Source organism: Aquabacterium sp., from assembly GCF_036279675.1.
In the GTDB taxonomy this organism is placed as follows: Bacteria; Pseudomonadota; Gammaproteobacteria; order Burkholderiales; family Burkholderiaceae_C; genus Aquabacterium.
Map to the genome: position 1 here is coordinate 1 of NZ_DASUIS010000009.1, position 41,816 is coordinate 41,816.

A 41,816-nucleotide genomic window follows, 5' to 3' on the forward strand; every position below is an offset into this window, starting at 1 on the left:
TCGAAATCATCGCGGCGCATGTAGACCTCGCCACGAACCTCCAGCACCTCGGGTGGCGAACCCGCCACCTTCAGCATGAGCGGAATCTGCCCGATCGTGCGGATGTTCTGGGTGACGTCCTCACCCTGTTCACCATCGCCACGCGTGGCCGCCTGCACAAGCACACCATGTTCATAACGCAGGTTGATGGCCAGGCCGTCGAACTTCAATTCGGCGGCGTACTCAACCGGAGGCTGATCCTCTGTCAGGCCCAGTTCGCGCCTGACACGGGCGTCGAAAGCCTCCGCGCCTGTCGCCTCTGTGTCCGTCTCGGTGCGGATGGACAGCATGGGCACGGCGTGGCGCACGGGTGTGAAGCCGTCCAGTACCTTGCCCAGCACGCGTTGCGTGGGCGAATCCGCCGTCAGCAACTCGGGGTGGGCGGCCTCCAGCGCTTGCAATGCCTGGAAGAGGCGGTCGTACTCCGCATCGGGGATCTGCGGCGCATCCAGCACGTAGTACTGGTGCGCGTGGTGATGTAGTTGGGCTCGCAACTGCGCCGCCTGCTCGGTGGGCGACGCTGGAGCCGGCGACGCCCCTTGTGGCTCGCCGAACAGATCAGACTGGCTCATGCCGGGCTCCGCTTCAGCTGAACAGTCGGCGCGTGGAGGCCGCACCCGCCGCCAGATCACGCGCGGCCAGGGCTTCGTACAGCTTGCCCAGCTCACCTTCAATGGCCGCAAAAGCGGCGGCCGTGAATGGATGCCCCTGGTCGTCGGCCATCACCGCGTCCATGGACATGGACAAGGCCTCGCCGGCCGCACACCAGGCCTTGAACGGTTGCTGCTCGACCGCGGTTTGCGGCACGTCGAACGACAACACCAGCTCACGCAGGGTGGCCTGCTCCTGGTCTTCGGCAAAGGCCGCCTGGGCGTCAAAGTGCAGTGTCAGGATGGGCGGAGCACCCTCTTCGTGCGAGGGCAGCACGAGGCGGCCCGGCAAGGCGCCTGGCAGGAAGCCATGACGCGAGGCCTGCTGGGTCACATAGCCCAGTGACCAGGCACTGCCACGCGCATGCAGGCGCAAGGCCAGTTGTGCGTCGTGGGCGCCCGCAAAGGCATCCAGTTCCTTGGCGCGCGCCACCACGTCCAGCATGTCAGGAAACTCTGGCGAGGCGCCCAGCGCATCGGCCATGGCCTGGATCTTCTGCACGAACTCGGAGTACTCGATCTCGTTCAAGCCTCCCGTGCGATTGGCCAGCAAGACCCCCGCCTGCAGCTCGCTGTAGGTCACACCAGGCTGAGGTTGTTCCCATTCACCGCAATCAGTGCGCAGGCCTTCGATCAGCATGGGCTTGCTGCCGGCGCGCCTGGTGGTGGGCACATGCAGCAGGATGTGATCGCCGCTCATGGGCGTGTCGATGCTGATGGTGGCGATGGCGTCCACCAGGGCATCGAGGCGCGGCCCGGTTCGCTTGACCGGAGGCAGGCCGGGCTTGCTGCCGGAGCCGGGCCGGTCTTCCATGGGCTGCGTGGGGACGTTGTCGAGCTCCGAGTGGGAGACCGCATCAGCCGCGCGCGCCGAGCCATCCATGGGCTCCAGGGTGGCGCGCTTGGGTTGGCGTGCGGCGGCCTTGCGAGCCGTCCAGGCGCCGTGTGCGACCACTGCGGCCAACACACCACCGCCCAGAATGGCCAGATACAAGGTCAGGGAATTGCTGCTCATTGTTGATGTTTCCTCAGGCAGCGTGGGCCATGCCCAACGCGGCTTCCATATCCACCGCCACGATGCGGGACACGCCCTGTTCCTGCATGGTCACACCTATCAGTTGCTCGGCCATCTCCATCGCGATCTTGTTGTGCGAGATGAACAGGAACTGTGTACCGCTGGACATGCTCTTGACCAGTCGGGCGTAACGCTCGGTGTTGGCGTCGTCCAGCGGCGCGTCCACTTCGTCGAGCAGGCAGAAAGGGGCGGGGTTGAGTTGGAAGATGGCGAACACCAGCGCGATCGCGGTCAGGGCCTTTTCGCCACCGGACAGCAGGTGAATCGTGCTGTTTTTCTTGCCGGGTGGCTGGGCCATGACCTGCACGCCAGCGTCCAGGATTTCGTCGCCCGTCATGACGAGCTTGGCGGTGCCGCCCCCGAACAGATTGGGGAACATGCGGCCAAAGTGCTCGTTGACGGTGTTGAAGGTGGCGCCCAGCAGATCGCGTGTTTCCAGGTCGATCTTGTGGATGGCGTCTTCGAGGGTCTTGATGGCGTCCATCAGGTCGGCCATCTGCGAGTCCAGGAAGCCCTTGCGTTCGCGGGCGGCGGTCAACTCATCCAGCGCGGCCAGGTTGACGGCACCCAATGCATTGATTTCACGCTGGATGCGGTCGATCTCGGTTTGCAGGCCGTAGAGCTTCACGCCATCGCGCTCGATCACTTCGGCCAACGCTTCAAGGTTGACCTCGGCCGCCGTCAGTTGCTCCAGGAATTGCGCCCCGCCCAGTGTGGCGGCTTGCAGCTCCAGCTGCAGTTTGGTGATCTCATCACGCAAAGGCTGCAGGCTGCGTTCGAAGCTCATGCGCTGCTCATCGGCGCGGCGCAGCTGGGCAGACAGGTCTTCGTAGCGATTACGCGTCTGCAGCAGCAGGCCTTCTTTTTCCAGCTTGACGGCGAGCGCGTCGTCCAGACCGGTCTGCGAGGTTGATTCGCTCAGGCGCGCATGCTCTTCATGCAGTTGCGCGGCCGAGGCCTCATTCGTCTGGATCTGCTGTGCGGCGGTCTCGATGCCACGCTGCAGTTCACCACGGCGAGCCGCCATGGAGCGGGCGCTGAACTGAGCCTCCTGGGCCTGGCGCTCCAGTGCACGCGATTGCTCGCGGGCCTGATTGAGCTTGCGCTCGGCCTCGATCACCGCCTCTTCAAGCTGGGCGTGCTTTTCCTGGGCATCGGCCAGGCTCAGGTCCAGCTCTTCAAAACGGGCTTCGCCCGTGGCACGGCGCTCCTGCAGATCACCCAGTTGCGCATCGATCTCGGCCAGCTCTTCTTCGATCTGGCTGCGGCGCGTGTTGGTCTGCTCGGCCTGTTGCGTCAGGCGCAGCACTTCCACCTGCAACTGGTGGGTGCGCTGCTGGATCTCGCTGGTGTCACGGCGGGCCGTGGCCAGGCGTTGAGCGGCATCGGTGTAAGCGGCTTCGGCGCGGATCAGGCTGGCGCGGGCATCTTCGGCGATCAGCGACTGCGCACGCAGCTGCTTTTCAAGGTTCTCGATTTCCTGCGCGCGCGCCAACATGCCGGCCTGCTCGGAATCAGGCGCATAGAAGCTCACGGCGAACTGGCTGACCATGTGGCCCGCCCTGGTCATGATGACCTCGCCGTGGGTGAGCTTGCCGCGGTTGGCCAGCGCCTCTTCCAGGTTGCCAGCGGTGTAGACGCCTTCAAGCCAATCGTTCATCAAGGCCTTGAGACCCTGATCGCTCAGGCGCATCAGATCAGACAGGCGCGGCAGCGTGTGGTGCGTGTTCTGGATGCCTGGCTGAGGCAGACTGTAGAAGGCCAGCTTGGCAGGTGGCGCGTCGTTTTCAAACGCGCGCACCGTTTCCACGCGGCCTACCTCCAATGCGGACAGGCGCTCGCGCAGCGCCGATTCCAGCGCGTTTTCCCAACCAGTTTCAATGTGAACGCGGGTCCACAAGCCTTGCAGGCTTTCCAGGCCGTGCTTGGCCAGCCAGGGCTTGAGCTTGCCTTCGGTCTGCACCTTCTCCTGCAGGGCACGCAGGGCATCCAGCCTGGCTGACAACTCGGCTTGCTTGGCGGCCTGCGTGTTGCTGTCAGCCTGCGCGGCCTTGCGGCCTTCGTCCAGCATGGGCACGGACTCGGTCAGCTCGCCCAGTTGGGCTTCGAACACGGCCAGCTCTTCCTGGCCGATTTCGAGCTGGCGGCGCATGTCGATCAGGCGCGCGTCGTCCGTGGTGGCCAGGCCCTGACGCTCGGTGGCCAGGCGTTCACGGCGCAGGTTCAACTGGCGCGACTGGTCATCGATGTTGCGCGACTCGGCAGCGAGCAACTGGATCTGTTGCTGCACCTGACCGGCCACGCCACGTTGTTCATTGGCGCGAGCGGTAGATGCACGCACCGCATCTTCAAAACTCGGGATATTGCCCGCCAGCTCTTCCGCCTGGGCCGCCATGATCTCGGCCTGCTCTTCGGCGGCCAGCATCTTCTCGGCCAGCTCTTCCAGCTCGAACTCGGCGGCCGCACGGCGCTCGGCCCACTGGTCGTTCTGGCCCTTCAGTTCGGCCAGACGTTGTTCCACGCGCTGGCGGCCTTCCACCACATAGCGGATGCGCTCTTCCAGGCGGCTGACTTCCAGATTGGCCTCGGCCAGTACACCCTGCGCGGTATGCAGCTCATCACTGGCAGCGTAGTGATCCTGGCGCACGTGCTCCAGCTCGGCTTCCACCGCACGCAGCTCGGCCATGCGCGCTTCCAGCGCATTGGTGGCTTCCAGCACGGCCTGCTTGATGCGCGTTTCTTCCGTGGCGGCATCGCGGTGCTTGAGGAACCACAATTGATGCAACTTGAGCGTGCCCTGCTCCTGCAGACCGTGATAACGCGTGGCCACCTCGGCCTGCTTTTCCAGCTTGTCGAGGTTGTTGTTGAGCTCACGCAGGATGTCTTCCACGCGGGTGAGGTTTTCGCGCGTGTCCTTCAGGCGGTTCTCGGTCTCGCGGCGGCGCTCCTTGTACTTGGAGACGCCAGCCGCTTCTTCCAGGAACAGGCGCATCTCTTCCGGCTTGGATTCGATGATGCGGCTGATGGTGCCCTGACCGATGATGGCGTAGGCGCGCGGGCCCAGGCCGGTGCCGAGGAACACGTCCTGCACGTCGCGACGGCGCACGGGCTGGTTGTTGATGAAGTAGCTGGAGTTGCCATCGCGCGTCAGCACGCGCTTGACCGCGATCTCGGCAAACTGGTTCCACTGGCCGCCCGCACGGGCGTCTTCATTGCTGAACACCAGTTCCACGCTGGAGCGGCTGGCGGGTTTGCGGTTGCCCGACCCATTGAAGATCACGTCCTGCATGGATTCGCCACGCAGCTCGGACGCCTTGGACTCGCCCAGCACCCAGCGCACCGCATCCATGATGTTGGATTTGCCACAACCATTGGGCCCCACCACCCCGACCAGTTGGCCCGGCAGGTGGAAGTGCGTAGGTTCAGCGAATGACTTGAAGCCAGACAGCTTGATCGAATTCAGTCGCATGCTTGGTGTCGGCCCGGGACTCGCGCCTCCGAAAAACCCGCTAAGTCATTGATTTGTTTGACAAAACCTGTTCATCGACAGGCCAGAATCAACCAAAGATGATAGCATTGCACTTTTGCCGATTCCCCCTTTAACGATAAGTAGTCCGCCATGGCCAAGAAAGCCCCCGCCACCAGCGCCACCGAAGTCAAGCCCAACGCCAAGACCAAGGCGCCCGCCAGGACCGGCGCGCAAGCCAGCTTGAAGGTGGGCGCACGCGCCAAGCCGGCCACACCGCCCTCGGCGCCTTCGCGCGAGTTGGACGTGTTCCCCAACCCGGCTCCCCAGCGCGACTACGTCATCCAGTTCCAGGTGCCCGAGTTCACCTGCTTCTGCCCGCTGACCGGCCAGCCTGATTTCGCTCACTTCACGATCGACTGCATCGCCGACAAGCTGTGCATCGAACTCAAGAGCCTGAAGATGTACATGTGGAGCTACCGCAACGACGGCGCCTTCCATGAAAAGGTCACCAACGACATCCTGACCGACATCGTCAAGGCCATCGACCCACGCTATGTGCGCATCACGGCCAAGTGGTACGTGCGCGGCGGCATCTACACCAACGTGGTCGTGGAGCACCGCAAGAAGGGCTGGAAGCCAGCTCCCAAGGTCGAGTTGCCCCAGCACAACGCTGAAACAGGCCTGCTGGGCTGATTCAGGCCCGCTGAGCACCACGCCACCGTGACCATGTGATGGGCCCCCTGCCCGCCTGGCTGGATTGGGCCCTGCTGATAGCGGCCTTGGGCGTGGCTTTGCTGTTCAAGCCTTGGCTCCCGCTGAAGCATGCCCCCCTGCAAAGCCCGTGGATGGGCGCGATGGTGCTCTTGCCATGCGTCTGGTGGACGCAGCACCTGTTGCCCAATGGCCTGGCCCTGCATGTCACCGGCGCCTGCCTGCTGGTGCTCATGTTCGGTTGGCCGCTCGCCATCTGGAGCTTGCTGCCCGTCGCCTTCATCGCCAAGCTGATTGAAGCGCGTGCATGGCCCGAGCCGGACGCCCTGGTCACGCACCTGGTCTGGCTGGGCGTGATCCCTGCCACACTGGCCCTGATCATGGGGCTGGCCGTGCGCCGCTGGATGCCCCGACACCTGTTTGTCTACATCCTCGGGCGAGGCTTTGTGGTCACTGCACTGGCCGTGACGCTCACGGGCTACTTCGCCATCTTTGCGCAGCACAAACCTGAAGCCCTTGCCACCGAGGAGTGGATGCTGGCCAACTGGCTGCTCGGGTGGGGCGAGGCCATCAGCACGGGCATGCTGACGGCCATCTTTGTCGCCTTCAAGCCCGAATGGATGCTGACGTATTCGGATGCGCGCTATCTGCCGGGCGCGAATGACAAGCCATCATGACGAGCGGCCAGGCCATCCTCCTGCGGTACGTGCTTGTGCTGGCATTGGCTGGCACGGGCTGCCTCACAGCCACGGCGTGCGCCCCCAAACCCTGGCCTGCAGGCACCCTGCCTGACAAGCTCGATCTCCCGAAAGCCAGCCAGATCACTCAGGCCTGGTCATGCAAGGATCGCCTGGGGGAACAACTGGTGGTGGCGACCCGTTCGCCCGGTTCGCCCGGTTCGCCCACCGAGGGCGCCAGAACAACCGAACTGACCTTCTCCAAGTACCGCCAGACGGCGACTGGCTGGAAGAAGGACTGGCAGGCACGGGATTTCCTGAACGCACCACCAGCGTCGATGGCCCCGGAACTCATCCTGCTGGGTGACTACGACGGCGATGGCCAGGCCGACGTGTTTCTGGCCTACGCCCTGCCGGGCCCGCCAGCCCAGTCGGACGAAGGCAAGCTGCTGGTGTTCTACAAGGACCAGAAATACGCCATTCGAGGCGCCGTGGCGCACAGCCCGACGGATTTCGGATCACGGAAAACGTCCGCCAATTTCCTCACCTTGCCTCAGGCCATCCAGGAGCGGGCCTTCAGACTGTGGGACAAACTCAATAGCCCCCGACATTAGGGGCGCCCCCGGGTCAAGCTTTGCCAGCCAGTGCCGATAGCCCGTTAAACCTGTCGAGCATTGATGAACACACCACTCTGGCTGCAAACATGCGCGAACCGGGTGCTGGGCCAAGACCCGCACCTGCGTCGCCATGTACTTCTGCTGCTGATCACCTTGCAGCCCTACGCCGTGAGCGTAGGCGTGATCTTGCATTCCGAGCATCTCAAGCTGCTCGCACCTGACGTGGCCCGGGAGCTGATCGCGGCCAGCGCAGCCACCTTCCTGACCATGTTCGTGCTCGTTCGATCCGGATGGTCGCAGCGATTCGCAGACCCCGTTCTGACCTTTCCGCACGCGCTCATCACCATTGCACTGTGCATGGCCGCCTACGTCCAGTTGGGCGACAACCGTGGCAATGTGATGATCCTCATTGCCCAGACCATCGTGTTGTCGATGTTCCGGCTCAAGCCCATACAGGTGCTGATGCTGGGGGTGTTCACGGTCATCACGCTGGGCGCCTGCGTGGGCTGGACGGCTGTGATGCACGACAGCCACACCCACGCATCGTCTGGCTGGACGCACTTCGTGGTGGGCGGCTCCACCTTGCTGACCCTGTCATTGATCGGCAAGTGGGTCAGCGACATCCGGGTGCGCATCGGCAGGCAGGCGCGTGAACTGCAGGAAGCCGTCGACACCGTCAAGCAGATGGCCACCAGCGACATGCTCACGGGTGCCCTCAACCGGCGGATGATGACCGAACTGGCCGAAAACGAACTGAAACTGATCGAACGCAGCGGCGCGCCGATGTGCATCGCGCTGATCGACATCGATCACTTCAAGCATGTCAATGACCACTTCGGCCACCACGCAGGCGATGCGGTGCTGAGGAGCATGGCCCAGCATGCGCAAGGCCAGATCCGCCAGGTGGACAAGTTCTCACGCTGGGGCGGCGAAGAGTTCCTGGTCATGCTGCCCAGCATCAGTGCCGTGGAAGGGATGAACGCCATCGAGCGGCTGCGCCAGTCCGTCGAAAGGCTGGAAATCCCGGGCTATCCACAACTGCACGTGACCTTCTCTGCCGGCGTGGCGCAGGCCAAGGTGGGCGAATCGCTGGAGCAGTTGATCGAGCGCGCGGACGAGGCGCTTTATGAGGCCAAGCGGCAAGGACGCAATCGCAGCCTGCTGGCGCAAACCGAATTGAAATCGAGCAACGCTTCGGCAGCCTCATCCAGCGAGGCCATGTCATGACACAGTTTGTCCCGCCCGCTCAACCCAACGACCCCATCGTCGACGCCGTCGGCAAGCTGGTGCACAGCGTCTTCGGCCACGACAGGGCCACCAGGGCACGCACCGCGGCCATCCTGCTGTGCGCGATCATGTACGCCATCTGTTGCAGCGCGGCCTACTACGCCGCCGAGATCAACCTGATGCGGCCATTTGCACCCAAGCTGCTGTGGGCCACCAGCATGCCGGCCTACGTGGCCTTCTACACGCTGGTTCGCTTCGGCAAGACCAGGCACCTCAAGGACCCCACCTTGATGCTGCCGCAAAACGTGTTCGCCCTGCTGGCCATCGCGTTTGCCTACACGGCGGTCGGGCCACATGACCGTGGCGTGGTGCTGGTACTGATCGCCCTGGTCATGGTGTTCGGCATGTACACCCACACCCCCAAGCAATCCGTGCAGATCGGCGTGCTGGCGATGTTGCTGCTGGGCTTGAGCATGGGCGTGCTGGCCCATATCGACCCCGATTACTACCCGCCAGATCTGGAACTGCTGCGCTTCGAACTGATGCTGGGCACCGTGCCGACGTTGATTTTCTCGGCCTACCAGATTTCCTCATGGCGAAATCGCCTGTCCGCCCAGCGCAAGGATTTGAAAATCGCGCTGGAGCAGGTGCAGCAGATGGCCACGCACGACGTGCTCACGGGCCTGTACAACCGCCGCTTCATGCAGGATCGCCTGGAGGACGCCGTCAAGCGTTTCGAGCGCTATGGCGAACGCTTCACGGTGGTGCTGATCGACCTGGACCACTTCAAGCGCGTCAACGATCAGTTCGGGCACAAGGTGGGTGATCAGGCCCTGATGGCCTTTGCCAACGCGTCCGGCATCGTGCTGCGCGAGACCGACATCATTGCCCGCTGGGGCGGCGAAGAATTCATCTTCCTGCTGCCCAATACCGCCGCGGAGAAGGCGCTGGTCGCCCTGGAGCGCCTGCGCCAGACACTGGCCTCCTGCACGGTCTCCGAGAACGTGCCTCAACTGAGGGTGAAGTTCTCGGCCGGCGTGGCGGTACACGACAGCGTGACCTCGCTGACGCACACGCTGGAACGCGCCGACAAGGCCCTTTATCAGGCCAAGAGCAGCGGGCGCGACCGTGACGTGACCGCCCCTCCGGACAAGCCCTGACACCGCCTTGCCCCTGTTACCGCAGCAAACCGCCCGCGCCTGGGATAATCGCGGGATGAACCCATTGCTGAAGAAACTCCAGCCCTACCCCTTCGAGCGCCTGCGCGGCCTCACGGCTGGTGTCACACCCAACCCCGCTTACCGTGCCATCAGCCTGGGCATTGGCGAGCCCAAGCACCCTACCCCTGCCTTCATCAAGGAAGCCCTGACTGCGGCCCTGGATGGCCTGGCCAGCTACCCTGCCACGGCCGGCGAACCAGCCCTGCGCGAAGCATGTGCTGCCTGGGGTGAGCGCCGCTACGGCCTGAAGCTGGATGCCGTCACACAGATCCTGCCCGTAAACGGCTCACGCGAAGCCCTGTTTGCCCTGGCGCAGGCCGTGATCGACCCGACCCAGCATCAGGATGCCGGCGGCCCCGCCGTGGTCTGCCCCAACCCGTTCTATCAAATCTACGAAGGCGCCGCGCTGCTGGCTGGCGCCCGTGTGGTGTTTGCCAACTCGGATCCGGCCCGCAACTTTGCGGCGGACTGGTCGTCCATCCCTGAATCGACCTGGGCGACCACGCAACTCCTGTTCGTGTGCTCGCCCGGCAACCCGACCGGCGCCGTCATGCCGCTGAGCGAATGGCAGCGCCTGTTCGAGCTGAGCGACCGCTACGGGTTCGTGATCGCTTCGGACGAGTGCTACTCCGAGATCTATTTCCGCGAAGGTGCGGATGCCGCGCCGCTGGGCGGTCTGGAAGCGGCAGCCAAGCTCGGTCGCAGCGACTTCAAGAACCTGATTGCCCTGACCAGCCTGTCCAAGCGCTCCAACGTGCCGGGCCTGCGCTCCGGCTTCGTCATGGGTGACGCGGCCATCATGAAGGCCTTCCTGCTGTATCGCACCTACCACGGCAGCGCCATGAGCCCGGCCGTGCAGCGCGCCAGTGTCGCGGCCTGGAACGATGAAGCCCACGTGGTTGAAAACCGCGCCCTGTATCGCCAGAAATTCGAGCAGGTCACCCCCATCCTGGCCTCCGTGATGGACGTGGCCCTGCCCGATGCCAGCTTCTACCTGTGGGCCAAGGTGCCCCCACACATTTGCGGCGGCAGCGACGAAACATTCACCCGCGAGCTGCTGGCTCAATACAATGTGGCCGTTTTGCCTGGCAGTTACCTGGCGCGCGAAGCCAACGGTGTGAACCCAGGCCAGGGCCGCGTCCGCATGGCGCTCGTGGCCGGTGTCGACGAATGCGTCGAAGCCGCCCAGCGCATCAAGGCCTTCATTGAATCCCAATCTGTTTGAATCTGAGAGAAGAACATGACCCAAGCTCTGCAAACCGTCATCGACAACGCCTGGGAACAGCGCACTTCGCTGTCCGCCGCCAGCGCCCCCGCCGAGATCCGTGACGCGGTCAACCACATCATCGACGCCCTCGACGGCGGCAAGCTGCGCGTGGCCGAGAAGATCGACGGTGACTGGGTGACCCACCAGTGGATCAAGAAGGCCGTGCTGCTGTCCTTCCGCCTGAACGACAACGTGCCCATGGGCGACGGCCCACTGCAGTTCTACGACAAGGTGCCAACGAAGTACGCAGGCTGGAGCGAAGAACAGCTGCGTGCCTCCGGCGTGCGCGTGGTGCCCCCCGCCGTGGCCCGTCGTGGCAGCTTCCAGGCCAGGAACGTGATCCTGATGCCGTCCTACGTGAACATCGGCGCCTATGTCGATGAAGGCACCATGGTCGACACCTGGGCTACCGTCGGTTCGTGCGCCCAGATCGGCAAGAACGTTCACCTGTCTGGCGGCGTCGGCATCGGCGGCGTGCTGGAGCCCCTGCAAGCCAACCCCACCATCATCGAAGACAACTGCTTCATCGGCGCGCGCTCCGAAGTGGTCGAAGGCGTGATCGTGGAAGAAAACTCGGTGATCTCGATGGGTGTGTACATCGGTCAGTCCACCAAGATCTACGACCGCGCCACGGGCGAAGTCAGCTATGGCCGCATCCCTGCCGGTTCCGTGGTCGTGTCGGGCAACCTGCCCTCGGCAGACGGCAAGTACTCGCTGTACTGCGCCGTGATTGTCAAGCGCGTGGACGCCCAGACTCGCTCCAAGACCAGCATCAACGACCTGCTGCGCGGCGCCTGATCGGCCTGCCGGTCTGATCCTTCCTGCATCTGATATCTGATTCAAACGGGAGAACTTGATGAGCGGTGGCAATCTCGAACGGGTACTGCGCCTGATGGCCGAGAAGAAGGCGTCTGACGTCTTTCTGTCTGCCCGGACACCCATCCTCATCAAGATCCATGGTCAGATCATGCAGCTGACGGATCAGATCCTCACCCCGTCCCAGCCCCGCCAACTGTTGTCGGAGATGATCTCCTCGACGCAGATGGAAGAGCTGGACGAGACGGGTGAACTGAACCTCGGCATCACCATTCCCGGTGTGGCCATCTTTCGTCTGAGCGCCTTCAAGCAGCGTGGATCGGTGGCGGCGGTGTTCCGCTACATCCCCTCCGACATCCCCGCGCTGGATTCGCTCAACGTGCCCGATGTGCTGGGCAACCTCGTGCTGGAAAAGCGCGGCCTGATCCTGCTGGCTGGTGCCACGGGCGCAGGCAAGAGCACCACGCTGGCCGCCATGCTGGAGCACCGCAACCAGAACATGACCGGCCACATCCTCACCATCGAGGATCCGCTGGAATTCCTGTTCACCAACAAGAAGTCCATCGTCAACCAGCGTGAAGTGGGCCGTGACACCCAATCGTTGCAGGTCGGCCTGAAGAACGCCCTGCGCCAGGCGCCGGACTGCATCCTGATCGGCGAAATCCGCGATCGCGAAACCATGACGGCCGCGATCTCTTACGCGCTATCGGGCCACCTGGTGCTGTCCACCCTGCACGCCAACAACAGCTATCACGCGCTCGGCCGGATCCTGTCGTTCTACACGCCTGAAGCCCGCCCGGCCTTGCTGAGCGACCTGGCTTCCGGCCTGAAAGCCATCGTGTCGCAACGCCTGCTCAAATCCACAACGGGCGGACGCGTGCCGGCCGTGGAAGTGCTGCTCAACACCCACCTCGTGTCCGAGATGATCGAAAAGGGTGACTTCACCGGCGTGAAGGAAGCGATGGAAAAGTCCATGGCCGAAGGCTCGCAGAGCTACGAACAGGACATCGCCCGCCTGATCAACGAAGGCATCGTCACGCGCGACGAAGGCCTGGTCCACGCCGACTCGCCCACCAACCTCATGTGGCGCCTGCAGAACGACACCACGACCAAATCCAAGCTCGCGGCCAAGGCCGAAGAGGTGGAAGACGGCCCCTCGTTCACCGAAATCACGCTGGACGTTCGCGCCGAGGACAGCAACAACGGCTTTTCGTCCACCCGCTTCTGACCCGGAAGCCCCCCCTGCCTCCTTACGCTACAACATGACCGCCACCGTGCGCCTCACCGAGGCGCTGATCGCACGCCAGTCCGTCACCCCGGCTGACCATGGCTGTCAGGACCTGATGGCCGATCGCCTGCGCGCCATCGGCTTCGAGTGCCAGACACTGACCTTCGGCCCGCAAGATGCCCCCGTGACCAACCTCTGGGCCATCAAACACGGCGCTGGCCACGCCACGGGTGCCCCCACGCTGGTGTTCGCCGGCCACACCGATGTGGTGCCCACCGGCCCGCTCGATCAATGGACCAGCCCGCCCTTCGTGCCCAGCTACCGAGATGGCCTGCTCTATGGTCGCGGCGCTGCCGACATGAAAACCTCGCTGGCTGCCATGGTGGTGGCCAGTGAAGAGTTCGTGGCAGCCCACCCGCAGCACCAGGGCAGCATCGCCTTTCTGATCACCAGCGACGAAGAAGGCCCTTCTGTAGATGGCACCGTCAAGGTGTGCGAGTGGCTTCAGGAACGCGGCGAACGTCTGGACGCCTGCATCGTGGGTGAACCCACCTCGGTCAAGCAGGTGGGCGACATGATCAAGAACGGGCGTCGCGGCTCGCTCTCTGGCAAGTTGCGCATCAAAGGCGTGCAAGGCCACATCGCCTATCCGCACCTGGCAAAGAACCCCATTCACCTGGCCGCACCCGCGCTGGCCGAACTCACCACCATCGTCTGGGATGCGGGCAATGACCACTTCCCGCCCACCAGTTGGCAGATGTCCAACATCCATGCCGGCACGGGTGCAAACAACGTGATCCCCGGCGAGCTGGTGATCGACTTCAACTTCCGCTTCTCCACCGAGTCCACGCCTGAAGGCCTGCAAAGCCGTGTCGAAGAGCTGCTTCACCGCCACGGCCTGGACTTCCGCATCGACTGGACACTGGGCGGTCGCCCCTTCCTGACACGTCGCGGCCCGCTGGTGGACGCCATGGCGGCGGCCATCCGAAGCGTCACCGGCATCGACACCGAACTGTCCACCACCGGCGGCACATCGGACGGTCGCTTCATCGCGCAGATCTGCCCGCAGGTCGTCGAGTTCGGCCCCGTCAACGCCAGCATCCACAAGATCGACGAGCACGTGGCCGTGGCCGACATCGAGCCGCTCAAGGACATCTACAAGCAGACGCTGGAAAGACTGCTGGCGTGACGAACACTGTGAAGACCGTCATCCAGGTGATCGAAGACAGCGCCGCCCGACTGACGCAAGCTGGCGTGGGCTTTGGCCACGGCACCACCAACGCCTTTGACGAGGCCGCCTGGCTGGTGATGTGGCGCCTGAACCTGCCCATCGACGATCTGGATGGCGTGGCTGACCAGACCGTGTCGAACGAACAAGCGACGCAAGTGCAAGCGCTCATCGACGAGCGCATCAGCACGCGCAAGCCCGCCGCTTACCTGACCAAGCAGGCCTGGCTGCAAGGCGTACCCTTTTATGTGGACGAGCGCGCCATCGTGCCGCGCTCCTTCATCGCCGAACTGCTGGCCGAAGGCACGATCGACGACTGGCTGAGCGACAAGACGCAGCGCGTGCTCGACCTGTGCACCGGCAACGGCAGCCTGGCCGTGCTGGCCGCCATGGCCTACCCGGACGTGAGCGTCGATGGCGCCGACATCAGCCCGGACGCACTGGCCGTGGCCCGCATCAATGTGGACCAGCATGGCCTGGCCGAGCGCATCACCCTGCTGCAAAGCAACGGCCTGCAATCGGTGAACGGCCCTTACGACCTGATCCTGTGCAATCCGCCGTATGTGAACGCGCAGTCCATGAAGGCCCTGCCCGCCGAGTACCTGGCCGAGCCCGAACTGGCCCTGGCCTCGGGCGAAGACGGCATGGACTTCACCCGCCAGCTCATCGCGGATCTGCGCGCACAGCCCGATCGATTCATGACACCCGATGCCGTGCTGGTGCTGGAGATCGGCAACGAGCGCGAGCACTTCGAGCGCGCCTTCCCGAACCTGCCGGTGTTCTGGCTGCCCACCTCGTCCGGTGACGACCAGGTGCTGCTCATCACCCGCGAGGCGCTGCTGGCCTGAGGCCTTGCCTTAGACTGCGCACGCTCGGCGCTTGGCGCCGGGCTCTTTCGCTTTACTGATTGCCCCCATGATCGTCCTCAAGAATGTGTCGCTGCTGCGCGGCACCAAGCCCGTCCTGAACCAGGCCAGCGCCACCCTGCATCCGGGCGAGAAAGTCGGCCTGATCGGGCGCAATGGTGCGGGCAAATCCTCGCTGTTTTCCCTGCTGGCCGGTCGATTGCACCCTGATGCGGGCGATGTCGAGATCCCGCCCAGTTGGCTGCAACCGGGCGGCATGGCCGAGGTCGCGCAGAACATGCCGGAAACCGATGACCCGGCCACCGAGTACGTGCTGCAGGGTGACACCCGCCTGATGAAGGCCCTGGAAGATCTGGCCGCAGCGGAAGAAGCCGATGACGGCAACGCCATAGGCGAGGCCCACGGCACGCTGGCCGAGGTCGGCTACTTCGACGCGCCCGCTCGTGCGCAAGCCTTGCTGCTGGGCCTGGGCTTCACGCTTGAACAGTCTCAAGCCCCGGTCAACAGTTTCTCGGGCGGCTGGCGGATGCGTCTGCAACTGGCCCGCGCGCTGATGTGCCCGGCCAAATTGTTGCTGCTCGACGAACCCACCAACCACTTGGACCTGGACGCCCTGGTCTGGCTGGAAGCCTGGCTGCAACGCTATGAAGGCACGCTGCTCATCATCAGCCACGACCGCGAGTTCCTCGACGCCATCACCAAGGTCACCCTGCACCTGGATGAAGGCAAGCTGACCCGCTACACGGGCGGCTATACCGCGTTCGAATCCATGCGCGCCGAACGGATGAGCCAACAGCAGGCCGCGTTTGCCAAGCAGCAGGACAAGATCGCCCACCTCTCCAAGTTCATCGCCCGCTTCAAGGCACAGGCCAGCAAGGCCCGTCAGGCCCAAAGCCGCGTCAAGGCACTGGAGCGCATGGAAAAGCTCGCACCCGTGCTCACCGCCAGCGACTTCCAGTTCACCTTCCCGGAGCCCGCCAGCCTGCCCAACCCCATGCTGTCGCTCAAGGAACTGTCTTGTGGCTACCACCGCGACGGTCAGGAGCCTTTGACCATCGTGTCGGGCATCAACCGTTCGGTGCTGCCCGGCCAGCGCATTGGCATCCTGGGCGCCAACGGCCAGGGTAAATCCACCGTGGTCAAGACCCTGGCCCACATGAACAAGCTGGTCAGCGGTGAGATCACCGAAGGCAAGGGACTGAGCATCGGCTATTTCGCCCAGCAGGAGCTGGACGTGCTGCGCATGGACGAAGGCCCCATGCAACACATGATCCGCCTGGCGCGCGATGTGGGGCCCAATGCCCGCGAGCAGGAACTGCGCGACTTCCTGGGCCGCTTCCAGTTCACCGGTGACATGGTCAACCAGCCCGTGAGCCAGTTCAGCGGTGGAGAAAAAGCCCGCCTGGTGCTGGCCCTGGTCGTGTGGCAACGCCCCAACCTGCTGCTGCTGGACGAACCCACCAACCACCTGGACCTCACCACCCGCGAAGCCTTGAGCATGGCGCTCAACGAATTCGAAGGCACCGTGATGCTGGTCAGCCACGACCGCGCCCTGCTGCGCGAAGTGTGCGACGAGTTCTGGCTCGTGGCCAAGGGCAGCGTCAGCACCTTCGACGGTGATCTGGACGACTACCAGAAGTGGCTGCAGGAGCAAGCCAAGGAGGTGGCGCAAGCCGCACGGGCCGCACGTGATGCGGATCGCAAGGCCAATGGTGCTAGCACGACAGCCCCGGCTGCAGCCCAGCCAGCAGTCGTTGCTGCCCCGATCTCCTCACCTGTCGACGCGCCCGCCAAGGGCAAGGAAGACCGCAAGGCGCAAGCCCAGGCGCGACAAAGGCTGGCCGATCAGGCCAAGCCACTCAAGGCGGAACTCAAGCAGGTGGATCAGCGCCTGGCCAAGGCGCATGAAGAGCAGGCTGCGCTCACGGACAGCCTGGCCAATCCTGGTCTGTCTGCGGCTGAACGTGCCGAACAAGGCAAACGCCTCAAGGCGCTCGGCGAAGAGCTCGAAACACTCGAGTCGCGCTGGCTGGAGCTGACCGATCAGATCGAACAGCTGGGTGCCTGATCAACGCCCCTTGCGGTGTTCCATCATGTCCTGACAGCTCACGCACAAGTGGGCTTCAGGCAAGACCTCCAGGCGTGCCACGCCGATGGCGTCGCCGCACTCCTCGCAGTAGCCGTACTCGCCGCTCTCGATGCGCTCCAGCGCCTGCTTCGTGGCGGCCAGTTCGGTCTGCTCATGGTGCAGGAAGGCGATGGTTTCATCATCGGCTTCTGCGGCCATCGCGCCTTCAATCCCGGCCACAAAGGTGTTGGCAGTCACGGACTCCTCGGCTGCCAGACGCGCGCGCAATTCGCTGTCTTGCGCGCTCAAAGCCCTGGCCTGATCCTGCAGGCGCGCCTTGAAGCGAGCCAGCTCATTGGGGCTCAGCGCGGATGTGGGGGTCACTTGGGCTGTGTTGCTCGACATCTTCTGTTCTCCAGGACTTGAGGTCTTCTTCTTGAACTGGCGGACGGCCAGTTCCTCAGTTCAGGATAGGCACGCATCTGGCCCCTCGTCTTGCGACACATCAAGGCAGCATGCACCGCGAGGGCAGACACCGCTAACATTGCGCCATGTCATCTTCGTCCCCTCGCTCCTCATGCGCCGATGGCGACGCCGCCCCCTCGCTGCCTACCGATCTGCTGAAGCTGGATCTGCAGCTTTGCTTTGCGCTGTATGCCGCGTCGCTGGCCATGACGAAGGTCTACAAACCTCTTCTGGCACCGCTGGGCCTGACCTATCCACAGTACCTCGTGATGTTGCTGCTGTGGGAACACGATGACCGAACCGTCAACGAACTGGGTCAACTGCTGCAACTGGATTCCGGCACGCTGACGCCCCTGCTCAAGCGCATGGCCTCACAAGGGCTGCTGAGCCGGGAGCGCGATCCTGAGGATGAGCGACGTGTTCGACTCCGCCTCACGGCGGCTGGCCGGGAACTGAAGCAAAAAGCGACCGAGATACCGTCGACCCTGGCCTGCAAGGTGGACCTTGATCACCAGGAACTGGCCGACCTGCGCACGCAACTGCATCAGCTTCGGCATCGGCTCACCACCGAAGACGCATCGCCTCGCGGCGATTGACCCCAGTACCTGCCGGGCCATTTTGTTCAACTGGTGCACGGCCAATTTAAATTGCGCACAATTTAATTGCCAACACCAATACTGAAGGACACTGCCATGGCACTCGAAAAAGTCATCTACGTCGCCCACGCCACCGCCACCGGAGGACGAGACGGACGCGCCGTGACTTCCGACAACAAGCTGGACGTCGCACTGGCTCGCCCCACCGAGCTCGGCGGCAACGGCCAGGGCACCAATCCGGAACAACTGTTTGCAGCCGGTTATGCCGCCTGCTTCATTGGTGCCATGGGCTTCGTGGCCGGTCAATCCAGGAAGTTCTTGCCTGCCGGCACGCAAATCGCGTCAGAAGTCGGTATCGGCCCTATTCCTGCCGGCTTCGGCATCGAAGTCACCCTCAACATCACGCTTCCTGGCCTGCCCAAGGATGAAGCGCAGGCCCTGATCGATGCCGCACACCAGGTTTGCCCTTACTCCAACGCGACGCGCGGCAACATCCAGGTCACCCTCAACCTGGTCTGACATTTCGCAAGCTGCAAGCGATCAGGGGCGCCCTTCGGCCAAAAAGCCGGAAATTCGGTGCTAATCTCAGGTTTTCCCCAGCCTTTCGAGGTTGACGCACCGAGGATGAGCCCCTACGCTTGCGACCCATGCTTTTCACGATCCGCCGTCAAGGCCGCCTAGCCCCGATGCTGGGTGACACTGCCCCCGGGATCCATGTTGGAGTCCACACGAACGCCCTCGTCGCCTGCCTTCTGGCTGTCGGCCTGATGTTCGGCGCAGCTTCGTCTCAAGCACAGCAAGTCCAGAGTTCGACACCCGCTGCGGCAACAGCCACGAATCAGGGCAACGGCGGCACGACGGCGTCTCCAGCTGCCAACAATTCGGTAGACAACAGCGACCCCGTGTCCCGCTTCCTGGCTGACAAGGGTCTGCTGCCCAACACCAAGCCCGTGGTCGAACTGGCCCAACAGGTTCGCGACAAGGCCTCGGACATGGCCTCCGAACTGGTGCTCTCGGCCATGAACTTCCTGGGCGTGCCTTACCGTCGTGGCGGCACATCCGAACAAAGCGGCTTCGACTGCAGCGGCTTCACGCGCCATGTGTTCGAAAACAGCGTAGGCCTGATCCTGCCGCGCCGTGCCAGCGAACAGGCCAACTCACCCGATCTGATCCCGATCCAGAAGTCCGAACTGAAGCCAGGCGACCTGGTCTTTTTCAACACCCTGCGCCACACCTTCTCGCACGTCGGCATCTACATTGGCGACGACAAGTTCATCCACTCGCCTCGCGCAGGCGGTCAAGTGCGTGTGGAAGACATGCGCCAGGCCTACTGGCAACAGCGTTTCGATGGTGCCCGCCGCGCACCCGTGGTGACGGCGCGCCAACCCACTCCGCCTCAGAACAACTGAGTCGGCGACAGGGCCGCAGCGCCCGAGCGCGTCTTGCAGCACAATGCTGGGCCATGAGTCAGCCTGCCACTCAGCCCCTGGGCCGAGTCGTCCCCATCCGGACCTCCACCTCTCCCGCCGCCAAGGCGTTGCCGCCCGCAACACCTGGTTCGCACGCCACGCCTGCGCCCGATCAACTGGGGCGCCCGCTGCGAGACCTGCGCATTTCGGTCACGGATCGCTGCAACTTCCGTTGCGGCTACTGCATGCCGCGCACGGCCTTCGGCCCTGACCACCCTTTCCTGCCCCACTCGGAGCTGTTGAGCTTCGAAGAGATCACCCGTGTCGCCCGCATGGCCATGCGCCTGGGTGTGCGCAAGCTGCGGCTCACGGGCGGGGAGCCCCTGTTGCGCAAGGACATCGAGCGCCTGATTGCCCAACTGGCCGAACTGCGCACGCTGGACGGCCAGCCGCCCGAGCTGACATTGACCACCAACGGCAGCCTGCTCAAGCGCAAGGCGCAGGCCCTCAAGGACGCGGGCTTGCGACGCGTGACGGTCAGCCTGGATGCCCTGGATGAAGCCACGTTTGCACGCATGAGCGACAGCCAGTTGAGCGTGGCCGACGTCCTGGATGGCATCGAGGCGGCACACGCCGTCGGGCTGGCGCCGATCAAGGTCAACATGGTGGTGCAAAAAGGCGTCAACGATCAGGAGATCCTGCCGCTGGCGAGGCACTTCCGGCACACCGGCGTCGAGTTGCGCTTCATCGAGTTCATGGACGTGGGTCAGACCAACCGCTGGCAGATGGCGCATGTGCTGCCCTCGCAGGAAGTGCGCGCCGTGATCGAGCAGGCGTTCGCGCTGCGCCCTGTCTCGTCCAGCCAGGTCGGCGACACCGCCCAGCGCTGGGCCTACGCCGACGGCGCCGGCCACGTGGGCTTCATCTCCAGTGTCACGCAGGCTTTCTGCGGTGACTGCTCCCGCCTGCGCATGTCAACCGAAGGCCGGCTTTACACCTGCCTGTTCGCCACCCAAGGCCATGAATTGCGCAGCCTGCTGCGTGATCCGTCCCTGCATGACGACGAGATCACCGCCCGCATCGCGGCCCTGTGGGCCCGGCGCGATGACCGCTACTCTCAATTGCGAGGCCAGTCAGGTCAGGCCGACAACGCGATCCAGCAAGCCAGCGGGCGCCGCATTGAAATGAGCTACATCGGTGGCTGACGTCCGCTTTCAGAACGTGACGGGCTGGTTGCTGGCTGGCGGCGAGGGGCGGCGCATGCAAGGGCAGGACAAAGGCCTTGTCGACTACCGAGGGCGCCCTCTGGCTGCCTGGGTGCTCGACAGCCTCCAGCAACAGTGCAGCAGCCTGCGCATCAGCGCCAACCGCAATCTGCCTGTCTACCAGCGACTCCTCAACAACATCACCGGCCAGACGTCATCCAATGCGGTCCTGTCCGATGATCCTGACCTGCATGTCAGCCAGGGCCCGCTCGCCGGCATCATCACCGCCATGCGCCACACGGACACTGACTGGCTGATGATCGTGCCCTGCGACATGCCCCACCTCCCTGCGGACATCGTCGCCCGCCTGATGCACGAGGCCCATCAAACAAATGCCGACATCGTGACACCTTGCACGCAATCGGGCGCCGAGAATGAGCATCACCATTGGGTCTGTGGATTGATTCGCAAGCGGGTTTGCCCTGACACTGTGAGCCAGTTCGTGAACGGTGAACGCAAAGTTGGTCATTGGGTGCGCTCTCAGCACTGGGCCAGCGTCGCGTTTGCGGACAGCCAAGCTTTTGCCAACATGAACACCCTGGAGACCCTGCGTGGTCAGCACTGATACTTCCGTCCGCATCGCGCGCATTGCCCCCGCGGACCTGAGCGCCTACAAGAGGCTTCGCGATGAAGGCCTGAAGCTGCACCCGGATGCGTTCGACTCCGACATTGAAAGCGAGCAGGCGCGCCCGCCAGAGAGCTACATCGGCCGACTGGGCTTGTACGAAACGCTGGGCGGCACCTTCCTGCTGGGCGCCTGGGCAGACAAGGAGCTGGTGGGCATGATTGGCCTGGAGCGCCAGTCCTTGCAGAAACTGCGGCACAGCGCCGAGCTCAACAGCATGATGGTGAACCCCAGAGCGACGGGCAAGGGCATCGGCCTCATGCTGGTCAACGCCGCCATCGCCGAAGCGCGGCGCGCCATCGGCCTGGAGCAGATCACCTTGCGCGTCAGCACATCCAGTGAATCAGCGATCCGACTGTATGAACGCGCGGGCTTTCAGGCGTGCGGTGTCCTGCCTCACGCCATCAAGCTGGTTGATGGCCCCGGGCAGGTTCGCTATTTCGACAAGCTGACCATGGTCCTCATTCTCTGAGGCCCACAGTTACTTCGCCTCGGCGGCGCCGCGGTTGGCCAGGCCATCCGCACGCTCGTTGCCTGGGTCACCAGCATGCCCGCGCACCCAGCGCCAGTCCACATCGTGATTGGCCGCCTGCTGCTCCAGCGTACGCCACAGATCTTCGTTCTTGACGGGCTTGCCGTCGGCCGTCTTCCAGCCACGACGCTTCCAGCCGGTGATCCACTCGGTGATGCCCTTGCGCACGTATTCGCTGTCCGTGTAAATCACGACCTTGCAGCGGCGCTTGAGCGATGACAAAGCCTGGATGACCGCCGTCAACTCCATGCGGTTGTTGGTGGTCACCAGTTCACCGCCCCACATCTCTTTCTCGTGGGGCCCGCAGACCATCCATACGCCCCAGCCGCCTCGGCCAGGATTGCCCTTGCACGCGCCGTCGGTGTACATCACGACGGCAGGCGTTGCTGATTCAGTCATCCATTCACATCCTGTTGAAAGTGGCCATCGCGCTGATGGCGCTGTGCCACAACGGCCGGTGCTGCGCTCGGCGCCACACGTGCCTTCTTGATCTTGCCCACCAGGCGCATGCCTCGCGCCCGCTTCACGGCCACGACAAAATAAACGGCGCCCAACACGGGCCACCAGCGGTCACCCGCGTGTTCCATCCAGCTCAGCCGCGCCCATGATTGCTCGCTGCGCACCATCGGACGGTAGCAGCCAAAGCAACCCGCTTCCACCTCCAGGTCCAGCAGGCGCAACCAGTCGCGCAAGCGCCAGTAGGCGATGAACTCGCCTTGCGGCAGCACCAGTGCCGAGCGGGCGCCCCAACGCCCCATCCTTTGCCACATGCCCCACAGACTGGCCGGATTGAAGCCGGCGATCACCACACGCCCCTCGGGCACCAGCACGCGCTCCACCTCACGCAAGGTGTCGTGCGGATCACGTGCCAGCTCCAGCGCATGCGGCAACACCACCAGATCCAGGCTGTTGCTCGGGAAAGGCAGCGCCTCGAAATCACAGCGCAAGCTGAAAGGCGCCCCATTGAGGATCTGCCCGCCCTCCACCAAAGGCTCATGAACCAGTGGCGACATGCCAGACGGTGGCGCCCATTGCGCGTAAGCTGCGTCCAGCGCCAGCCAGCGATGCTGCATGCGGTTCATGCGCAGTCCGTCCAGCTCAGGCAAACCCAGTTGCAGCGCGTGAAAGCCGAAGATGTCCGCCACCAGGCGATCCATCTGCGCTTGTTCCCACTCCAGCAAAGCCTGCCCCGGCGGCAAGGCCAACCAGGGGTGCAACTCTATAATTGGATCGACTCTGGTCATGGAATTACTAGCTCTACCCGCCTTCACCGACAACTACATCTGGATGATCCACAACGGCCAACAAGCCCTTGTCGTCGATCCAGGTGATGCTGCGCCCGTGCTCGACACACTGCAGCAACGCAGGTTGACGCTGACCGCCATTCTAGTGACCCATCACCATCCGGATCACACGGCAGGCCTGCGGGCCTTGCAATCTGACCACACTGCAGTCTATGGACCACGCCATGAGGCCATTGATGGCGTCAAGCAGCTCGTTGGCGAAGGCGACGTCATCGAGTGGGCGGGCCTGAGCATCAGTGTGCTGGACACGCCAGGGCACACGGCTGGTCACATCGCTTACCTGCTCCCCCCTGCGCCAGATCAATCGCTACCTGATCCGACAGCCTTCGTTGGAGATACACTCTTCTCTGCGGGATGTGGCCGCCTGTTCGATGGCACCATGGCGCAGTTGTTCGCCAGCCTCACCCGCCTGAAAGACATTCTGCCGGATGCCACGCGCATCTGTGCCGCGCACGAGTACACCCTCAGCAACCTGCGTTTTGCGAAGGCTGTTGAGCCACACAACCTTGACCTTGGTGCCTACCAGGCGCACTGCGAAGCTCTGAGAGCCCGCGCACTGCCTACCCTGCCCGGCACCATGCGTAACGAGAAGGCCATCAACCCCTTCCTTCGTTGCGCCGAACCTGAAGTGGTTTCCAGCGCCCTGCAGCAAGGCGCAAAGGATGCCAGCCCCGAGGCTGTCTTTGCCGCTCTGCGACTATGGAAAAACACATTCTGAAGATGAAGACCACACGCTCACTCCGACGCACCTTCACCTTGAGTACCACCGCGCTGGGATGCCTGATCCTGACGGCATGCGGCTCGGTCTACGGTCCGCAAAGCCGCATGCAGCTCGACATGGACAAGCTGCTGCAGACATCTCCACCAGCCTCAGGCAACGCGCTTGCCGGCAACGAGGGCAAGTTCCTGCGTGGCGCCGTCAAGCAGGACCCCACATCCGGCTTGCGCGTGGACATCGGCGCGGCCACCATCAACGGCACGGACGCCAGCGCGCCTGCGCTCAATGAGCCTGCAGCCAAGCCCGCAGAGGCCGCGTCGGCCGCCACCGACGAGCAAGATGCCAAGGAAGCCGCCGGCGCGCCCACCGACCCCTTGCGCCCAGAAGCCACCGTTGACCTCAGCGACATCACGGCCAACCAGGACCTCTGGGGCCGCGTACGCCAGGGCTTTGGCCTGCCAGCGCTGGAGTCTCAACTGGTGCTTGACCACGAGCGCTGGTACGCCAGCCGCCCCGATTACGTGCAGCGCATGACCGAGCGCGCCAGCCGCTATCTGTTCCACGTGGTGGACGAGATCCAGCGCCGTCAGATGCCAACCGAGCTGGCCCTGCTGCCCTTCATTGAAAGCGCCTTCAACCCGCAGGCGATGTCCTCGGCACGCGCATCGGGCATCTGGCAATTCATGCCCGCCACCGGCAAGGACTTCGAGCTCAAGCAGAACCTGTTTCGCGATGACCGCCGCGACGTGCTGGCGTCCACCCGCGCAGCGCTGGACTACCTGCAGCGCCTGAACAAGCAGTTCGGTGACTGGCACCTGGCGCTGGCCGCCTACAACTGGGGCGAAGGCAATGTGCAGAAAGCCATCAACCGCAATGCGCGCCAGGGCCTGCCTACGGACTACGCCAGCCTGAACATGCCGCCTGAGACACGCAATTACGTGCCCAAGCTGCATGCCATCAAGAACATCGTGGCGCACCCGGAAGCCTACAACCTGACGCTCACGCCCATCGAGAACCACCCCTACTTCGTGAGCGTGCCCATCCAGCGCGACCTGGATGCCACCCTGGCTGCACGTCTGGCCGGCTTGCCGCTGGACGAATTCAAGGCCCTGAACCCCTCGCTCAACAAGCCCGTGATCCTGGCTGCCGGCACACCACAGGTGCTGCTGCCCTATGACAACGCAGGCTTGTTCGTGCACAACCTGAGCAACCACAAGGGCCCTCTGGCAAGCTGGACAGCCTGGGTCGTGCCCCGCACGATGCGCCCCGGTGACGCCGCCCGTCAGGTCGGCATGAGCGAAGGCAGCCTGCGCGATATCAACCACATCCCGCCCAAGATGCTGGTGAAGGCCGGCTCGACCTTGCTGGTGCCTCGCTCCGTGCAGCGCGAGCAGGATGTCTCCGAGGCGCTGGCAGACAACGCCATGATGGCGCTGGCCCCCGATCTGCCGCCCATGCGCCGCATGAGCCTCAAGGCAGGCAAGCGTGACACCGTGGCCGGGATTGCCAGGCGTTATCGCGTGTCGCCGCAGCAGGTGGCACAGTGGAACCGCGTATCGGCATCAGCCACCTTCCAGCGTGGTCAGACCGTGGTGGTGTATGTACCCACCGGCAAAACCAATGCACGCCGAGTGGCCACCGTTCGCAACAATGTGGCCAACGCCAAGGGGCGAGCCCCCACTCGTGTGGTCGCCAGTGCAGCGCGCAGCCCAGCGCGCAACAGCGCAGCCAAAGCTCGTCCTTCCGTGAATCGCAACGCCCGAGTGCGCGTGGCCAGCGCACGCTGACACTGTCAGGCTGACGTGGACAAGCGCTGCAGTTCAGCGCCTGTCCATGAACGCATGGGCGATGGTGCCCAGGTCCACATACTCCAGCTCGCTGCCCACTGGCACACCTCGAGCCAGGCGGGTGACAGTGAGCCCCCTCGCCTTCAATTGTTCAGCCAGCACGTGGGCTGTCGCTTCGCCTTCGGCCGTGAAATTCGTGGCCAGGATCACCTCCCGAACCACGCCATCCGAGGCGCGCTCCAGCAAGGCTGACAGACCGATGTCGCGCGCCCCCAGGCCATCGAGCGGGCTCAAGCGCCCGAGCAAGACGAAGTACTGCCCCTTGTAGCTGCCTGTGCGTTCCAATGCAGCCTGGTCAGCAGGCGTTTCGACCACGCACAGCAAGTGCGGATCACGCTCAGGATCCAGGCAGACATCGCACACAGGCGCCCTGCTAAAGGTGTGGCATCGCTGGCAATGACCGATCTCGGACACCGAGGTGTCCAGCGCCCTCGCCAGCTTCACCGCGCCAGCACGGTCATGCTGCAACAGGTGATAAGCCATGCGCTGCGCCGACTTCTGCCCGACACCAGGCAGGCAGCGCAAGGCCTCGATCAGACCTTCAAGGGCAGGATCGGCCATGGATCAGAAGGGGAACTTCATGCCGGGAGGCATGGGCATGCCTGCCGTCAGCTTGCCCATCTTTTCAGCGCTGGTCGTCTCGGCGCGGCGCACGGCATCGTTGAAAGCGGCGGCCACGAGGTCTTCCAGCATGTCCTTGTCATCGGCCAGCAGGCTGGGGTCAATGGTCACGCGCTTGACATCGTTCTTGCAGGTCATCACCACCTTCACCAGGCCGGCACCAGACTGACCTTCCACCTCGATGTTGGCCAGTTCGTCCTGGGCCTTCTTGAGGTTTTCCTGCATTTGCTGGGCCTGTTTCATCAGGCCGGCGAGTTGTCCTTTGAGCATGGCTCATCATCCTTTCTTGCGCAAAACGTGATTGTCGCCGCGAACGTCGTGGCGACTCAAATGGGTCGAATGGATCCGGGCACGATACGTGCCCCCGGATACTGCGACAACAGACCCCGCACCAGCGGGTCCGTTTCAATCAGATGGTCAGCCTGATGCTGACGACGCTCGCGCGCCACCTGATCTCGCTGAGCCGGCGTATTGTGGGCCTTGCCGCGTTCCAGCTCCAGCATGACCTGCGCCTCCAGCACTTGCCCCATGGCGGCAGCGAGGCGATCACGGTTGCTGTCGCTGCACAAGCTCTCCCGCTCGACGCGCAGGCGCCACAGGCTCTGGCCGCCTTCGTCCTGCTGCGCCACACACTGCGCCTGCATGGCCAGCTCGCGCACCAGGGCCGTGATGGCACCTTTGGCGCTCATCTGCGCCACCAGTTCTGCCCAGCGATCGGAGAGGGGGTCTGAGCCCGGTGGTGGCAGTTCGATCGATACAGCGCGCTGCAGAGGATCACCGGAGCGGTCACCTGTGTCTTGCCTTACACGCTCGGCAGCAGCCTCGTCAACAGGCAGATCTGGCTCGACGGACGCCGTGTACTCATCCTGCGGCGGCATGTCGATATCGGGCGGCCCGCCTTGTGACCAGCTTGCGTCGGCCTCCGCCTCGGGTGGCAAAGCCTCCCAGGGCGGCACACCTTGATCGCTCGCGCGGGCTTGCACAGAGGCCGGCGGTGCCACACGTGCCGATGGCAGCACCACAGGTGCAGCAGGAGCCGCAGCTACAGCAGGCGCGGGGGCTTCGGCCATGACCGGCTTGCTGCCAGGCCCACCCGGATTCACCTCAGGCGAAGCAGGAGCAGCACGCTGAACCGGCTCGGTCAGAGGCTGCCGCCTGGTGACCGAGCCTTCAGCTTTTGGGGGGCTGCTTACCCCCTGCCCCAGGCCGCCACCAGGCTTGAAAGCCAGCAATCGCAACAGCAGCATCAACAAGCCGCTGTACTCGTCAGGTGCCAGCGCCAGCTCGGCACGACCTTGCAAACACAGGCTGTAGAACAACTGCGTTTCATCGGGTGCCAGCAAGGGTGCCAGCGCCCGCCACACCAGTTCATCCGGATCTTCGGAGTCATCCAGCCCTGGCACCGCTTGAATGACGGCCATGCGCTGCAAGGCCGTGGCCAGTTCTTCCAGGGTGCCCGACGCAGACAGGCCCAGGCGACGTAGCGTATCGACGGCGTCGACCACACCTTTGCCGTTCCCTTGCGCCACGGCCTCGATGATGCGCTGCACGTGCTGACGGTCCACGGCGCCCAGCATCTGCCGAACAGGGCCTTCCTGCAACTGCCCGCCACCAAACGCGATCGCCTGATCTGCCAGGGACATCGCGTCCCGCATGGAACCCCGTGCCGCACGCGCAAGCAGGCGCAGGGCCTCGGGCTCAAACGCAATGCCTTCCACGGCCAGCACCTGCGAGAGATGCTCGTGAACGGTCTGCGCGGCCATCGGGCGCAGATTGAACTGCAGACAGCGAGACAGCACCGTGACCGGCACCTTCTGCGGATCGGTCGTCGCCAGCACGAACTTCAGATAATCCGGCGGCTCCTCCAGCGTCTTGAGCATGGCATTGAATGCCGTGTTCGACAGCATGTGCACTTCGTCGATCATGTAGACCTTGAAGCGCCCCACGACTGGCTTGTAGACCGACTGCTCCAGCAACTGGGAGATTTCTTCCACGCCACGGTTGGAGGCCGCATCCAGCTCGACATAGTCCACGAAACGACCGGCATCAATGTCCCGGCATGGCTGACACTGCCCGCATGGCGAGGCCGTGATCGTGCCCTGGCCATCCGGGCCAACACAGTTCAGCGATTTGGCCAGAATGCGGGACACCGTGGTCTTGCCCACCCCGCGCGTGCCCGTGAACAGATAGGCGTGGTGCAGCCGTTGTTGCGACAAGGCATTGCTCAGCGCCTGAACAACATGCCCCTGACCGACCATGCTGTCGAAGCCTTTGGGGCGGTATTTGCGTGCGAGGACCATTGAACTCATTCGGCGATTCTAGAGGCGGCTGCAGCCCCCGAAGTGACGCGAACAAACTTTCAGGTCGTGACTTTGATACATCTGGAAACAGGTTTAGTCACAAAGACTGCTCCAAACGCCCGTTTGAAGCTATGAAATACTCACGGCGCACCCTACAATTTGATCAGTCGCGATTAAATACGTCGCGTCGCAAACCGCCAGTTCTTGACTGTTTGCGACACAAATCGGTTGACTCAACTTATCCAGGCCCGGGTAGCTTGAGTGCAGTCGCCGTTTCACCTGATGTGGGCCTGTTGTATGTCGTTTGAAAATCTGGGGTTGATAGAACCCCTGTTGAAAGCAGTTCACGAGGCTGGCTATTCAACTCCCACTCCTATCCAGGCACAGGCTATTCCTGCCGTGCTCGGAGGTGGGGACCTCCTCGCCGGTGCGCAAACCGGCACGGGCAAGACGGCTGGTTTTACCCTGCCTTTGCTCCACAAACTGATGACCTCTCCCGCTGCCAGTGCAGCAGGGGGAAAACGTCACGTGCGCGCCTTGATTCTCACGCCCACACGTGAATTGGCCGCACAAGTCGAAGAATCAGTGCGCATTTACAGCAAATACCTGCCGATTCGCTCGGCTGTGATGTTTGGCGGCGTTGGCATGAACCCACAGATCGAAGCCCTGCGCCGCGGTCTGGATGTCCTGGTGGCCACCCCTGGCCGTTTGCTGGATCACCATCAGCAAGGCACCCTTGATCTGAGTCACGTTGAATATTTCGTGCTAGACGAGGCGGATCGCATGCTGGATATGGGATTCATCCACGATATTCGCCGGGTGCTGGCCATTCTGCCGCCCAAGAAACAGAGCTTGTTATTCTCAGCAACGTTCTCTGACGAAATCAAGGCCCTGGCGGAACGATTGCTGAACAGCCCGAAGGTGATCGAGGTGGCGCGTCGAAATGCCACCGCAGAAACCATCGCACAAAAGATTCACCCGGTTGATCGTGATCGCAAGCGCGAATTACTCACCCACCTGATCAAATCGAATAACTGGCACCAGGTTCTGGTTTTCACCCGAATGAAACACGGTGCCAATCGTCTGGTCGAATACCTGCTCAAGCAGGACGTCACCGCCATGGCGATCCACGGCAACAAGAGCCAGAGCGCCCGTACGCGTGCCCTGGCCGAGTTCAAATCCGGCGAACTGCAGGTGCTGGTAGCCACAGACATCGCCGCACGCGGGATCGACATCGATCAGTTGCCCCATGTGGTGAACTTCGAGTTGCCCAACGTGCCGGAAGACTACGTTCACCGGATCGGCCGCACCGGCCGTGCAGGCGCCGAGGGCGAGGCCATCTCGCTCGTGTGTGTGGACGAAGAAGGCTTCCTGGCAGACATCGAAAAGCTCATCAAGCGCAGCATCCCGCGTGAAACCATTGCCGGTTACGAGCCTGATCCACACGCCAGGCCCGAGCCTATTTTGCTGGGGCGGCGCGTGCTTCATGGTGCGCCCGGCTCACGCTCTGGCTCCGGTGGCTCGTCCGGTCGGTCGGGCTCCGGTGGCGGCGGTGGTGGCCATCGCGGTGGCCAAGGTGGGGGCGCCCCCCGCCAGCACAGCGGCCAAGGCCAAGCCAGCCATGGCAATGGTGGTGGCGCGCGGCCTGCTCAGGGCCAGCCCCAGGATCTGCGCGCACCTCGCAGAACTGAAGCCGCCAACAGTGGGCCGCTGTCATCTCCACCACCGCGTCGCGTCCGCGGCTAAGGTGGCGTCAGGCGCAGAGAGATTTGCCCATGAAAAAACCCGGCGAGGCCGGGTTTTTTTATTGCCGAGCCACCCCTTGAGGAGCAGCCCCGCCGTGCGAATTACTTCGAAGCAGCTTCGGAAGCAGCAGCAGCCTTCTTGGCAGCCTTGGCCTTGTGAGCCTTCTTGGCCTTCTTGGCAGGAGCGGAAGCGGCAGAAGCGGCAGAAGCGGCAGCAGGAGCGGAAGCAGCTTCGGCGGCGAAAGCACCAATAGCGAACATCGAGGCGATCAGAGCGGCGATCAGCTTTTTCATGTGGAAACTCCAGAGAGATATGAGGTTGGTTTCAGACCAGTTCACTGCCCGGCCTGTAAGTGGTCAACGCGCCCCTTTTGAGATCGGTTGACACAGTGCACAAAAAATTTTGAATTTATTCAAATGGCCGTTCCCGCAACCATTTGGTGGCCACCCACTTCTCACCCTGCTGCACCGGCGCACCACCATGCAAGGTTTTGGTTGAAGGGTGAGGCAACCCATATGCAAAGAATACGGCCTGACCTGCGACCGCGTGTACGTCCACGCCCGCATCAGGGAACGTCGTCGCGCCACCGGAATCCGGCGTATTGAGGTACATGACCACGGTGCCCACGCGCTGGCCGCCTCGTTTCAGAATGGGCGCCGTACCAGGTTGATTCGGATCGAAATAATCAAAGTGCGGCTTGTATTCAGCGCCAGGGGCATAACGCAGCACCTGAATGCCTTCACCATTTTCAACTGGCCAGTTCACCAGTGCCGCGATGCGCGCTTCGATGCGCCGACACAGTTCGCTCTCTCCTCGCTCGAAAAACATGCCCTGGCTGGTCCGCACCTCGTTGACCTCACTGTCGCCAGTGGCGTTGACCACGGTCTGGGAGCGCGTCATGCGAGGCTGTGCCTGCGCCTTGAGTTCCTCGCATTCCTGCGCAGACAGAAAGTCGCCAAACACCACGACGCGAGGATGGCGGATCTGAACCAGCACGTTCACGAACTTGTCATGCGCCCAGACGCGAGACAGTCCGTCAGTGACGACTTCCGGCACGTGCCGCGTGGCGGCCTGGGCCTGCGCCGCACCTGCCATCATCACCTGCTCCAGCGCGTCGAGCGCCACGCTTTCTTCCCAGCCGCTGGCCTTCATGGCCTCCAGCACCACGTCGGCGCTGTGCCCGGCCTGAGCCTGCTGAATGATCCACTGGCGAAGTTCAGGGGTGATCAACTGCTCGCTCATGCACACAGCCTCCGGTAAGACGCCAGATCAAGCCGGCAATTTGCGGCGAAACACCAGGCGATCGGCCTCCGAGGCGCTGGCATCGTAGGCATAGCCTTCTGCCTCGAAATCCAGCAGATCAGCAGGCTTGCTGGCCCGCTTGATGATGGCGTGACGCGCCATCAGCCCCCGTGCTCGCTTGGCGTGGAAGCTGATGATCTTCCACCCTGCGCCCTTCCAGTCCTCGAATACACACTCGACGACACGGGCTTTCAAAGCCTTGCGCTTGACGGACTTGAAGTACTCCTGGGAAGCCAGATTGATGATGACGTCATCACCCTGCTTCTTCAAACGCGCGTTGAGGTGAAGCGCCAGGGTGTCACCCCACCATGCGTACAGATCCTTGCCGCGAGGATTGGGCAGCCTGGTGCCCATCTCCAGACGATAGGGCTGCATCCAGTCCAGTGGGCGCAGCACGCCGTACAGGCCGCTGAGGATGCCGACGTGCTCCTGAGCCCAGTCGAGGTCCGCCTGTTTGAGGCTGGCTGCATCCAGCCCCTCATAGACATCCCCGTTGAAGGCCAGGATGGCCTGCTTGCTGTTTCTGGCTGTGAATTTCGGCTTCCAGGCCGCATAGCGCGCGACATTCAGGCTTGAAAGTGCATCGCTGAGGTCCATCAAGGAAGCGATCTGGGCCGGGGTGTAGGGCTTGAGCACCTCGATCAAGGCCGCTGACTCGTCCACAAACTGCGGCAGGGTGTGCTTGTCCGTGGTGGGGGCGGTGTCGTAATCGAGGCTTTTGGCGGGGGACAGCAGAATCAGCATGAGGCGGCAGGAAGGTCAGAGCGTTTCGCCGCCTGGCTGGCGTTTGCAGGGGCACAGGGCCTCAGTTTGCAGGGCATCGAGGATCCGCAGGATTTCATCGGGATTGCGCCCGACGTTCAGATTGTTGACCGACACGTGCTGGATGACGTTGTCGGCGTCCACGATGAAGGTCGCACGCAAGGCCACACCAGCTTGCTTGTCGCGCACGCCGAGCTGATCGATGAGCGAGCCGGTCACATCGGCAAAGCTCCAGTGGCCCAGCTTGTCCAGATCCTTGTGTTCGCGGCGCCAGCCCAGCTTGGAGAATTCGTTGTCCGTGGAGCCGCCCATCAGGATGGCATCGCGGTCCAGGAATTCCTTGTTGAGCTTGTCGAAGCCAACGATCTCGGTCGGGCAGACAAAGGTGAAGTCCTTGGGGTAGAAATAAATGATTTTCCACTTGCCGGGAAAACTCTTCTCGGTGATGTCTTCGAAGGCCGACTGCCCATGTTCTTCGTGGTGATTGAAGCCGGGCTTGACGCCCACGACCTTGAAATGATCCAGTTTGTCGCCAACGGTTTTCATGCTTGCATCCTTGAGACATGCGCTACGAGGTACGCCATTTTCTCATCATAGATTCCTGTACGGCGTGACAAAGGGAATCAAGCAGGACTTGCGCAACACTCATAAAATCGCGGTTCCACTCCACTGCCCTGCCGCAGCGCCCTGCCGCGGCCCCCGACCATGGCGATCTATCGCATCAAAGACAAGGTTCCTCAGGTTCACCCCAGCGCCTATGTGGCTGAATCGGCCGATGTCATCGGCAGCGTGACCTTGTCCCAAGGCTGCAGCGTCTGGTCGCACGTGACCTTGCGAGGCGACAACGAGCCCATCGTGATCGGCGAACGGTCCAATGTGCAGGAATCGTCCGTGCTGCACACCGATATCGGCTTCGGCCTGACCATCGGAAAGGACGTGACCGTGGGCCATCAGGCCATGCTGCATGGCTGCACTGTGGGCGATGGCTCGCTGATTGGCATTCAGGCCGTCGTGCTCAACGGCGCCGTGATCGGCAAGAACTGCCTGGTGGCAGCAGGTGCGCTGGTCACGGAAGGCAAGGTCTTTGAAGACGGCATGCTGATCATGGGCTCGCCGGCCAAGGCCGTGCGCCCCCTGAGCGATGGCGATCTGGCCCGCATGCACATCGGCACGGCCATGTATGTGGCCAAGTCCGCTGAATACAAAACCGACCTGGTGCGCGTTGACGCACCGGCGAAATGAACATCACGCCATGAGCGAATTGCACAAGTTTCTGTTTGAAGGCCTGCCCGTGCGGGGCATGCTGGTTCGATTGACTGACGGCTGGCAGGAGGCCCTGCGTCGCCGCGAGTCGGCTGGTGCCTTCGATGCCCCGTTGCGCCAACTTCTCGGCGAAATGACCGCCGCTGGCGTGCTGCTGCAAGGCAACATCAAGTTCAATGGCGCCGTGGTCATGCAGATTTTCGGTGAGGGCCCCGTGAAGCTGGCGGTCACCGAAGTCCAGCCCGACCTGAGCTTCAGAAGCACGGCCAAGGTCGTGGGCGAGCTGCCTGCCACCGACAACGGTCACCTGCCGCTGGAGGTCATGGTCAACGTCAATGGCAAGGGTCGCTGCGCGATCACCCTGGACCCGAAAGATCGTCTGCCCGGCCAGCAGCCCTATCAAGGCGTGGTGCCGCTCAACGACGAGGAAGGCCCTCTGCACAACCTGAGCGCCGTGCTGGAGCAGTACATGGTGCGCTCCGAACAACTGGACACCAGGATCATCCTGGCGGCCAATGACCAGATCGCGGCCGGCTTGCTGATCCAGCGCGTACCCGTCGAGGGCAAGGCCAATCTGGAAGGCGCCACCTCGGATGTGGACGCCATCGAGATGGCCGAGCACTACAACCGCATCTCGCACCTGGCTTCCACCTTGAAGCAGGAAGAGCTCTTGACCCTGGATGCCGAGACCATCCTGCGCCGACTGTTCTGGGAAGAGGACGTGCGCTACTTCGAGCCTCAGCAAGGCGCATCGGGTCCGCGCTTTGCCTGTACCTGCTCGCGCGAGCGCGTGGCAGACATGCTGCGCAGCCTGGGCCAGGAGGAGATCGACTCCATCGTGGCCGAACAAGGCCAGGTCGAGATCGGCTGCGACTTCTGCGGCCAGCACTATCAGTTCGATCCCGTGGACGCGGCCGAGCTGTTTACCAATGAAGCGGACACGCCGCCCAGCACCTCGACGCTGCAATGATCGTCAGATGGCTTTGCCCATCTGATCCAGCGCCCGATCGAACTGCCAGGGCCAGTTCTGCAGCAACTGCCCCCAGTCCGGATTGAGTTCGCCTGCCTGGGGCGTCGTGCCTGCCAATGGTGACACGAGTGCCAGAGCCTGCCCCGTCAAGGGCTGCACGAGTTCCAGCGACAGCGCATGCAGCCACAAGCGCTGCTGCCCCAGTTGCTGCGCCCACCATCGGTTGTGAGCGCCTTTGCCATGTGTGGCATCCCCGATGATGGGATGCGCCAGATGCTTGAGGTGACGCCGAATCTGATGCCGACGACCTGTGTGGGGCCAGGCCTCGACCAGGGCCACGCGGGTCGATGGATAGCGGTCAACCGGCACATCGATCTGCAGCGTGGCCAGCCGCCGAAAGTCGGTCACAGCAGGTTGAGGCAAGGCATCCTGAGGCGCATCGTCGGGCTTCAGGGCGTGATCAACGTGGGTAGCCAGTGTGGGCCAACCGCGCACCATGGCCAGGTAGTGCTTGCGAACCAGCTGTGACTCGAAGGCTTCGCACAAGGCACGCGCCGCCTCACTGTGAAGCCCCATGATCAACACACCGGACGTGCCCTTGTCCAGCCTGTGAACGGGATAGACATGGCGGCCAAGCTGATCCCGCAAGGTCTGCATCACGAAGCGTGTTTCATGCGCGTCCAGACCTGTACGGTGCACCAGCCAACCCGCAGGCTTGTGCACGGCGACCATGTCATCGTCCTGCCAGATGATGTGCAAAGGGCCTTGCTCGGCGCTCATCAGACTTGCCCTGCACGCGGCAGCCAGTGCTGCTCGCATTCGCCATCGTCACAGTTGTCGCAGAACCAGCGCCAGCGAGATGCGCCAGACTGGCGAGGCGGCCGCGTGGGGGCATCCAGCAGATGGTCGATCACGGACAGGGCATGCTCGACACGCGCCACGCCATGCCCAGCCACCACGTTGTAGGACAGGCCGGCGCCCTGCAACGCTGAACGAATGAGCGCATCGACGGGCTCACGCACATGAGGGCCATCTCGTTGAAGGCCGTCTGCCGTCCATGCCAGATCCAGAGACATGAGCAAGCTGGCACTGACGTTCACCTGATCCATCAGGGCTGATTCGTACAGGCTGCCATCACCAAAGATGTAGTCGCTGTAGACCGCGGTCATCAGCGCAGTGGTGTCGGCCAGCACCAGCTGATGCCGGGCACGTGCTTGCTCGATGAGCTCGGTTTGCGTGCGGGCAATGTCAGCCTGCTCGTGTCGTGCCGGTGTGCGGCCATGCTCATCGCAAAAGACCCGCAAAGCCTCGGGCACCATGACGGCGTCCACACCGCGTGCAGACAGGATGCGCGCCAGCTCGCGCGCCAGAGTGCTCTTGCCGGTGCTCTCCGCCCCCAGCAAGGCGATCACCTGCCCCGCCACCACCTCAGCGGCCCTCCGCAGCTTGCGTGCTGGCCATGCCGCGCCAGACGCGCCAGCCCAGCACCGACAGGACGGCGAAGATGCCGTAAAGCACCACGGTCAGCCACAACTGTTTGCAGGCAAACAGGCCCATGCTGATGACGTTGACCAATAGCCAGCAGGGCCAGTTGTCGATGAGCTTGCGTGCCAGCAACCATTGCCCCATCACACTGCCAGCGGTTGGCAAGGCGTCCAGATACGGCACATCGGAATCGGTCACATGGGCGAGCACCCAACCCAGTGCAGGCCACATCAACAAGGTCAGGCCCAGCACCACGAGCCGAGCGCGGGGCAACAGCGATCGCACCTTCAGGGCCTGTTGATCATCACCTTTGCCAGCCAGCCATTGCCACCAACCCCACAGGGACATGAGCACAAACAGAATCTGCAAGCTGGCTTCGCCATACAGTTTGCTGCGGGCGAAAAGCAGGCCATACAAGATCGAGCTGACGATGGCCAGGGGCCACCCCCAGGCATTGACCTTGAGATTGAAACCCACCATAAGGAGCGACAACACGAATGCCCAGCACTCCAGCTGGCTGACGGGGACGCCCCATGCTGAAAAGAGTGGCGCGAGCCAAGGGTCCAGCCAGGCCAGCGATGCGGCCACGCCATCCAGCCCTGCCGACATGGCTCAGGGGGCCGAGGCGGCAGATGGGGAAGGCATGATCTGGGGCAGCTTGGTAGTCAGCTGCACATAGATCTCGTCGGGCTTGACCATGCCAAGTTCGGTGCGCGCCTTTTCTTCGACCATCTCCAGGCCTTCCTGCAGATCGCGCACTTCGGCTGAGAGCTGTTCGTTGCGCGCCTGGGCTTCGGCATTGGCACGTTGCTGGGTCTGCACTTGTGCACGCAAGGCCATCACGCGAGGCACACCGCCCTTGCCGAACCAGAGTTCGGCCTGGACTACGGCCAACAAAGCCAGCAGAAAGATGGTCGCCATGCGCATAGGCTCAAATCTATCAGAGAGCCGAAGACTTTTACGCCACCTTTCTGGCTTCTTCCATCACGGCAGCGTCAGGCTGATGACAGGCCGCATTGGGCGCCGCACCGAGCCGATAGGCGCGGCGCGCGGCAAGGAAGGGCTTCTCGATCAGGCGATAGCTCAAGGCGGCCACAGGCGCAGACACCAGGAAGGCCACGCACGCGGCGCCAGCGGTCACCAGCGGATCGCCCAGCGATACCACATGTTGATCTATCCATCGCGCCAGCGAGAACACCCAGAACGTGTGCAGCAGGTACAGGGAGTAGGAGCTGCGCCCGACCGCCGCCACGGCCCGCCCCAAACGTGACGGCTGCGATGTGAAGCTAGTGTCGAACCACGCGACGGTGAGGCCGAAAAACACCGCATCCATCGTCGGCAGAACCACCCACAGTTCGGGGCGGTTGAAATGGGGACCCAGGGGCGAGCCCATTGAATCGAGCTCGTGCATGGCCCAGGCATACAAAGCCGCTGCCCCCAACCACAAGCCGTGGCGACCAGTCACGTGACGGCGCGCATGCCATGCCAGCATGCCCATCATGAACTGGTCGATGCGACCCACCAGCGTGTAATAGGACAGGTACTCCATGTCCTCCCCCCGCTGCAGCAGCCCCCACCGGAGCGCCACGGCGGCCAGCATCACGCCCAGCCAGGCGTAAGGCGAGCGCCTGCCGATCAGCAGCAACACAGGCAGCAGCACATAAAAATGCAGCTCGACCGTGATGGACCAGCCCCCTTGAGGCAAGCTGGGCAACAGCCACCCCCATAGCAGTCGCTCACCCATCTGCAGGTCCTGTCCGGTCATGCGGCTTTTCAGGTAGGCACCCATCAGTGCCACGCCCAGCATGGGCAGCAGGCGCAAGGCCCGGTTGCGCATGAATCGCGTCCAGTCGATGCGCACGCCATCCGTGATGCCGGCAAACAGGTAGCCGCTCAGCACCATGAAGAGTGACACGCCCACATAGCCCATGCTGACAATGGACAGCGGGCCCGGCGCTGCATGCCCTTCGCGCAAGGGCAGGATGGCATCCGTGTGCATGAAGTGCCAGCAAAAGACCAGAAAGACGGCCACGGCACGCAACTGATCCAGCCCGGGCCTGTACGTACCAGATGAGGACTGCATGGTTCCCTGTTCGGTTGTCGGCGTTGAAAACTTCCAGCCCGATTTTCCCTTGCGACTGCGTGGGCGAGAACACCCCAGTCAGAGGGCGGGCAAGCCCTGAATCCCCTGTGTGATCAAGCCATGAAAAAAGGCCCCGAAGGGCCTTTTCGACTCAAACCAGCGATGAGGGAGATCAACGCAGGTTGTAGAAAGCGCTGCGGCCGGGGTACACAGCCACATTGCCCAGGTCTTCTTCGATACGCAGGAGCTGGTTGTACTTGCTCATGCGGTCCGAGCGGCTCATCGAACCAGTCTTGATCTGGCCAGCGTTGAGGCCCACGGCGATGTCGGAGATCGTGTTGTCTTCGGTTTCGCCAGAGCGGTGCGAGATCACGGCGGTGTAGCCGGCGCGCTTGGCCATTTCGATGGCGGCAAACGTTTCGGTCAGGGTGCCGATCTGGTTGATCTTGATCAGGATCGAGTTGGCGATGTCCTTCTCGATGCCTTCCTTCAGGATCTTGGTGTTGGTCACGAACAGGTCGTCACCCACCAGCTGAACCTTCTTGCCCAGACGCTCGGTCAGGTGCTTCCAGCCAGCCCAGTCGCCTTCGGCCATGGCATCTTCGATCGAGATGATGGGGTACTTGTCGCACCAGGTGGCCAGCATGTCGGTCCACTGCTCGGCGCTCAGGCTCAGGCCTTCGCCTTCGAGGTGGTACTTGCCGTCCTTGAAGAACTCGGAGGCAGCGCAGTCCAGACCCAGCATGATCTGCTCGCCTGCGGTGTAGCCGGCAGCCTCGATGGCCTGCAGGATCAGCTGGATGGCTTCTTCGTGGCTGGCCACGGACGGTGCAAAACCACCTTCGTCGCCGACGGCGGTGCTGATGTGCTTGTCGTGCAGGATCTTCTTGAGGGCGTGAAAGACTTCAGCGCCATAGCGCAGGGCTTCACGGAAGGTCGGTGCGCCCACGGGCAGGATCATGAACTCCTGGATGTCCAGGTTGTTGTTGGCGTGGGCACCGCCGTTGATCACGTTCATCATCGGCACGGGCAACTGCACCGCACCCATGCCACCGAAGTAACGGTACAGGGGCAGGCCGGCTTCTTCAGCGGCGGCACGGGCCACGGCCATCGACACGGCCAGCATGGCGTTGGCACCCAGGCGGCCCTTGTTCTCGGTCCCGTCGAGATCGATCAGGGTCTTGTCCAGGAAGGCCTGCTCGGAAGCGTCCAGGCCCAGAACGGCTTCGGCGATCTCGGTGTTGATGTGCTCGACCGCCTTGAGCACGCCCTTGCCCAGATAGCGGCTCTTGTCACCGTCGCGCAGCTCGATGGCCTCGCGCGAACCGGTGGAGGCGCCGGACGGCACAGCCGCGCGGCCCATGACGCCGCTTTCCAGCAGCACGTCGCATTCAACGGTGGGGTTGCCTCGGCTGTCGATGATTTCGCGGCCGATGATGTCAACGATGGCACTCATCTGGGTTTCCTCAAGCAGATTGGAGATGTGAAAAACAGGAAAGGGAAATCAGGAGAAGTTCGACTCCAGGAAGCCGTTCTTCTTGGTGATGCGGTCAAGTTCGACCAGGGTCGAGAGCAGCGCCTTCATGTGCTTGAGCGGCACGGCGTTGGGGCCGTCGGACAAGGCACAGGCCGGATCCGGGTGCGTTTCCATGAACAGGCCCGCCACGCCCACGGCCACGCCAGCGCGTGCCAGCACGGGCACGAACTCGCGCTGACCGCCCGAGGACGTGCCCTGCCCGCCCGGCAACTGCACCGAATGCGTCACGTCAAACACGACCGGCGCGCCCGTCTCGCGCATGATCGCCAGCGAGCGCATGTCGGACACCAGGTTGTTGTAGCCAAAGCTGGCGCCACGCTCGCAGGCCATGAAGTTGTCGTCGTTCAGACCGGCGGCACGTGCAGCGGCACGGGCCTTGTCGATCACATTCTTCATGTCGCCAGGGGCCAGGAACTGGCCTTTCTTGATGTTCACCGGCTTGCCGCACTGGGCGACCGCGTGGATGAAATCCGTCTGGCGACACAGAAAAGCGGGCGTCTGCAAGACATCGACCACGGCAGCCACGGCCGGGATTTCGGCTTCGGAGTGCACATCGGTGAGGATGGGCACGTTCAACTCACGCTTGACCTTGGCCAGGATCTCCAGCCCCTTCTCCATGCCCGGGCCACGGAAGGACGTGCCGCTGGAGCGGTTGGCCTTGTCATAGCTGGACTTGAAGATGAAGGGGATGCCCAGCGAGGCCGTGATCTCCTTGAGGGTGCCGGCCGTGTCCATCTGCAACTGCTCGGACTCGACCACGCAGGGACCGGCGATCAGGAAGAAGGGGTGGTTCAGGCCGACGTCGAATCCGCAGAGTTTCATGCTGTGCCTCGTATCAATGCGCGCTCAAACGCCGCTCAAGCCTTCTGGGACTGCGCCTGGTGTTCCAGGGCCGCCTTGATGTAGCCCGTGAACAGCGGATGGCCATCCCAGGGCGTCGACTTGAACTCGGGGTGGAACTGCACGCCCACATACCAGGGGTGAACCGACTGGGGCAGCTCGACCATTTCGGTGAGCTTTTCACGCTGGGTGATGGCCGAGATGACCAGACCGGCCTGCTGCAGGCGATCAAGGTAGCGCTCGTTGGCCTCATAGCGGTGGCGGTGGCGTTCGGTCACCACGTCGCCGTAGATCTGGTGGGCCAGCGTGCCCTTGGCGACGTCGGAACTCTGCGCGCCCAGGCGCATCGTGCCGCCCAGGTCGGACTGTTCGCTGCGGGTCTGGATGGCGCCGCTCGCGTCCTGCCACTCGGTGATGAGGGCGATGACGGGGTGCTTCGTCTGCGGGTCGAATTCGGTGCTGTTGGCACCGTCGAGGCCGGCGACGTCGCGTGCGTATTCGATCGTGGCCACCTGCATGCCCAGGCAGATGCCGAGGTACGGCACCTTGTTCTCGCGGGCGAAGCGGGCGGCGGCGATCTTGCCTTCGATGCCGCGCTTGCCGAAGCCGCCGGGCACCAGGATGGCGTCGTACTTGCCGAGCTGGTTCACGCTGTCGGGCGTGATGGTCTCGGAGTCGACATAGTCGATCTTCACCCGCACGTGGTTCTTCAGGCCCGCGTGGCGCAGCGCCTCGTTGAGGGACTTGTAGCTGTCCGAGAGGTCGACGTACTTGCCGACCATCGCGATCTGCACTTCGCCGCGCGGATGCTCCACCTCATGGACCAGGTCATCCCACCGCTTGAGGTTCGCGGGCGGCGTGTTCAGGCGCAGCTTGTCGCAGATGAGCCCGTCCAGGCCCTGTTCGTGCAGCATGCGCGGCACCTTGTAGATGGTGTTCACGTCCCACATGGAGATCACGCCCCACTCGGGCACGTTGGTGAACAGCG

43 protein-coding genes are annotated in these 41,816 nt (G+C 63.2%); 22 read left to right on the forward strand and 21 right to left on the reverse strand.

The window, feature by feature from the left end; all coding sequences use genetic code 11:
• From VFW93_RS00980 to smc, 3 genes are all read right to left on the reverse strand, one after another.
• Positions 1–611, reverse strand: a 611-nt coding sequence (locus VFW93_RS00980) for a DNA ligase LigA-related protein (protein WP_414639549.1), incomplete at its 3' end; no start/stop codon positions are given.
• A gap of 13 nt (positions 612–624) precedes the next feature.
• Complete coding sequence (locus VFW93_RS00985; RefSeq protein WP_329692125.1) at positions 625–1,704, reverse strand: cell division protein FtsZ; 1,080 nt, start codon at positions 1,702–1,704, stop codon at positions 625–627.
• 13 nt (positions 1,705–1,717) lie between these two features.
• The gene (gene smc, locus VFW93_RS00990; RefSeq protein ID WP_329692126.1) at positions 1,718–5,233 is read right to left on the reverse strand and encodes a chromosome segregation protein SMC; all 3,516 of its coding nucleotides are present in this window, start codon (positions 5,231–5,233) and stop codon (positions 1,718–1,720) included.
• 240 nt (positions 5,234–5,473) lie between these two features.
• Between smc and queF the strand changes: the two genes are divergently transcribed.
• From queF to VFW93_RS01045, 11 genes are all read left to right on the forward strand, one after another.
• Positions 5,474–5,926, forward strand: a complete 453-nt coding sequence (gene queF / locus VFW93_RS00995; RefSeq protein WP_329692165.1) for a preQ(1) synthase — start codon at positions 5,474–5,476, stop codon at positions 5,924–5,926.
• 38 nt (positions 5,927–5,964) lie between these two features.
• Positions 5,965–6,621, forward strand: coding sequence for an energy-coupling factor ABC transporter permease (locus VFW93_RS01000; RefSeq protein ID WP_329692127.1), 657 nt, complete (start codon positions 5,965–5,967; stop codon positions 6,619–6,621).
• Complete coding sequence (locus VFW93_RS01005; RefSeq protein ID WP_329692128.1) at positions 6,618–7,235, forward strand: M949_RS01915 family surface polysaccharide biosynthesis protein; 618 nt, start codon at positions 6,618–6,620, stop codon at positions 7,233–7,235. Before VFW93_RS01000 ends, VFW93_RS01005 begins: the two co-directional genes overlap by 4 nt.
• A 63-nt stretch (positions 7,236–7,298) precedes the next feature.
• Positions 7,299–8,465, forward strand: coding sequence for a GGDEF domain-containing protein (locus VFW93_RS01010; protein WP_329692129.1), 1,167 nt, complete (start codon positions 7,299–7,301; stop codon positions 8,463–8,465).
• Positions 8,462–9,625 (forward strand): diguanylate cyclase, encoded by a 1,164-nt coding sequence (locus tag VFW93_RS01015; RefSeq protein ID WP_329692130.1) that lies wholly within the window; start codon positions 8,462–8,464, stop codon positions 9,623–9,625. The genes VFW93_RS01010 and VFW93_RS01015 overlap by 4 nt, the downstream gene beginning before the upstream one ends.
• Positions 9,626–9,680: 55 nt before the next feature.
• On the forward strand, positions 9,681–10,910 hold the full coding sequence (dapC, locus tag VFW93_RS01020; protein ID WP_329692131.1) for a succinyldiaminopimelate transaminase: 1,230 nt from the start codon (positions 9,681–9,683) through the stop codon (positions 10,908–10,910).
• Positions 10,911–10,925: 15 nt separating this feature from the next.
• Positions 10,926–11,750: a 2,3,4,5-tetrahydropyridine-2,6-dicarboxylate N-succinyltransferase gene (dapD, locus tag VFW93_RS01025; RefSeq protein ID WP_329692132.1), complete on the forward strand. Its 825-nt coding sequence runs from the start codon at positions 10,926–10,928 to the stop codon at positions 11,748–11,750.
• 58 nt (positions 11,751–11,808) lie between these two features.
• On the forward strand, positions 11,809–12,996 hold the full coding sequence (locus tag VFW93_RS01030) for a PilT/PilU family type 4a pilus ATPase (RefSeq protein ID WP_329692133.1): 1,188 nt from the start codon (positions 11,809–11,811) through the stop codon (positions 12,994–12,996).
• A 34-nt stretch (positions 12,997–13,030) separates the two neighbouring features.
• Entirely contained in the window at positions 13,031–14,185 is a 1,155-nt protein-coding gene (dapE, locus tag VFW93_RS01035) for a succinyl-diaminopimelate desuccinylase (RefSeq protein WP_329692134.1), read from the forward strand.
• Positions 14,186–14,193: 8 nt separating this feature from the next.
• Positions 14,194–15,072 carry a 50S ribosomal protein L3 N(5)-glutamine methyltransferase gene (gene prmB / locus VFW93_RS01040; RefSeq protein WP_329692166.1) on the forward strand — a complete coding sequence of 293 codons (879 nt, stop codon included), beginning with the start codon at positions 14,194–14,196 and terminating at the stop codon, positions 15,070–15,072.
• A gap of 67 nt (positions 15,073–15,139) precedes the next feature.
• A complete protein-coding gene (locus VFW93_RS01045; protein WP_329692135.1) occupies positions 15,140–17,158 on the forward strand; it encodes an ABC-F family ATP-binding cassette domain-containing protein in 2,019 nt (672 codons plus the stop codon).
• Here VFW93_RS01045 and VFW93_RS01050 read toward each other — a convergent pair whose 3' ends face one another.
• Complete coding sequence (locus VFW93_RS01050) at positions 17,159–17,563, reverse strand: TraR/DksA family transcriptional regulator (protein WP_329692136.1); 405 nt, start codon at positions 17,561–17,563, stop codon at positions 17,159–17,161.
• 146 nt (positions 17,564–17,709) lie between these two features.
• Between VFW93_RS01050 and VFW93_RS01055 the strand changes: the two genes are divergently transcribed.
• From VFW93_RS01055 to VFW93_RS01080, 6 genes are all read left to right on the forward strand, one after another.
• Positions 17,710–18,219, forward strand: coding sequence for a MarR family transcriptional regulator (locus VFW93_RS01055; RefSeq protein ID WP_329692137.1), 510 nt, complete (start codon positions 17,710–17,712; stop codon positions 18,217–18,219).
• Positions 18,220–18,315: 96 nt separating this feature from the next.
• Positions 18,316–18,738, forward strand: a complete 423-nt coding sequence (locus VFW93_RS01060; RefSeq protein ID WP_329692138.1) for an organic hydroperoxide resistance protein — start codon at positions 18,316–18,318, stop codon at positions 18,736–18,738.
• 248 nt (positions 18,739–18,986) lie between these two features.
• A complete protein-coding gene (locus tag VFW93_RS01065) occupies positions 18,987–19,628 on the forward strand; it encodes a C40 family peptidase (RefSeq protein ID WP_329692139.1) in 642 nt (213 codons plus the stop codon).
• A gap of 53 nt (positions 19,629–19,681) precedes the next feature.
• Positions 19,682–20,833, forward strand: coding sequence for a GTP 3',8-cyclase MoaA (gene moaA / locus VFW93_RS01070; RefSeq protein WP_329692140.1), 1,152 nt, complete (start codon positions 19,682–19,684; stop codon positions 20,831–20,833).
• Positions 20,826–21,458: a molybdenum cofactor guanylyltransferase MobA gene (mobA, locus tag VFW93_RS01075; RefSeq protein WP_329692141.1), complete on the forward strand. Its 633-nt coding sequence runs from the start codon at positions 20,826–20,828 to the stop codon at positions 21,456–21,458. Before moaA ends, mobA begins: the two co-directional genes overlap by 8 nt.
• Positions 21,445–21,990: a GNAT family N-acetyltransferase gene (locus VFW93_RS01080; protein WP_329692142.1), complete on the forward strand. Its 546-nt coding sequence runs from the start codon at positions 21,445–21,447 to the stop codon at positions 21,988–21,990. Before mobA ends, VFW93_RS01080 begins: the two co-directional genes overlap by 14 nt.
• 9 nt (positions 21,991–21,999) lie before the next feature.
• Here the strand turns inward: VFW93_RS01080 and rnhA are convergent, their stop codons facing one another.
• Complete coding sequence (gene rnhA / locus VFW93_RS01085) at positions 22,000–22,449, reverse strand: ribonuclease HI (protein WP_329692143.1); 450 nt, start codon at positions 22,447–22,449, stop codon at positions 22,000–22,002.
• Positions 22,446–23,294 (reverse strand): class I SAM-dependent methyltransferase, encoded by an 849-nt coding sequence (locus VFW93_RS01090; RefSeq protein ID WP_329692144.1) that lies wholly within the window; start codon positions 23,292–23,294, stop codon positions 22,446–22,448. The genes rnhA and VFW93_RS01090 overlap by 4 nt, the downstream gene beginning before the upstream one ends.
• Between VFW93_RS01090 and gloB the strand changes: the two genes are divergently transcribed.
• Positions 23,293–24,072: a hydroxyacylglutathione hydrolase gene (gloB, locus tag VFW93_RS01095; RefSeq protein WP_329692145.1), complete on the forward strand. Its 780-nt coding sequence runs from the start codon at positions 23,293–23,295 to the stop codon at positions 24,070–24,072. The two genes, VFW93_RS01090 and gloB, sit on opposite strands and share 2 nt — an antisense overlap.
• Positions 24,073–24,074: 2 nt before the next feature.
• On the forward strand, positions 24,075–25,859 hold the full coding sequence (locus tag VFW93_RS01100) for a transglycosylase SLT domain-containing protein (protein ID WP_329692146.1): 1,785 nt from the start codon (positions 24,075–24,077) through the stop codon (positions 25,857–25,859).
• Between the two features lie 33 nt (positions 25,860–25,892).
• On the opposite strand, the gene recR is transcribed toward VFW93_RS01100, so the two are convergent.
• From recR to dnaX, 3 genes are read right to left on the reverse strand one after another with little or no spacing between them, the layout of a single operon-like run.
• Positions 25,893–26,480, reverse strand: a complete 588-nt coding sequence (gene recR, locus VFW93_RS01105; protein WP_329692147.1) for a recombination mediator RecR — start codon at positions 26,478–26,480, stop codon at positions 25,893–25,895.
• Between the two features lie 3 nt (positions 26,481–26,483).
• Positions 26,484–26,810 carry a YbaB/EbfC family nucleoid-associated protein gene (locus tag VFW93_RS01110; RefSeq protein WP_329692148.1) on the reverse strand — a complete coding sequence of 109 codons (327 nt, stop codon included), beginning with the start codon at positions 26,808–26,810 and terminating at the stop codon, positions 26,484–26,486.
• 56 nt (positions 26,811–26,866) lie between these two features.
• Positions 26,867–28,849: a DNA polymerase III subunit gamma/tau gene (gene dnaX / locus VFW93_RS01115; RefSeq protein WP_329692149.1), complete on the reverse strand. Its 1,983-nt coding sequence runs from the start codon at positions 28,847–28,849 to the stop codon at positions 26,867–26,869.
• A 288-nt stretch (positions 28,850–29,137) separates the two neighbouring features.
• Here dnaX and VFW93_RS01120 point away from each other — a divergent pair, with 288 nt between their 5' ends.
• Positions 29,138–30,586: a DEAD/DEAH box helicase gene (locus VFW93_RS01120; RefSeq protein ID WP_329692150.1), complete on the forward strand. Its 1,449-nt coding sequence runs from the start codon at positions 29,138–29,140 to the stop codon at positions 30,584–30,586.
• A gap of 101 nt (positions 30,587–30,687) precedes the next feature.
• On the opposite strand, the gene VFW93_RS01125 is transcribed toward VFW93_RS01120, so the two are convergent.
• From VFW93_RS01125 to VFW93_RS01140, 4 genes are all read right to left on the reverse strand, one after another.
• Positions 30,688–30,879, reverse strand: a complete 192-nt coding sequence (locus VFW93_RS01125) for a hypothetical protein (protein WP_329692151.1) — start codon at positions 30,877–30,879, stop codon at positions 30,688–30,690.
• A gap of 115 nt (positions 30,880–30,994) precedes the next feature.
• A complete protein-coding gene (locus VFW93_RS01130) occupies positions 30,995–31,828 on the reverse strand; it encodes a 2OG-Fe(II) oxygenase (protein ID WP_329692152.1) in 834 nt (277 codons plus the stop codon).
• A gap of 27 nt (positions 31,829–31,855) precedes the next feature.
• On the reverse strand, positions 31,856–32,632 hold the full coding sequence (gene yaaA / locus VFW93_RS01135; RefSeq protein WP_329692153.1) for a peroxide stress protein YaaA: 777 nt from the start codon (positions 32,630–32,632) through the stop codon (positions 31,856–31,858).
• 15 nt (positions 32,633–32,647) lie between these two features.
• Complete coding sequence (locus VFW93_RS01140) at positions 32,648–33,196, reverse strand: peroxiredoxin (protein WP_329692154.1); 549 nt, start codon at positions 33,194–33,196, stop codon at positions 32,648–32,650.
• A 159-nt stretch (positions 33,197–33,355) separates the two neighbouring features.
• On the opposite strand from VFW93_RS01140, the gene VFW93_RS01145 reads away from it, so the two are divergent.
• Together VFW93_RS01145 and VFW93_RS01150 are read left to right on the forward strand one after the other, a co-directional pair.
• Entirely contained in the window at positions 33,356–33,892 is a 537-nt protein-coding gene (locus VFW93_RS01145) for a gamma carbonic anhydrase family protein (RefSeq protein ID WP_329692155.1), read from the forward strand.
• A gap of 10 nt (positions 33,893–33,902) precedes the next feature.
• Positions 33,903–34,883 (forward strand): Hsp33 family molecular chaperone HslO, encoded by a 981-nt coding sequence (locus VFW93_RS01150; protein ID WP_329692156.1) that lies wholly within the window; start codon positions 33,903–33,905, stop codon positions 34,881–34,883.
• Positions 34,884–34,886: 3 nt separating this feature from the next.
• Here the strand turns inward: VFW93_RS01150 and VFW93_RS01155 are convergent, their stop codons facing one another.
• The 8 genes from VFW93_RS01155 to VFW93_RS01190 form a co-directional block, all read right to left on the reverse strand.
• Positions 34,887–35,663 carry a pseudouridine synthase gene (locus VFW93_RS01155; protein ID WP_329692157.1) on the reverse strand — a complete coding sequence of 259 codons (777 nt, stop codon included), beginning with the start codon at positions 35,661–35,663 and terminating at the stop codon, positions 34,887–34,889.
• The gene (locus tag VFW93_RS01160) at positions 35,663–36,310 is read right to left on the reverse strand and encodes an ATP-binding protein (RefSeq protein ID WP_329692158.1); all 648 of its coding nucleotides are present in this window, start codon (positions 36,308–36,310) and stop codon (positions 35,663–35,665) included. Before VFW93_RS01160 ends, VFW93_RS01155 begins: the two co-directional genes overlap by 1 nt.
• Before the next feature lies 1 nt (position 36,311).
• The gene (gene pnuC, locus VFW93_RS01165; RefSeq protein ID WP_329692159.1) at positions 36,312–36,977 is read right to left on the reverse strand and encodes a nicotinamide riboside transporter PnuC; all 666 of its coding nucleotides are present in this window, start codon (positions 36,975–36,977) and stop codon (positions 36,312–36,314) included.
• A 3-nt stretch (positions 36,978–36,980) separates the two neighbouring features.
• A complete protein-coding gene (gene ftsB / locus VFW93_RS01170) occupies positions 36,981–37,295 on the reverse strand; it encodes a cell division protein FtsB (RefSeq protein WP_329692160.1) in 315 nt (104 codons plus the stop codon).
• A 31-nt stretch (positions 37,296–37,326) separates the two neighbouring features.
• A complete protein-coding gene (locus VFW93_RS01175; RefSeq protein WP_329692161.1) occupies positions 37,327–38,451 on the reverse strand; it encodes an acyltransferase in 1,125 nt (374 codons plus the stop codon).
• 172 nt (positions 38,452–38,623) lie between these two features.
• Entirely contained in the window at positions 38,624–39,907 is a 1,284-nt protein-coding gene (eno, locus tag VFW93_RS01180; protein ID WP_329692162.1) for a phosphopyruvate hydratase, read from the reverse strand.
• 48 nt (positions 39,908–39,955) lie between these two features.
• Entirely contained in the window at positions 39,956–40,810 is an 855-nt protein-coding gene (gene kdsA / locus VFW93_RS01185; protein WP_329692163.1) for a 3-deoxy-8-phosphooctulonate synthase, read from the reverse strand.
• Positions 40,811–40,845: 35 nt separating this feature from the next.
• The coding region (locus VFW93_RS01190; protein ID WP_329692164.1) for a CTP synthase at positions 40,846–41,816 on the reverse strand (971 nt) is incomplete at its 5' end.

Bases quoted from the DNA above. Each gene is read 5' to 3' on its own strand.
- eno (WP_329692162.1), bottom strand. From the start codon at position 39,907: ATGAGTGCCATCGTTGACATCATCGGCCGCGAAATCATCGACAGCCGA.
- VFW93_RS01060 (WP_329692138.1), top strand. From the start codon at position 18,316: ATGGCACTCGAAAAAGTCATCTACGTCGCCCACGCCACCGCCACCGGA.
- VFW93_RS01175 (WP_329692161.1), bottom strand. From the start codon at position 38,451: ATGCAGTCCTCATCTGGTACGTACAGGCCCGGGCTGGATCAGTTGCGT.
- ftsB (WP_329692160.1), bottom strand. From the start codon at position 37,295: ATGCGCATGGCGACCATCTTTCTGCTGGCTTTGTTGGCCGTAGTCCAG.
- VFW93_RS00985 (WP_329692125.1), bottom strand. From the start codon at position 1,704: ATGAGCAGCAATTCCCTGACCTTGTATCTGGCCATTCTGGGCGGTGGT.
- VFW93_RS01065 (WP_329692139.1), top strand. From the start codon at position 18,987: ATGTTCGGCGCAGCTTCGTCTCAAGCACAGCAAGTCCAGAGTTCGACA.
- pnuC (WP_329692159.1), bottom strand. From the start codon at position 36,977: ATGTCGGCAGGGCTGGATGGCGTGGCCGCATCGCTGGCCTGGCTGGAC.
- VFW93_RS01045 (WP_329692135.1), top strand. From the start codon at position 15,140: ATGATCGTCCTCAAGAATGTGTCGCTGCTGCGCGGCACCAAGCCCGTC.
- dnaX (WP_329692149.1), bottom strand. From the start codon at position 28,849: ATGAGTTCAATGGTCCTCGCACGCAAATACCGCCCCAAAGGCTTCGAC.
- VFW93_RS01055 (WP_329692137.1), top strand. From the start codon at position 17,710: ATGTCATCTTCGTCCCCTCGCTCCTCATGCGCCGATGGCGACGCCGCC.
- VFW93_RS01120 (WP_329692150.1), top strand. From the start codon at position 29,138: ATGTCGTTTGAAAATCTGGGGTTGATAGAACCCCTGTTGAAAGCAGTT.
- smc (WP_329692126.1), bottom strand. From the start codon at position 5,233: ATGCGACTGAATTCGATCAAGCTGTCTGGCTTCAAGTCATTCGCTGAA.
- gloB (WP_329692145.1), top strand. From the start codon at position 23,293: ATGGAATTACTAGCTCTACCCGCCTTCACCGACAACTACATCTGGATG.
- VFW93_RS01050 (WP_329692136.1), bottom strand. From the start codon at position 17,563: ATGTCGAGCAACACAGCCCAAGTGACCCCCACATCCGCGCTGAGCCCC.
- VFW93_RS01030 (WP_329692133.1), top strand. From the start codon at position 11,809: ATGAGCGGTGGCAATCTCGAACGGGTACTGCGCCTGATGGCCGAGAAG.
- VFW93_RS01010 (WP_329692129.1), top strand. From the start codon at position 7,299: ATGAACACACCACTCTGGCTGCAAACATGCGCGAACCGGGTGCTGGGC.
- VFW93_RS01090 (WP_329692144.1), bottom strand. From the start codon at position 23,294: ATGACCAGAGTCGATCCAATTATAGAGTTGCACCCCTGGTTGGCCTTG.
- rnhA (WP_329692143.1), bottom strand. From the start codon at position 22,449: ATGACTGAATCAGCAACGCCTGCCGTCGTGATGTACACCGACGGCGCG.
- VFW93_RS01005 (WP_329692128.1), top strand. From the start codon at position 6,618: ATGACGAGCGGCCAGGCCATCCTCCTGCGGTACGTGCTTGTGCTGGCA.
- VFW93_RS01125 (WP_329692151.1), bottom strand. From the start codon at position 30,879: ATGAAAAAGCTGATCGCCGCTCTGATCGCCTCGATGTTCGCTATTGGT.
- dapD (WP_329692132.1), top strand. From the start codon at position 10,926: ATGACCCAAGCTCTGCAAACCGTCATCGACAACGCCTGGGAACAGCGC.
- VFW93_RS01130 (WP_329692152.1), bottom strand. From the start codon at position 31,828: ATGAGCGAGCAGTTGATCACCCCTGAACTTCGCCAGTGGATCATTCAG.
- moaA (WP_329692140.1), top strand. From the start codon at position 19,682: ATGAGTCAGCCTGCCACTCAGCCCCTGGGCCGAGTCGTCCCCATCCGG.
- dapC (WP_329692131.1), top strand. From the start codon at position 9,681: ATGAACCCATTGCTGAAGAAACTCCAGCCCTACCCCTTCGAGCGCCTG.
- VFW93_RS01150 (WP_329692156.1), top strand. From the start codon at position 33,903: ATGAGCGAATTGCACAAGTTTCTGTTTGAAGGCCTGCCCGTGCGGGGC.
- kdsA (WP_329692163.1), bottom strand. From the start codon at position 40,810: ATGAAACTCTGCGGATTCGACGTCGGCCTGAACCACCCCTTCTTCCTG.
- VFW93_RS01145 (WP_329692155.1), top strand. From the start codon at position 33,356: ATGGCGATCTATCGCATCAAAGACAAGGTTCCTCAGGTTCACCCCAGC.
- yaaA (WP_329692153.1), bottom strand. From the start codon at position 32,632: ATGCTGATTCTGCTGTCCCCCGCCAAAAGCCTCGATTACGACACCGCC.
- dapE (WP_329692134.1), top strand. From the start codon at position 13,031: ATGACCGCCACCGTGCGCCTCACCGAGGCGCTGATCGCACGCCAGTCC.
- VFW93_RS01100 (WP_329692146.1), top strand. From the start codon at position 24,075: ATGAAGACCACACGCTCACTCCGACGCACCTTCACCTTGAGTACCACC.
- VFW93_RS01000 (WP_329692127.1), top strand. From the start codon at position 5,965: ATGGGCCCCCTGCCCGCCTGGCTGGATTGGGCCCTGCTGATAGCGGCC.
- VFW93_RS01015 (WP_329692130.1), top strand. From the start codon at position 8,462: ATGACACAGTTTGTCCCGCCCGCTCAACCCAACGACCCCATCGTCGAC.
- VFW93_RS01140 (WP_329692154.1), bottom strand. From the start codon at position 33,196: ATGAAAACCGTTGGCGACAAACTGGATCATTTCAAGGTCGTGGGCGTC.
- recR (WP_329692147.1), bottom strand. From the start codon at position 26,480: ATGGCCGATCCTGCCCTTGAAGGTCTGATCGAGGCCTTGCGCTGCCTG.
- VFW93_RS01155 (WP_329692157.1), bottom strand. From the start codon at position 35,663: ATGAGCGCCGAGCAAGGCCCTTTGCACATCATCTGGCAGGACGATGAC.
- VFW93_RS01110 (WP_329692148.1), bottom strand. From the start codon at position 26,810: ATGCTCAAAGGACAACTCGCCGGCCTGATGAAACAGGCCCAGCAAATG.